Annotated in this window: 47 protein-coding genes (1 of these 47 running past the window's edge); 38 read left to right on the forward strand and 9 right to left on the reverse strand. The window is 65.1% G+C overall.

The window, feature by feature from the left end; genetic code table 11:
* Nucleotides 1-193, reverse strand: a 193-nt coding sequence (locus VFZ66_03905) for a hypothetical protein (protein HEX6288306.1), incomplete at its 3' end; no start/stop codon positions are given.
* Nucleotides 194-853: 660 nt separating this feature from the next.
* Between VFZ66_03905 and VFZ66_03910 the strand changes: the two genes are divergently transcribed.
* Nucleotides 854-2,698, forward strand: a complete 1,845-nt coding sequence (locus VFZ66_03910) for a S9 family peptidase (GenBank protein ID HEX6288307.1) — start codon at nt 854-856, stop codon at nt 2,696-2,698.
* A gap of 75 nt (nt 2,699-2,773) precedes the next feature.
* Here VFZ66_03910 and VFZ66_03915 read toward each other — a convergent pair whose 3' ends face one another.
* Together VFZ66_03915 and VFZ66_03920 are read right to left on the reverse strand one after the other, a co-directional pair.
* Entirely contained in the window at nt 2,774-2,965 is a 192-nt protein-coding gene (locus tag VFZ66_03915) for a hypothetical protein (GenBank protein HEX6288308.1), read from the reverse strand.
* A gap of 237 nt (nt 2,966-3,202) precedes the next feature.
* Nucleotides 3,203-3,934, reverse strand: coding sequence for a GNAT family N-acetyltransferase (locus VFZ66_03920; protein HEX6288309.1), 732 nt, complete (start codon nt 3,932-3,934; stop codon nt 3,203-3,205).
* Between the two features lie 167 nt (nt 3,935-4,101).
* On the opposite strand from VFZ66_03920, the gene VFZ66_03925 reads away from it, so the two are divergent.
* Entirely contained in the window at nt 4,102-4,461 is a 360-nt protein-coding gene (locus VFZ66_03925; protein HEX6288310.1) for a hypothetical protein, read from the forward strand.
* A gap of 111 nt (nt 4,462-4,572) precedes the next feature.
* On the opposite strand, the gene VFZ66_03930 is transcribed toward VFZ66_03925, so the two are convergent.
* Both VFZ66_03930 and VFZ66_03935 read right to left on the reverse strand, forming a co-directional pair.
* Nucleotides 4,573-4,977 (reverse strand): hypothetical protein, encoded by a 405-nt coding sequence (locus tag VFZ66_03930; GenBank protein HEX6288311.1) that lies wholly within the window; start codon nt 4,975-4,977, stop codon nt 4,573-4,575.
* A gap of 243 nt (nt 4,978-5,220) precedes the next feature.
* On the reverse strand, nt 5,221-6,027 hold the full coding sequence (locus tag VFZ66_03935; GenBank protein HEX6288312.1) for a TerC family protein: 807 nt from the start codon (nt 6,025-6,027) through the stop codon (nt 5,221-5,223).
* 528 nt (nt 6,028-6,555) lie between these two features.
* Here VFZ66_03935 and VFZ66_03940 point away from each other — a divergent pair.
* On the forward strand, nt 6,556-6,993 hold the full coding sequence (locus VFZ66_03940; GenBank protein ID HEX6288313.1) for a response regulator: 438 nt from the start codon (nt 6,556-6,558) through the stop codon (nt 6,991-6,993).
* A gap of 124 nt (nt 6,994-7,117) precedes the next feature.
* Here the strand turns inward: VFZ66_03940 and VFZ66_03945 are convergent, their stop codons facing one another.
* Nucleotides 7,118-8,848 (reverse strand): bifunctional sulfate adenylyltransferase/adenylylsulfate kinase, encoded by a 1,731-nt coding sequence (locus VFZ66_03945; GenBank protein HEX6288314.1) that lies wholly within the window; start codon nt 8,846-8,848, stop codon nt 7,118-7,120.
* Nucleotides 8,849-9,358: 510 nt separating this feature from the next.
* Between VFZ66_03945 and VFZ66_03950 the strand changes: the two genes are divergently transcribed.
* The 5 genes from VFZ66_03950 to VFZ66_03970 all read left to right on the forward strand — a co-directional run bounded on the left by VFZ66_03950 (nt 9,359) and on the right by VFZ66_03970 (nt 15,099).
* Nucleotides 9,359-10,546 (forward strand): aminotransferase class V-fold PLP-dependent enzyme, encoded by a 1,188-nt coding sequence (locus VFZ66_03950; protein HEX6288315.1) that lies wholly within the window; start codon nt 9,359-9,361, stop codon nt 10,544-10,546.
* Between the two features lie 487 nt (nt 10,547-11,033).
* A complete protein-coding gene (locus VFZ66_03955; GenBank protein ID HEX6288316.1) occupies nt 11,034-12,104 on the forward strand; it encodes a trypsin-like serine protease in 1,071 nt (356 codons plus the stop codon).
* A gap of 409 nt (nt 12,105-12,513) precedes the next feature.
* Nucleotides 12,514-13,131: an SIS domain-containing protein gene (locus VFZ66_03960; protein ID HEX6288317.1), complete on the forward strand. Its 618-nt coding sequence runs from the start codon at nt 12,514-12,516 to the stop codon at nt 13,129-13,131.
* 402 nt (nt 13,132-13,533) lie between these two features.
* On the forward strand, nt 13,534-14,319 hold the full coding sequence (locus tag VFZ66_03965) for an RNA polymerase sigma factor (protein ID HEX6288318.1): 786 nt from the start codon (nt 13,534-13,536) through the stop codon (nt 14,317-14,319).
* A gap of 96 nt (nt 14,320-14,415) precedes the next feature.
* The gene (locus VFZ66_03970; GenBank protein HEX6288319.1) at nt 14,416-15,099 is read left to right on the forward strand and encodes a hypothetical protein; all 684 of its coding nucleotides are present in this window, start codon (nt 14,416-14,418) and stop codon (nt 15,097-15,099) included.
* Between the two features lie 43 nt (nt 15,100-15,142).
* Here VFZ66_03970 and VFZ66_03975 read toward each other — a convergent pair whose 3' ends face one another.
* Nucleotides 15,143-17,797, reverse strand: a complete 2,655-nt coding sequence (locus VFZ66_03975) for a CHAT domain-containing tetratricopeptide repeat protein (protein HEX6288320.1) — start codon at nt 17,795-17,797, stop codon at nt 15,143-15,145.
* 72 nt (nt 17,798-17,869) lie between these two features.
* Between VFZ66_03975 and VFZ66_03980 the strand changes: the two genes are divergently transcribed.
* Nucleotides 17,870-20,116, forward strand: coding sequence for a hypothetical protein (locus VFZ66_03980; protein ID HEX6288321.1), 2,247 nt, complete (start codon nt 17,870-17,872; stop codon nt 20,114-20,116).
* A gap of 224 nt (nt 20,117-20,340) precedes the next feature.
* The gene (locus VFZ66_03985) at nt 20,341-21,195 is read left to right on the forward strand and encodes an N-acetylmuramoyl-L-alanine amidase (GenBank protein ID HEX6288322.1); all 855 of its coding nucleotides are present in this window, start codon (nt 20,341-20,343) and stop codon (nt 21,193-21,195) included.
* 93 nt (nt 21,196-21,288) lie between these two features.
* On the opposite strand, the gene VFZ66_03990 is transcribed toward VFZ66_03985, so the two are convergent.
* Nucleotides 21,289-22,155 carry an LLM class F420-dependent oxidoreductase gene (locus VFZ66_03990; GenBank protein ID HEX6288323.1) on the reverse strand — a complete coding sequence of 289 codons (867 nt, stop codon included), beginning with the start codon at nt 22,153-22,155 and terminating at the stop codon, nt 21,289-21,291.
* A gap of 322 nt (nt 22,156-22,477) precedes the next feature.
* Between VFZ66_03990 and VFZ66_03995 the strand changes: the two genes are divergently transcribed.
* The 5 genes from VFZ66_03995 to VFZ66_04015 all read left to right on the forward strand — a co-directional run bounded on the left by VFZ66_03995 (nt 22,478) and on the right by VFZ66_04015 (nt 27,164).
* The gene (locus VFZ66_03995) at nt 22,478-24,157 is read left to right on the forward strand and encodes an ABC transporter substrate-binding protein (GenBank protein ID HEX6288324.1); all 1,680 of its coding nucleotides are present in this window, start codon (nt 22,478-22,480) and stop codon (nt 24,155-24,157) included.
* Between the two features lie 84 nt (nt 24,158-24,241).
* Nucleotides 24,242-25,249, forward strand: a complete 1,008-nt coding sequence (locus VFZ66_04000; GenBank protein HEX6288325.1) for an ABC transporter permease — start codon at nt 24,242-24,244, stop codon at nt 25,247-25,249.
* Nucleotides 25,250-25,260: 11 nt separating this feature from the next.
* On the forward strand, nt 25,261-26,151 hold the full coding sequence (gene nikC, locus VFZ66_04005) for a nickel transporter permease (protein HEX6288326.1): 891 nt from the start codon (nt 25,261-25,263) through the stop codon (nt 26,149-26,151).
* Nucleotides 26,152-26,295: 144 nt separating this feature from the next.
* The gene (locus VFZ66_04010) at nt 26,296-26,619 is read left to right on the forward strand and encodes a hypothetical protein (protein ID HEX6288327.1); all 324 of its coding nucleotides are present in this window, start codon (nt 26,296-26,298) and stop codon (nt 26,617-26,619) included.
* Between the two features lie 224 nt (nt 26,620-26,843).
* Entirely contained in the window at nt 26,844-27,164 is a 321-nt protein-coding gene (locus tag VFZ66_04015) for a hypothetical protein (GenBank protein HEX6288328.1), read from the forward strand.
* 10 nt (nt 27,165-27,174) lie between these two features.
* On the opposite strand, the gene VFZ66_04020 is transcribed toward VFZ66_04015, so the two are convergent.
* Nucleotides 27,175-28,329, reverse strand: a complete 1,155-nt coding sequence (locus VFZ66_04020; GenBank protein HEX6288329.1) for a BTAD domain-containing putative transcriptional regulator — start codon at nt 28,327-28,329, stop codon at nt 27,175-27,177.
* 340 nt (nt 28,330-28,669) lie between these two features.
* Between VFZ66_04020 and VFZ66_04025 the strand changes: the two genes are divergently transcribed.
* From VFZ66_04025 to VFZ66_04135, 23 genes are all read left to right on the forward strand, one after another.
* Nucleotides 28,670-28,951, forward strand: coding sequence for a hypothetical protein (locus VFZ66_04025; GenBank protein HEX6288330.1), 282 nt, complete (start codon nt 28,670-28,672; stop codon nt 28,949-28,951).
* 137 nt (nt 28,952-29,088) lie between these two features.
* On the forward strand, nt 29,089-30,951 hold the full coding sequence (locus VFZ66_04030) for a phage tail sheath C-terminal domain-containing protein (protein HEX6288331.1): 1,863 nt from the start codon (nt 29,089-29,091) through the stop codon (nt 30,949-30,951).
* A 107-nt stretch (nt 30,952-31,058) separates the two neighbouring features.
* A complete protein-coding gene (locus VFZ66_04035) occupies nt 31,059-31,586 on the forward strand; it encodes a phage tail protein (GenBank protein ID HEX6288332.1) in 528 nt (175 codons plus the stop codon).
* A gap of 80 nt (nt 31,587-31,666) precedes the next feature.
* A complete protein-coding gene (locus tag VFZ66_04040; GenBank protein ID HEX6288333.1) occupies nt 31,667-32,401 on the forward strand; it encodes a hypothetical protein in 735 nt (244 codons plus the stop codon).
* Nucleotides 32,401-33,348 carry a hypothetical protein gene (locus VFZ66_04045; protein HEX6288334.1) on the forward strand — a complete coding sequence of 316 codons (948 nt, stop codon included), beginning with the start codon at nt 32,401-32,403 and terminating at the stop codon, nt 33,346-33,348. The genes VFZ66_04040 and VFZ66_04045 overlap by 1 nt, the downstream gene beginning before the upstream one ends.
* A complete protein-coding gene (locus VFZ66_04050; GenBank protein HEX6288335.1) occupies nt 33,345-34,583 on the forward strand; it encodes a DUF4255 domain-containing protein in 1,239 nt (412 codons plus the stop codon). The genes VFZ66_04045 and VFZ66_04050 overlap by 4 nt, the downstream gene beginning before the upstream one ends.
* A complete protein-coding gene (locus VFZ66_04055; protein ID HEX6288336.1) occupies nt 34,580-36,550 on the forward strand; it encodes an ATP-binding protein in 1,971 nt (656 codons plus the stop codon). Before VFZ66_04050 ends, VFZ66_04055 begins: the two co-directional genes overlap by 4 nt.
* Nucleotides 36,547-36,879, forward strand: a complete 333-nt coding sequence (locus VFZ66_04060; protein HEX6288337.1) for a hypothetical protein — start codon at nt 36,547-36,549, stop codon at nt 36,877-36,879. Before VFZ66_04055 ends, VFZ66_04060 begins: the two co-directional genes overlap by 4 nt.
* Complete coding sequence (locus VFZ66_04065; protein HEX6288338.1) at nt 36,876-38,384, forward strand: DUF4157 domain-containing protein; 1,509 nt, start codon at nt 36,876-36,878, stop codon at nt 38,382-38,384. Before VFZ66_04060 ends, VFZ66_04065 begins: the two co-directional genes overlap by 4 nt.
* A gap of 101 nt (nt 38,385-38,485) precedes the next feature.
* On the forward strand, nt 38,486-40,105 hold the full coding sequence (locus VFZ66_04070; protein ID HEX6288339.1) for a DUF4157 domain-containing protein: 1,620 nt from the start codon (nt 38,486-38,488) through the stop codon (nt 40,103-40,105).
* 13 nt (nt 40,106-40,118) lie between these two features.
* Nucleotides 40,119-40,577, forward strand: coding sequence for a hypothetical protein (locus tag VFZ66_04075; protein HEX6288340.1), 459 nt, complete (start codon nt 40,119-40,121; stop codon nt 40,575-40,577).
* 26 nt (nt 40,578-40,603) lie between these two features.
* Complete coding sequence (locus tag VFZ66_04080; GenBank protein HEX6288341.1) at nt 40,604-42,253, forward strand: DUF4157 domain-containing protein; 1,650 nt, start codon at nt 40,604-40,606, stop codon at nt 42,251-42,253.
* Between the two features lie 164 nt (nt 42,254-42,417).
* The gene (locus VFZ66_04085) at nt 42,418-44,001 is read left to right on the forward strand and encodes a DUF4157 domain-containing protein (protein ID HEX6288342.1); all 1,584 of its coding nucleotides are present in this window, start codon (nt 42,418-42,420) and stop codon (nt 43,999-44,001) included.
* 37 nt (nt 44,002-44,038) lie between these two features.
* Nucleotides 44,039-44,692, forward strand: a complete 654-nt coding sequence (locus VFZ66_04090) for a hypothetical protein (protein HEX6288343.1) — start codon at nt 44,039-44,041, stop codon at nt 44,690-44,692.
* A gap of 102 nt (nt 44,693-44,794) precedes the next feature.
* Nucleotides 44,795-45,097, forward strand: a complete 303-nt coding sequence (locus VFZ66_04095) for a hypothetical protein (GenBank protein ID HEX6288344.1) — start codon at nt 44,795-44,797, stop codon at nt 45,095-45,097.
* A 75-nt stretch (nt 45,098-45,172) separates the two neighbouring features.
* Complete coding sequence (locus VFZ66_04100) at nt 45,173-46,291, forward strand: hypothetical protein (GenBank protein ID HEX6288345.1); 1,119 nt, start codon at nt 45,173-45,175, stop codon at nt 46,289-46,291.
* Nucleotides 46,288-46,788, forward strand: coding sequence for a phage baseplate assembly protein V (locus VFZ66_04105; GenBank protein ID HEX6288346.1), 501 nt, complete (start codon nt 46,288-46,290; stop codon nt 46,786-46,788). The genes VFZ66_04100 and VFZ66_04105 overlap by 4 nt, the downstream gene beginning before the upstream one ends.
* A complete protein-coding gene (locus VFZ66_04110) occupies nt 46,788-47,108 on the forward strand; it encodes a hypothetical protein (protein ID HEX6288347.1) in 321 nt (106 codons plus the stop codon). The genes VFZ66_04105 and VFZ66_04110 overlap by 1 nt, the downstream gene beginning before the upstream one ends.
* A complete protein-coding gene (locus VFZ66_04115) occupies nt 47,108-47,467 on the forward strand; it encodes a GPW/gp25 family protein (GenBank protein ID HEX6288348.1) in 360 nt (119 codons plus the stop codon). The genes VFZ66_04110 and VFZ66_04115 overlap by 1 nt, the downstream gene beginning before the upstream one ends.
* Entirely contained in the window at nt 47,464-49,893 is a 2,430-nt protein-coding gene (locus tag VFZ66_04120) for a putative baseplate assembly protein (protein HEX6288349.1), read from the forward strand. The genes VFZ66_04115 and VFZ66_04120 overlap by 4 nt, the downstream gene beginning before the upstream one ends.
* On the forward strand, nt 49,890-52,760 hold the full coding sequence (locus tag VFZ66_04125; protein ID HEX6288350.1) for a putative baseplate assembly protein: 2,871 nt from the start codon (nt 49,890-49,892) through the stop codon (nt 52,758-52,760). Before VFZ66_04120 ends, VFZ66_04125 begins: the two co-directional genes overlap by 4 nt.
* Complete coding sequence (locus tag VFZ66_04130) at nt 52,757-55,591, forward strand: hypothetical protein (protein ID HEX6288351.1); 2,835 nt, start codon at nt 52,757-52,759, stop codon at nt 55,589-55,591. Before VFZ66_04125 ends, VFZ66_04130 begins: the two co-directional genes overlap by 4 nt.
* Nucleotides 55,592-55,985: 394 nt before the next feature.
* Nucleotides 55,986-57,671, forward strand: partial view of a DUF6519 domain-containing protein gene (locus VFZ66_04135; protein ID HEX6288352.1) — the start only. 2,565 nt of this gene lie beyond the right edge of the window; 1,686 of the gene's 4,251 nt are visible here — the first part of the coding sequence; it begins with the start codon at nt 55,986-55,988; its stop codon lies off the right edge, out of view.

The raw sequence follows: 57,671 nt of genomic DNA on the forward strand, positions 1-57,671 counted from the left end.
GCCAGATCCAGCCGTAGGAGGTGCTGCCCATAAAATAATCAAGCAGGATCAGAGATGGACGGGCAAGCAGCACCGTCCGAGGATCTGGGAGCGAGGGATACAGCAGCACGTCGTATCCTTCGCGCTCCAGCAGTGAGCGGTATTGGTCATGGAGTGTCTGGTCGTGATCCAGCACGACAATCCGAGGACTCATAGGCAACCCCTTTCATGGGATGAACGGGTACAGCGTGAGGGTCGTGGGGTTTGATGTCGCGTGCGGAGCGATCGACGCTCGTGGAGCGTCCACGATCGCACCTGCAACTCCAGGGGCGTTTGGCTGCCGGATGGAGCAGTTGGGCCACTGCCGGGGCGCGTAGCTGGAGCCTCGTCAGGCGTTGCGGCACGTTGACGGTATGACATGGTTCGGTCATAACACGTCGTCCAGATCGGCAAGGGCTACTCTGTATTTCTGACCAGCTACTCACGGACGCGGTATCTTCCCAGATTAAAGCGCATCTGTCCCTGGATAGGGCCTGGCATATGCAGCGTATAGGTACAAAAATACCGCTACTGTGTGGTGCTCGGCCCACCCCCCAGTCGGTCGAGTGCCATCCAGTAGCGGATACGGCTATGATAGCAAGGAGTCGGCGGCGCAACAACCTGTCAAAACGTCCCACTCACATACCAGGACCGGTGGATCGGTTTGTGGGAGCACGGTACCTGCCGCGCTTGTAGGACCAGGCTATTTACGTCGGGATCGTCCCGTATGGCCTCACGTGCGCCTCCGCTCGATACGGCCTGTGTGGAATACGGTCGGATCGCGCAACGTGTGGTACGCTGTGGCGGTAAACGATCATCTGTAGAGGGAGGAAGCATGGCATTTACCATCGATCGTTACCTGAATGTGCGTCAGGCGTACTGGCCCAGCCTCGCCGCCGATGGTCGCAGGATTGCGTTTCTTGCCAACATCACCGATATGCCGCAGGTCTGGGGCGCGTCCCTGGAGTCGGAGGCGGCGCTTGTGGCGTGGCCGGAGCAGCTTACGTTCGGCACCGATCGCGTGATGGGCGTGTGGTGCTCGCCGGTCGCTGGCGATCGGCGGCTGATCTTCACCCGCGATGTGGGCGGCAACGAGAACGCGCAGATGTACCTGCTCGATCCCGGCACCGGCGAGGAGCGGTCGCTGACCGAGGGCTACGAGCAGGCGATGCATCTGTTTGGCGAGTGGTCGGCGGACGGCACGAGGATCATGTTTGCCGCCAATCGCCGCCACCCGACGTTCTTCGATCTCTATGTGCAGCCGCTCGACGGCCATGCGCAGATGGTCTGGCAGCACGATCAGCCGGGCGCGCTGGCCCGCCAGAGGTGCGCGCCCGACGGACGCCACGCGGTTGTGACGCGGACATCAAGCGGCGCGCGTCACGATCTTTTTGAGATCGATCTGGCGAGCGGCACCGCTCGCCGCATCACGCCGGGCGGCGAGGACGCGCGCTTCAACGATGTGTGCTACACCCCCGACGGACGCGCGCTCTACCTGACCACCGATCTCGGCTCCGATTTTCTGTACGTCGCGCGGCTCGACCTGGTTACGCTGAAGCTCACGCCGGTGCTCACGGTCGACTGGGACATCGAGGAGATCGACCTGTCGCCGGATGGCCGCGCTTTAGCCTATGTCGTCAACGAAGACGGCAACTGCACGCTCCACATGCTCGATCTCGAAAGCGGTAGTCGGCGTTCTGCGCCGCAGCTTGGATCGGCTCCTGGTGTTGTGGGCTACTACGACGAGCGGATCGCGTTCAGCGACGACGGGCGCTACCTTGCCTTCTCGTACACCAGCGCCACCCGCACCTCGGACGTGTATCTGTGGGATCTGGCAGACGACACGCTACGGCAGATCACGCGCTCGTCGCATGGCGGCCTGCCGCTCGACTCGTTCGCCGCGCCGGAGCTGATCCACTACCCAGCCTTCGACGAGCGACAGATTCCGGCCTGGTTCTATAAGCCGAGGCTCGCGCCGGAGACGCGGCTGCCAGTCGTGGTAGTGGTCCACGGCGGGCCGGAGTCGCAGTTCGTACCCTACTTCCACTTCCTGGTTCAGTACTTCTTGCACCACGGCTACGCCGTGCTCGCGCCCAACGTACGCGGCTCGACGGGCTACGGCAAGACGTACAGCCACCTGGACGACGTGCGCAGGCGCATGGATTCGGTCGCAGATCTGGCGCACGCCGCGCACTGGCTGCGTGCGCAGCCGGAGATCGACCCGCAGCGGATCGCGGTGTATGGCGGCAGCTATGGCGGCTTTATGGTGCTGGCCGCGCTCACGACCTACCCCGACCTCTGGGCGGCAGGCGTCGATCTGGTGGGGCCGAGCAACTTCGTGACGTTTCTGGAAAACACCAGCGGCTACCGCCGCGCCCATCGCGAGGCGGAGTACGGCAGCCTGGAGCACGATCGCGAGTTTCTGGAGAGCATCGCGCCGATCAACCATCTCGACCAGATCCGCGCGCCGCTGATGGTGCTGCACGGCGCGAACGATCCGCGCGTGCCGCTGAGCGAGGCCGAGCAGGTGGTCGCCCGGCTCAGGGAGCGTGATGTTCCGGTGGAGTTTCTGGTCTTCGACGACGAGGGTCACGGCATCGTCAAGCTGAAGAACAAGCTGGCGGCCTATCCGGCGATCGTGCGGTTTCTGGATCGGCATCTAAGAGCCGGACGCGCGTAGCAGGAGTGATCGTGCAAACGACGAGGCAGCGACGACTGAGCGCCGCTGCCTCGTGCTGATCTCCGGTCGTTTGCCCTAGACGGTGGGGCGCAACGCATACTCGCGGCGCGTCGCGAAGTGCGCGTAGCCCGCCCGACGAAACGCACTCGCCATCGGCAGATTCGCGACATCGGTATCGGCGCGAATGGTGGCGCTGTGCTCAGGGCTGGATGTAAGCGCGGAAAACGCCGCGATCTCGTCGACATTGATGGGGCGGATACGCATCATGATTCTCCTTGCGGTTCGTGACATGGTCCTGGTTGTCGAGAACAGTGAACGTCATCATGATGGATCACCCCCTTTCGCGGCGTGTGGCCCGATCGAACGGCCAGGCCAGGCAGTATAGCCCAAAACGAGCGGCTGTGCTACGCGCTCGTATTCGAGGGCAGCGGATGAAACGGGCTATGCTTGTACATCGCGTACCAGCGCTTGGCATCGGCCTCGGTGGAGATGCCCAACCACAACCTACACTGCCAGCCGCACCGCGATGCTCTCGGCGTAGGGCAAGAAGCCCAGCGCTGCCCCCACCGCCAGCGACGGGCTGTTGCTCATCAGCGTGCGGTACTGCGGGATCAATCCCTGCTCTAGCGCCACCCGCGAGAGCGCGCTCACGACGGCCCTGCCGTAGCCGTGGCCGCGATACCCAGGATGCGTGACCACCGCGATATGCGCGATCCGCTCGCCCCAGCGCTCGTACCCGGCGACCGAGGCAAGCAGAGCGCCAGCAAAGCACCCGGCGACCGGCTGCGCTCCCAGCTTGGTGCCGCCGTGCTCCCAGTCCAGCGCCGGGCACGACTGTCGCAGGAACTCGAAGGCTGCCCAATCGCTCGTCGTGAGCAGGCGCGCCTCCGGGCGTGAGACGGGCCGGAAGGTCATCGCATCGGCGTAGCCGACGAACGCCGGGCCGAGCACCCGCTCGATCGGCGCTTCGATGCAGGCGCGGATGGCGGGCAGATCGTCAAAGAGCGTGGTAGGTGCAGTGCCGAACAGCGCCCGATCATGCTCCAGACGGCCCGGCGGAACCGAGACGATCAGCGTCGCTCGCCGCCGAAACAGCCAGAGCCCACGATAATCGCCCAGGCCAACATGCGGCACCACCGTCGTCGCGGAGGTAGCGAAGATCGTCGGCGCACAGCCGAAAAACGACGCCCAGTAGTCATCGACGGCAGCGATCGTTGCGTCGGCAAGCTCAGGCATCTGTCACCTCATGGCCGCGAGTGTAGCAGAGGCGATGCTCGACGGCAAGCCAGCCCCGATCGCGGCAGCTCCGGCGCGAATGCTGGTATGATCCTTACCGATACGTGAGCGCGGCACGGCGTGCGGAAGAGCGCGGAGCACCGCAGCACATGGCATAGGAGCAGAGCATGAACGCCTTTTTGTCTACCAACGGTCATATAACCAGATGCGATCTCCCGGCTGTCGGCGGAAGCTACGCCGAAGTTGCTCAAAGCTTCGGCTTCGAGCCCTACGATACGAGCAGCACCCTCCAGCCAGGCTCGCACTGCGTCGTCTGCCGCCCGGCCAACCAGCAGGAGGTCTACCTGACGATCCACGGCATCGAGCGCAACATCTACGCGCTGGTGCTCTGGGATCATGGCGCGAGCACCACGCTGATCTTCGTGCCGACGCCCTTCGATCTGGTGACGACGGTCGAGTACCTCGCGCGCTACGAAAAAGCGCTGTACGAGCTTCAGCACTACGCGGCTCTACGTCAGAAGCAGTAGGCCATCGACCAGCACGCCGCGCTGCCCAGGAGATCCTGGCGGATCAGCGGGCGGGGCCACAAGTCGCGACTAGTGGCCCCGCCGTCCCTGGCGCGAGAAGCAGGACACGCTTTAGGGCTGTACCGGACAGCGGAAATCACGCGCGGGATCACGTGTCACCGTCACATCTCCGCGTTGCAGCGCCGCCATCACCGCCTCGTCAGACGTCAGCAGGTACGGCGTTCCGGTAAACGTCACGAGGTAGACCGCCCAGTCGCCGCCGCTAAAGCCCGGATCGCCCGGAGCGAATTGCGTAATGCCCAATTGCTCATCGACACCGTTGGTGACAACAAACAAAGGATCGCTGCCACCATGCGGCAGCGGCGCGGACACCGCAAACGTACGAACGATCGTCCCATCGTGATAGAGCATGCCAAAGCTGCGTGCGGCGGCGTCTGTGCTTTCCGGCGCGGCAACCAGCACCGACGCGATCAGCATGAGGGGGATCAGCAGGTGTCGTAGCATTCGACCGATCATAAACCTCAACCTCCTTCAACAGTCAATGAAGCGTTGTTGTTCATGATGACCGATAGTACTAACGTCCGCCTTTCCAAGATATAACCAATCTCTTACAGACCGACCGAGCGCAGAATTAAAGCGCCTGCTTGGAAGGAACCAACGAAAGAACAGGGGAACAGGCGCACAAGCGAGCAAGCGGTTCAAGCCGCTGTTCGTTTGTTGCCTGGTCCCCGTCGCAGCAATCCGGCTCGCGTGCAACCCCTAGCGCGCAGGCGTTTTCGCGCCAGGACGCAGCGTGGCATCGCCGTCTAGCTCGTGCTCATCCGCCACATACCCGGCGCGTAGCTCGACTGGATGCTGGCTTGTGCTCTTCTTGCGCAACTGCATATTGAGCAGCTCGACAAAGACCGAGAAGGCCATCGCGAAATAGATATAGCCCTTGGGAATCTCCTGGTGAAAGCCCTCTGCGATCAAATTGACCCCGATCAGCAGGAGAAACGCCAAGGCCAGCATTTTGACCGTCGGATGACGATTGACGAAGGCGCTGATCGCCCCCGCCGAGACGAGCATCACGCCCACCGCGATCACTACCGCCGCGACCATAATCGGGATTTGATTGACCATCCCCACGGCGGTAATGACCGAGTCGAGCGAAAAGACAATATCCAGCAGCAGAATCTGGACAATCACCGCCGTAAACGACGGCCCGACGCGGGCCTCTGAGTGGCCGGACTCGCCCTCCAGCTTCTCGTGGATCTCGTAGGTTGCCTTCCCTACCAGGAACAGCCCGCCGCCCAGGAGGATCAGATCCCGCCCGGAGACGCCGCGCCCAAAAATCGGAAACAGCTCCTCGGTCAGCCCCGCGATCCATGAGATCGATAGCAGCAGCAAGATGCGGGTGATCAGCGCCAGCGCCAGGCCCACCGTACGGGCGCGCGCCTGCTGCTCATGCGGCAGCTTTGCGGCCAGGATCGAGATGAAGATCACGTTGTCGACGCCTAAGACGATTTCGAGGGCTGTCAGCGTGAGCAGCCCGATCAAAGCATCGGCAGTGAATAGCTCTCCCATGTGTACGCTCCAGGCAATAGATGTATTAGCATACGCCTCTAGCAATCGATGTGCCAGATACCTGCTACGCTCGACCCTGAAGCGGCCCAAGATCAGCGCCGCGAGCCGAGATTGTTGCAAGCGCGCGATGTGCGCAAGGCCACGCGGCGTAGTATAATACAGCTACCGCAGCCTCCGCTCGTTGCCAACCTTCCCGCCAATCGCGGAGGCGCTAAGATGCTCCACGTTATGTATATAGTACTCGACTCGACCGTGTGGCTAGACGGTTGTCACCAAGGAGTACCACTCGTGCGTGAGCGGATAGCTGGTATAATGAGCGGCGTCCCCTCACAACAGAGTACCGTCGATCACCCCCCCTATTTCGTTCTGGATAGATCTATCCGACGACACCTATAGTAGCTGGCTGTGCCCACGATTGGCACTGCGGCTGAGAACCAGCCGCGATCCGCTCGATCGTTGCGACGATCTGCGTATCCGTCAAGCACCAGTGGCGTACGGCTCCAGGCGCAGGAAGAGGAAGGATATATCATGGCGATCCGGATGCTCGATCCACGGAATGTTTCGGTCTTACTGGTTGAGGATAATCCCGATAACCTGTTTGTCTTCAGCGATATTTTGCGTGGCGATGTCGGCGTGGGCTACTGTAACGCGCGCGCCTCTGGCCGCCAACTGCTGAAGTTTCTTGCCGATCATCCCGACAGCAAGCCCGACCTGATCTTGCTCGATCTGGCGCTGCCCCACGAAGACGGTTTCAAGGTCCTGCAACATCTGCACGAATTCTTCGACGCGACGAACCAGCCCTGTCCCCGGATCGTGGCGCTGACGGCCAACTGCCTGCCGGAGACGCTGGCCCGCGCGCGGCGGGAAGGCTTCGACGGCTTTATCGGCAAGCCGATTGAGCGCTCGCGCTTCGTGCGCCAGATCCATCAGATTTTGCGCGGCGAGCCGGTGTGGGAGCCTGCCTGACGGCACGCGCCCAGAATCAAGGGCTGACGGGCAGCCGATCAAGCTTGCTCCGTCAGCCCTTGTGCGTGCCCGTGAGACGCCGATCGAAGCGATCGATCGCCACCCTGCAAGCTGCCCGCGCTGGCTAAAACTCCTGCACAAAGCCCTGGTCGATCAGGTACTGGAGCACATCGCGCGCGTTTTGCTCCGGCGTGCAGCGCACCGTCTCCAGAACGATCTCCGGCTGGAGCGGCGGCTCGTACGGATCGTCGATGCCGGTAAACTCCTTGATCTCGCCGCGCCGCGCCTTGGCATACATGCCCTTGGTATCGCGCTCCTCGCAGACCTCAAGCGGCGTATCCACGAAGATCTCGACGAACTGATCGCTGCCGACCATCTGGCGCACGTCGTTGCGCGCGGCGCGGTAGGGGCTGACCGCCGCGCAGATCGCGATGCCGCCGTGACGGGCGATCTCAGCCGCCACAAAGCCGATCCGCCGCACGTTTGTGTCGCGGTCGTCGCGGTTAAAGCCCAGGCCCTTGCTGAGATGCGTGCGCACGACATCGCCGTCGAGCACCGTCACCTGTCGCCCGCGCTCAAGCAGCAGCACCGTCAGGATGTCGGCGGTCGTCGATTTGCCCGCCCCGCTGAGGCCGGTAAACCACAGGCACACGCCCTGACGATGACGCGGCGGGTGAACCTCAGACAGAATCGTGGCGACTTCGGGCCGCGTAAACCAGGCCGGCAGCGGCTTGCCGCGATTGAGGTACTCCTCGCGCACCTGCGTGCCGGAGATCGACGCGGTACGAGTATCGCTGGGGATATTCGTCACTTCCTCGTAGCGATCCTCGTCTGGCAGATAGACCAGCTCCTGCGACGGCAGCATCGTCACACCAAGCTCTGCGCTGTACTGCTGCACCACCACCTGCGCATCGTAGGGGCCGTAGAACGGCCTGCCCTGCGAGTCCTTGCCCGGGCTGGCGTGGTCGCGGCCAACGATCAGATAGCGCGCGCCGTAGTTGCGGCGAATCAGCGCGTGCCACACCGCCTCGCGCGGCCCGGCCATGCGCATCGCCAGCGGCGTCAGCGCCAGCACGATCCGCCCCTGATCGTAGTAGTTGCGGGCCAGCGCCTTATAGGTCCGCACCCGCGTGTAGTGATCGACATCGCCCGGCTTGGTCATGCCGACGACCGGATGCAGCAGCAGCGTGCCGTCGACCTGCTGCACGGCGCGCTTGGTCAGCTCCTCGTGGACGCGATGCAGCGGGTTGCGCGTCTGAAACGCCACCACATTGGTATGTCCATCGGCCTCCAGACGAGCGCGGACCTGCGCGGGCGTCTGGCGCAGATCTTGAAAATCGTAGCGCTGCGGCAGCGCCAGCACCTGGATACGGCCCGACACATGCAGCGGCCCCCAGCGATGCATCTCGGCTACCAGCGGATGCCGCACGTCGAGCGTGCCGAAGACTTTTTCGGCGGTTTCATCGCGATCCCAGGCATAGATCTCTTCGATCGTCATGACCGCCAGCAGATTTTGCTTCGAGTCGCGCAGCGCCACGTCCTGCCCGATGCGCAGATGATGATTCTCGTCGACCGGCAGCGTGATCGGGATCGGGAAGATCGCGCCGTTCGCCAGCCGCATGTTATCCAGCACCGATTGATAGTCGGCCTGGCCCATAAACCGATCCAGCGGCGAGAACGCGCCGGTTGCCAGCAACTCAAGGTCGCACGCTGATCGCTCCGAGATCTGGATCGACTCAAGCTGGTTGGCGTATGCTTTGATCTCCGCAAGCTGATCGGACGGAACAAGGAGATCGACGAGCGTTCCGCCGTAGGGCGAAATGAGGATCGAAGGACTTGCCAGTGTGGTCATCATTCATGTCCTTGGTGAGTAGTAAGCATGGCTTGGCCCCTCCTGGTGGCCTCGGCGCTGCCATGAACCCAATCGGCCCGTACGCGCCCACACGCATCGCGCCAGCCTGAAACACAGACAGCGCATTGCCGCCGCGTTGTTTCACAGCACGGCGATAGCAGGTCGCTGGTACAGCAGGCCTTACACGAACAAACATCATGGTTCATACAACAGATTGGTGTTCAAGAGCTGTGAGGTACACAGGAGTGCCGCACATCGTGGATTATCATACGCTCCCTCGGCGTACTATGCTATTGTAGATCATTCTGCGCCGGAGCGCTATACCATTTTTCAACGATTCTGTCACATGGTACGATGTGTAGATACCGCGCCATGCATGCTCCAGGAGGTACGCGGTTGCCTCAAGGGGCCTCCGGCAGAGGCGAAGCCTACCTTGCTGCCGCAGGCTCATATCCAGCATGTGGCGGCCCGACCGCTTAAGACATGTGATCTGCCTCGCATGGGAGTTGACCGATGACCTTGACGTTGCCACCCCTCACGCACCGCCCGGATCGGCTGCGCTCGCTCTTTCTCCTGCGGCCCGATGTCGTCTTTCTCAACCACGGCTCGTTCGGTGCCTGTCCCAGGCCGGTCTTTGAAACCTACCAGGCGTGGCAGTTGGAGCTGGAGCGCCAGCCGGTGGAGTTTATCGGGCGGCGCTTTACGCAGCTCATGCACGACGCGCGCACGGCCCTGGGCGCGTTCGTCGGCGCGGACGCACAGGATCTTGTGTTCGTGCCCAACGCCACCACGGGATTGAACGTCGTAGCGCGCTCGCTGCCGCTCGGCCCCGGCGACGAGATCCTCGCCACCGATCACGAGTACGGCGCGCTGGATCGCACCTGGCGCTTCGTGTGCCAGCAGCGCGGCGCGCGCTATATCCGGCAGCCCGTCCCGCTGCCCATAACCGCCGACGACGACGTGATCGAGACAATCTGGTCGGGAGTCACCGAGCGCACGCGGGTGCTCTTCATCAGCCATATCACATCGCCAACCGCGCTGATCTTTCCGATCGCGCCGCTGATCCGCCGGGCACGCGCCGCAGGCATCATCACGGTTGTAGATGGAGCGCACGCGCCGGGGCAGATCGACCTGAACCTGCGGACGCTTGACGCCGATTTCTACAGCGGCAACTGTCACAAGTGGATGATGGCACCTAAAGGCTCTGCGCTGCTCTACGCCCGCCGCGACATGCAGCATCTCCTGGAGCCGCTGGTTGTGAGCTGGGGCTGGCAGAGCGCCATGCCCGGCGAGTCGCGATTTATCGACGAGCAGGAGTACCAGGGCACGCGCGATCTGGCGGCCTATCTCTCGGTGCCCACCGCGATTACGTTTATGCGCGAGCATGACTGGAGCAGCGTGCGCGCCGGTTGCCATGAGCTGCTGCGCTATGCCCGCCAGCGTATCACCGCGCTGGGCCTTGAGCCATGCACGCCCGATGCGCCGGAGTGGTTCGCACAGATGGCCGCCTTCACCCTGCCGCCCTGCGACGGCCAGCGCCTCCAGCGCCGCCTCTACGACGAGTTCCGCGTCGAGGTGCCGGTTGCGGTCATGGACCAGCGGCAGTTCTTACGGGTTTCGGTCCAGGGCTACACCACCGCCAGCGACATCGATGCGCTGGTCGAGGCGCTTGCAGCTGTGCTGCCGGACGTAACCGCCTAGCCCAACATCAAGGAGCACGTTCGGGAAACATTGGTTCGGAGTTGCAAGCTCAGGCCCGCACCCCGGCTCCCTCCCCGCGCTCAGGCAGCCCTCCACCTTCGCTGGGCAGGCGAGGTGTTCGTCTCGCTGCGTTCCTTGTTCCCCTGGTTCTCGGCTCGCCCCATCGGTTGGTACATTTGTACCGGTAGGGATTTCCCCCATTGACGATCTTTTACTATTCAATTATATTTTAACCAAACCCCCACCAACCAAAGTATGAGAGCTGTAGGACACAACAGGTAATCGGTGTCCCGGCAGATAGAAGCGCGACAGCACAATTCTCTAGGATCGCGAATACCGTCGATCTCGCCTGTCGCTGCTTGGTCAAGGAGGTGATGTGCTCAACTGAATCGGGCTATCCGCCAGCTTGCATATCCCATCCATTGCCTTTGGTAGGCCATATATTCTGATCGTCGTGTGTGTATCACTATCGAAAGGAAGCGGACCCATGGTAAAGGCACTTCGGACCAACATTCGCAAACTGTTTCTGATCGTCGCGCTGATCGCGATCGCTGGCATCGGCAACTTCAACGCCTCGGCATCCGCCGAGTCCTTCCCGCTGATCAACGGCGGCAAGCCGCTGGGTGGCAATGGAGAGGTGGCGACTTCTTCGGGCGAGATCGCGATCTCCGCGCAGAAGATCTGGACCCGCGAAGAGATGTTGAGCGCGATCCCGTATCCGGCAGAGAAAGTCGGACGCGCGCCCCAGGCAGGCGATCCCGTTCAGTCGAGCACCGGCCCTGAGGTCAAGATGGCCGGCGGTCTGAGCAAAATTGATAAGACTGCCAAGAAAGGCAGCGATCCGCTGCCGTCGGGCGATGTCTCCGCGCAGTACTCGGCTGGCATTCTCGACCCGTCCTACTACTCACAGTTCCCGTTCCGCACGATCGGCAAGGTCTTCTTCACCAGCAACGGCGTGAACTACGTCTGCTCCGGCTCGATCATGGGCAACAACGCCATCTGGACGGCGGGGCACTGCGTCTACGATCCATCTGTCGGCTGGCACTCCAACTGGGTCTTCGTCCCGGCCTATGCGGACGGCAACGCCCCCTACGGCCAGTGGTATGCCCGTGAGCTGTGGGCGCTCAACGGCTGGATCTACAACCGCAGCTTCTCCTACGACATCGGCGCTGCCGTGCTGTGGCAGAACAACGGCACCTCGATCGGCCCCTGGCTGGGCTGGCTGGGCTGGATGGCGAACGGCCCGCGCGGCCTGTACATCACCGCGTTCGGCTACCCGGCAGCGTATCCGTTCAACGGTCAGCGCATGGCCTGGTGCCAGGACTACACGTGGCAGGATTTCAACTTCAATCCCGCGACGAACGGCATGGGCTGCAACATGACCGGCGGCGCCAGCGGTGGTCCATGGATCTACCTCTACACGTATAACTCCGCCGGCAACAACAACTATGTCAACGGCGTGAACAGCTACAAGTACAATAACGATCCGAACAGCATCTACTCGCCCTACTTCGGCGACGGTGCGATCAACCTGTACAACTCTGTGATCAACCGGTAATCTCCTCGCCCAAGAGTCGGCCACAGAAGCCCGCCGCTGCATAGTGGCGGGCTTCTTGCGTCTGGCTCGACGCTCCCGATCGGGCACGATCTGCTCCAGAAACGTCATGCATCTGCACAACGATGCGCATGCCCAGGAAAATGTTATTTGGGCAAGTGCCTAATGTGCCAGGCCGCTGCCTTCAGTAACATGTGAGCAACGTACGTCATCACGGCGCGTGCGAGTAGCGCGAGATTCGACCGATCGAGGAAGCAGGCGATCTGGACAGCACTGAGGTTATGGTCCGGTACCGAGTGCCAGACCAATACCAACACCGTGCAGGTCGCCAGTGCCGTGCCGAGACGTGTCTTGAACCACTCAGGTCGCTGCAAGCCAGGGCTGGACGAGACATGCGAGGAGAGGATACCCTATGCGAGATCATATCGAACGCTACTGGCGCGAGCTGGCGGATGTCACGCGCAATATGTCATACGGGCTCTTGGAGCAGGCGGCGGAAGTGCTGATCGATTGCCAGCGACGCGGCGGCACGATCTTCGTCCTGGGCAACGGCGGCAGCGCCGCGACCGCCTCTCACTTCGCCTGCGATCTGGCGAAGGGCACCCGCACCAACGGACAGCCGACCTTTCGCGCCGTCGCGCTCAACGATAATATTCCGCTGCTGACCGCCTGGGCCAACGATACGAGCTACGAGCGGGTCTTCGCCGAGCAGCTGGTCGCGCTGATTCGTCCCGACGACGTGGTGCTGGCGATCAGCGCCAGCGGCAACTCGCCCAATGTGCTGGCCGCAGCCAGAGCTGCGCGCGTCGTCGGCGTGCCGACCGTGGCGCTGACGGGCAGGTCTGGCGGGCAGCTTCGTTCGCTGGCGGACCTCACGATCCGCGTGCCCTCCGACTCGATCGAGCAGGTCGAGGATGCGCATCTGGTGATCGCCCACAGCCTGTGCGTTGCTATGCGTGAGCATCTGCGCGAGGCCGCGCTGCCGCTCGCCCGTGTCCAGCAGGTAGCCTCGCTTGAAGTCGGAGGCTAGACGACGCTGGACCAAGGAAACAAAGGGCCGTCAGCCGGTCGTGTGGCGGTGCCCCCATCACCTCGCTTCTTCCCTTCGCCTCACAGAGAACAAAGCACAAGCGAACAAGAGGAGCGCCGTGCCTATTCCTCGCCGCCCCCTGATCGTCGATCCCGCCCCCTGACCGTGGACTTGAACCATAGAGCCAGGGTTTGGCAGACTCCCCAAAAAAAGATCCCCGATTCTGCATTAAGCACTATACGACGAAGACGACAAACAGGCGGATCGTCTGGTTGATTTCTTACCGAGCGTAGCATATACTGAACAGCAAGTGCCCCATCACTCCCCTCACTCCCTCGCCCGATGCGGCTACCGCTTCACCACCATGATGTCACCAGCGCTCACGCGATCAGGAACAGACTGATGCTACAGACGGAACGGGATCTTGATGTGCTTGAACAGCAATGCCGAGCTGCGGTCGGCATGCTGCGGGCACGATACGGCTGGCAACTGCTCGACGAGGCGGAGTTTGTGCGGCGGACGGTCGCGTTCGTCGCCGCCGACGGCACCAGCGATCCTCGGCGTGCCGCGACGCATATCTACTGCAAAGCGCTCTACGCGGCGTGCTCCGGCGCGGAAGGAGCCGAGCGGCAGAACCAGGGCTATACCGAGCTGTTCCACTACCTGTACGACAGCGCGCGGCGATACACCAACGACTGTGCCGAGGTCGCGCAGCTTGCGATCGAGCGCGTCTTTCTGGCGTTCCCGCGCTGCCACGAGCCCGGCACGTTCCTGGCCTTTGCCTACCAACAACTGCGCGACGCCGCGCGCTCGATCCAGCGCCAGGAGCAGCAGCGCCCGCAATCGCTGGAAGCGCCCGTCGGCAACGGCTACGAGCCGCTGGGCGCGTATCTGCCCGATCAGCGGCAGCCGGAGCTGAGCGCCGCGCTGATTGTCGAAGAGCTGCGCGACCGCTTCAGGCAGGTGGTGGGGACGTTTCTGCAAGCGCATCCTCGCGCCAGTCAGCAGATCGCCGCGCTCCAGCTCAAGTACCTCGACGGCCTGGACGACCAGACGATCAGCCAGCATCTGGGCGTGCCGGTCAACAGCGTGTATGTGCTGCGCTCGCGAGCGATCAAACGGCTCCAGGCCGACCACGGCTGGCGGGCGCTGGCCGTGGAGCTTGGCATCTTGCCGGACGATAGCTAGCGGTCGAGCCGATCGACACATCCGCGCTATAATCTCAAAAAAGTGTAAGATCGGCAGCGATCGTCTGCCTTTATCCTGCAACAAGGAAGTGACGCGATGAGCAACCGCGACATCAACGCTCACGGCGCGGGGAGACACCAATCGACGTGCGATCATGTACGCGAGCGACTCCCGGCCTACGTGACAGCCGAAGCGCTCGGACAACAGCCCCAGAGGGCCTATCCCGATGTCGCGGCGCATGTAGGCGGCTGTGAAACCTGTCGCGCAGAGCTTGACGAGCTACGGGAGGTGATCCTTGCGACCTACACTGGCGGACTGGAGCCCGCGCCCGCGTATCCGCAGCCCGATCTTTCCTTCCTCCCATCGCGCGCTGTCCAGGCCGCACGCACGCCGCCCTGGCGCTTCGACGAGCTTGGACGGCTGATCATCGGCTTCTCCCAGGCGCTGCTCGACTCGCTGCGTCCGCCATCGCTGGTCGGCGCTGCGCGCGGGCAACTGCTGTACTCGTATGCGCTTGAGCCACGACCGCTGCCGGATCTGGCGGTGAGCGTCGATGTGCTGGCGGACGACGCGGCGCTTGGCTTCGGATTCGTACGGGTCAACGTCGAAGCGCTGGATCGCGGGCCGCTCGATCAGGCGCCCAGCTTTGTCGTCCTGCGGGCGGGCGGTGCGATCTGGCAGGGACTTACCGACGAGGCCGGCTACGTCGCCTTCGAGGCGGTGCCGCTGACCGCGCTGCCGGATCTGACGATCGAGATCACGCCCGACGCCGACGCATGATCGCGTGACGGCGCGGGCCTGCGGAGAGGACGGCGGCCACGGATCAGTAGGGACGACCGATCAGCATAAAGGGTGCCCAGTACATCGGATCGGCGAAGAGCTGCGCGTCGGGCTGCTCGGCAAGCAGCAGCAACACCTGATCCAGCGTCACGTCGTCGGCGGTCGGCTCGGCACGCCAGCGCTCCACAATCGCCGCCGCAGCGCGTCCGGTAAGCTCGCGCACAAAGACCTGGGCATCGCGCAGCGCAGCCGCGACCGGACGACCATGTCGCACGTCGGTGTAGAAGCGCTCCATCACAAAGCGTGTCACCAGATCTTCGGCCTCCCAGAGCGTACACACCACCGACGGCACGCCGGCGTAGAGAAACGCGCGCTGCAAGCCGAGCAGCTCGTCGCCGGAGACGACCTGGCTCAGGCCGCTGGTACACGCGCTCAGCGTCACCAGGTCGGCGCCCAGCTCCAGCTCGCCGATGATCGTTCGAGCGTCGAGCGCATCGTCGGGGCCAAGCCGCAGCTCAGAGGCAAGCGGATCGCGCGGCTTGAAGACGGCATGACCGGCGAAGTGCAGCCAGCGGATCTGCGGTCCCAGCGTGAGCAGCGCGCGGCTCTTGGGCAGCGGCCCGGCCCACGCCTCGCCGCCCATCAGATGCGCCACCATGCGCGCCTCGGCCTCGGCATGGCGGAGCTCGGCATCGCCTGTGTCGTTGTAGCCCAGCGCGATCAGGTGCTCGGCCCGGCTGCGACGCCGCGAAAGACAATTGCGCAGCAGCACGGTCGCGCTGGGCGCGCGCGCGAGCATCGGGCCGCCCTCGTCCAGCAGGTAGCTGCCCGAAGCTGAGCGCAGCGCCTGGAATGGAACATAGTGCAGCGGGCCATGCGGGATCAGATAGAGCAGATCGCGGCCCTGCATCAGCGGCGCGACCGGCTCGATCAGCCGCTCATAGAGCAGCGGCAGCATGCGGCCACGCAGCAGGCGACGGCCCGGCCCCGGATCGTTGGGCAGCGGACGCAGCGTATTCGGATCGAGCGCCGCAAACTGCACGTCGAGCCGGTCGTGAGCGATTGCAAAGATGATCACCTGTGGCGGTAGCGTGAGATGCTCGCGGAGATGGACGTTTGCGGCAGGCAGCTTGTTCAGCAGATGCTCGCCGCGCGGGATCACGCCAGTCGTGAAGTATTCGATCAGCAGCGCGCTGGCGGGCAGGTGCCGCTGGATCTCGGCCAGCGTCACGATCGGCTGATCGACGGCGTCGTACAGCTCCGGCGATTTCCGCGTCAGCGTGTCGAGAAACGCGCGCGAGCGGGCGCGCTCGACATACGCAAACGCCTCGGCGCGGCGGTCGCAGGCCAGACAAAGGAGGACCATCGCCTCGTAGACCTGCTGCGTGGTGCCCAGGATACCGATCTTGACCGTCTCGTCCTCGGTATCGCCGCGCAGTTGTTCGATCACCTCGATCGCGTCGCGGTAGGCATCGAGCGCCGCTTCGGGATCGCCCTGACGGGAGTACACGTTGCCGCGCCGGTAGTGGATCAGGCTCAGCGTGTGCCAGTTGCGCAGCAGCGTGGCCCAACTGCTGGCCTGCTGGTAGGCAGCCAGCGCCTCGGCCCAGCGTCCCTGGGTCTGATAGAGCAGACCAAGGTAGACGCAGGTATCCATGAGGATACGCGGATCGCCGTGCTCTGCCGTCTCTGCCAGCGTCAGCGCGCGCAGATAGGCGGCCTCGCTCTGCTGCTCATCGCCCAGCAGGTGGTACAAAAACCCCTGCATCCAGTACGACATCCGCAGCCGGGGCGGCATGTCCAGCGCCGCGTACAGCGCGATGGCCTCCTGCACATACTCCTGGGCCATCTGCCAGCGGCCAAGGTACATGGCGTTGTTGCCGATCTCGTAGAGCGCGTGGGCCTCGCGATAGGGATTGCCCAGCTCACGAAAAAGGCTGAGGCTCTGGCTGCTCAGATCCAAGGCCTGGTCGTGCTGTTCGAGATCGTTGTAGATCATGCCCATGTTCAGCAGCGTGTAGCCCTGGTGGAACAGATCGCCGTTCTCACGCGCCAGCAGGTGCGCCTGCCGATACAGCGCCAGAGCGCGATCGTAGCGGCTTTGGAACCAGTGGGTATGGCCGAGGGCATGGAGCACGCGCACCCGCAGTGCGGGATCAAGCTCCGGCTGGAGGGCCAGATCGAGCAAGATCGGCTCGCCGCGATCGTAGTCCTGAGTACGAATCGCCGCATAGGCGTCGTAAAAGTCCAGCCAGCGCAGCGTTCGCGGCTCCTGCGGCGTCACGGCGCGGACGGCGGCAACATACGTCGTGATCGTCCGCCAGTCCATGCGCTCGATCAGCAGGTCGCGGAGCGCGCCCAGGTGGTACAGGCAGCACTCCTCGTCGAGCGCGCGGCGATCCGAAGGCGGCTGCTCCATGCGGCCCAAAAAGAAATGAAAGGCCCGCGTATGAAGTGACAGCTCGGCCAGCGGCGACGTAGCACGCAGACGGGCAAGTGTGCGCACCCGCGCCGCCTCGCAGAGGCAGTAGGCTCCAGCGGGCCGCGTGGCGGGCACCACCGTATCGCTCACCAGCAGCGCAGACAGGTCAGCGGGGCTTGGCTGAGCCAGCGCGTGGAGCAGAGGAGGATCGAACCAGCGCAGCAGCGCGCACCATACAGGCAGCAGCAGATCGGAGGGGATCTGGTCGTCGATCACAGCGAGCACCTTTCTCGTCCATGCGGCTACAAGCTCCAAATCCGGCGGCGAACCTTGAGTGACGGGAGGAAGATGATGGGTACCGGTTATCAACAGATCAGCGAGCCTCAAACGACCATTCGTTTCAAGATCAATCCCGGAGCAATCCATCGCCGAGATCGAGAGACTGGAACTGCCTCGGATGATCACAGCGTTGAGCTTAAGAACCAGATCTTCAAGGAACGACACAAACGGCAAAATAAGCCGAAGCTGAAGGCTAAAACGCCCACCAAAGGCTATAACAACTTCACGATCCCGCTTGTCGCCCGCTATGCCGAGTATGACGTAGACGACTCGCTGCGGACGACAGAGAGCGATGAGCCGCTGTTCCAGAAGCATATCTACTTCTTCAACGTCATCGTCGCGCTGGAGTGGCAGCCGACCAAACGCTACCTGCGCCAGCTCAGGGCAGCGTTTCAGAATGCATCAGACTTTCTGTACGATGTCACCGATGGCTACATGGCCTTCGGCCAGGTGGTGATCGGCGGGATGGAGCTGATGGAGTGCGCCGACATTCAAATCATGGCCTCCAATCGCTTCCATCCGCGCAGTTGGGTCAATGGTCTTAACGAGCCGACGAAATACACTCCGATCCGTGTAGGACGCGGCATCTGGCACAAGAATCGCCGGGTTTCGATCCCGTGGGATGAGCCGGAGGGCTACCGCGCGCTGGTCCATGAGTGGGCACACTATGCCCTGGGCTTGCGTGACGAGTATCTTGAAAAGCACGAGGTGATCATTCCACATAATCCTCCCGTTGGACAGCAATCCGGCTATGTGATCACGCGCGCGCCACATACGTTGATCATTCCAAGCATCAGTCTCGCCACCGAGTCGATCATGGGATCATTGGAAGGCACCAGCGAGCTCGTGCCCCAGACCAAAGGGAACAGCGCAGAGCACCGACAGCATATCTGGGCGGAGATCCAGCGCCAGTATCCACGTGTCGACCCGCAGCCGCCTCGACTGGTAGGGCCGCACCGCCTACCAATCGGGCTACCGAGCTTTCCGATCCTCATCGACAACGACGCCGTGGCGTTAAAAACCAATGGAGCACTTCCCCCCGCATCGGAGTACGCGAGCCAAGCTGCACAGCAGATGCTGCTCGACGCCGACGGCGAGCTCGTCATGACTGTGCCGATCAACGTCATGGCCGAGCACTGCTGGGTGTACGTCGTAAAAGGCTCCTTAGACACACCAACGCAGGTTGTCGCCCAGGGAACCCTCGATGCCCGCTCGGTGGGCGATGGCTTCCGGCTGCTCAATGCCAAGCGCGGCGACTACGTCGTGCTGATCGGGAAAGGCTCGGATGAGCGCCCGATTGTGCTCACAGGCGAGATCACCGGCACACAGCGTCCTGATGCCAGCAATGGGCTACCTATGCTCGATCAAGACGAGCAGTACGCCCTTGTGACATGGCATGCCGATCCGGTCACGCCTCAGGATCTACCCCTGGTTGATATGCAGCCCATGCGCATGGCAGACCCGAATGATCAGACGGCGGAGGTTCAGATTCACATCGCCGGGCAACCCCTTCCCGATACCGTCTGGCTGTTTCCCCTCGGCCAGCAGCTCGACGATCCGCGCTTTGACATTAGCCCGACCAGCGACCAAACCGAGTGGCAGAGCGAGCCTTGCACCGTCGCATCGCTGGATGGTCATCTTTATCTGCGCTGGAACGATGAGAAGGACGGGAAGCTTGCGATCTATACGTTTTCGCAAGGCGGCGGCCCGGCCACCCACGTGGCATCGCAGGGCAGCCCGATCACCGCCGGCTCATCCGAGGGCAACGTGATGCTCTTTTTCAAGAACGACGATGCGAGTCAGCGCTACGGCAATGTTCGGGTCGTCACCACGCTGATCCACGATATAGCAGACGCGGCGGACGACGCGGCAACGAAAGAGCGCAGCTACACGTTCAGTATTGCCAGCAATGAGGCGCTGCCAACCCATCTCACGCCGACGCTGATCATGTACTACGACACCCATGCGCTGCGTGATGGCGGCGACCTGCTGATCCATCGGCTCGACGGGACCACCTGGGTTCCAATGCCATCGTATCTGCCGCCGGGCGCTTCCTTCGCGGCGATGCCTTTGAACAAAGACACGGCTCCACAGCTGATCGCTCAAGACGCCACGACACGCATTGAGCGCTTCCGACTCTTCTGGACGCCACGCAATGGTGCAAGCTATGCCAGTACGTCAGCACACAGTACGGACCAGGAACGTTCGCCAACCGTCCAGCAACGAGATTCATCGACACCTGTGCAGGTTTCGTAGAACGTACGCATCAGCATAGCACGCTCGTCAACACACCAGGCCATGCACGACTCACGAGCAAGTGCAAGATTCGCGATGCGCGCTGCCTTTAACCAAAGACGAGCAGCGCATCGCTCAATGATCGGGCTGATCGTGAGGCTGGAAGAGAGTGAGACACTCGATGATCGTTGGTCGGCGCTGAAGGAGCGAGAGGCCGCCGACCGAGCATTGGTTGAGGTGAGCACATGCCAAGGATCGCACTGAGCGCCGGACACCGGAATCAGACCGGCGGCAACCCAATTGAGATGGAATTGGTCGGGCCGATCACCCACGAGCTGGCGGAAAGCTGCCGTGATCACGGCTTCGATGTGCGGGTGGTGACGCCCGACGACGGCGTAGGCACCTTTCCGGGGGGCCTGCGCGAGGTCGCCAAGCAAGTCGTGCAGTGGGCCGACCAGGGCTGGCGCGCCGATATCTTCCTTGAGGTCCACGCCGAGAGCAACGGAAGCGGCGATCTCGGTCGCGGCTGCTTCGCGATCTATCCCGCCGCCGACGGCGATACCGATGTGATCGTCCGCGACAGGCTCGGCCCGATGATCGTGCGAGCACTCCGCGACGAAACCACGATTCCGCTGCGCGGCAGCGGCGTGCTGTCGGAGCGTCAGACGCATGTCTGGACCAAGCACAACGCCCGGCTGGGCATCTTCGAGGTCACGCGGCGCTTGCAGGTGCATTGCCATCGGCTGATCGTTGAGGTGGGCGCGTATAGTTCGCCAGCCGATCTGCGCGTGATGCAGCGTCCCGATTTCGCAGCCAGGGCCGGGCGCGCCATGGCCGAGGCTATCGCGCAATTCCATGATCGGCCCCTGCACCAGGAGCTGCGCTGGTATCGCGTCGCCGTTGATACGGCCCGCACCCGCGAGGGACCGGGTACGCGATTCCGGATCGCGCTGCAAGGCGAGGCGCTGATGCACCGGGATCAGGTCTTCGCCGGGGATGAGGTCGTGGAGGGCGAGCCGGTCAACGGCAATCCGCTGTGGGTCCATCGCGCCGATCATATTGGCTTCATCAGCATGGCGCTCCTGGAAAAAGCGGCATAGCACACCCCTCAGCCGCAAGACCAGCCAGCGCACCGGGCGCGCGATCGGGGCGGAAGACACCCCGATCGCCCCACCGCCCGCGCTGCCTGCCAGCTACACGCCAAGCACCGCCGCGACTCGCCTGAGCGTGTCGATGTGCTCCTGTGGCGAGCGCAGCCCCGCGCTCATCGTGTTGACGCTGAGATGCGTCGCGCCTAGCTCACGCCACGCCTCGACATAGCGCTCCCAGCCGCTCTCCGGCACCTGGCCGATGCTCATGCGCGCCTCGACGCCCACCGCATCCGGCGCGCGGCCAGCCGCCTCGGTGTATGCCCGCAGCCGCTCCAGCGCCGCGCGCGCCCGATCATCGGGTGGGAGCTGCGGAAACCAGCCGTCGGCGATGCGCGCCGTCCGCTCAAGCACCCTGTCGGCGCCGCCGCCGATCCAGATCGGGATCGGACGCTGGAGCGGCAGCGGGTTGATCCCGGCGGCGTCGATCCGATGCCAGCGCCCCTGGAACGTCACCACCGGCTCGGTCCAGAGCCTCCGCAGCACGGCAATCTGCTCCTCGCTGCGCGCGCCGCGATTCCCGAAGTCCTCGTTGAGGCCCTCATACTCCACGGCATTCCAGCCGATGCCGACGCCGAGCCGCAGCCGCCCGCCGCTGAGCAGATCGACCTCCGCCGCCTGCTTGGCGACCAGCGCGGTCTGGCGCTGCGGCAGAATGATCACGCCCGTCACCAGCTCGATCCGAGTGGTCAGCCCGGCAATGTAGCCGAAGAGCACAAACGGCTCGTGAAACGGCGTCTCGCTGGTATACGGCCCGCGCCAGTCCACGCGAGTGGCGGTCGACGCGCCCAGCACATGATCGTACACCAGCAGATGGCGATAGCCGAGATCCTCGACCGCCTGCGCATAATCCCGAATAGCCACGGCATCCGTACCGATCTCAGTTTGCGGAAAGACCACCCCGATTCGCATATGCTCTCCTCGCTTCGAGTTCCAAGTTTCGAGTTCCAGGTTTCAAGTTGCGAGTTCATCGAACGTTGAACGTTGAACGTTGAACTCGCTTTGTTCGCTTGTTCCCTTGTTCTCTGTTCCTGGTGCTCCCTGGCAGCCACCCACGCGCGGCCTGCGGCGCGATCGGCAGTATATCAGGATTCGCCGCATGTACGGTAGAATAGCATCATCACAGCCGCACGATCCTCATGCCGTGGTATCGTGTATAAGCAGGCTGGCAACCGCTCGCCCAATGTCGAGCGCAGCCGCGTCTGGAACCGAATCCAGGTAAAGGAGGCCACCTATGCCGCGATCCAGCCCGATTAGCCGTCGTCTCTTGTGTTTTATCGGCCTGCTGCTGCTTGCCGCCTGCGGCGCGCCAGCAGCCCAGCCCACGACACAGCCGTCCGCCGGGGCATCCGCGCCGCCATCGGCCAGCCCGGCAGGACAATCGCCCGCAGCAGGCGGGACCGCCAGCGCGAAGGAGACGCTGATCTTCGCCGCCGATCTCTCCGATCAGATTTCGCTTGACCCCGCAGTTGTCTATGAGTTTGGCGGCATTCAGGTTGTCGGCAACATCTACGAGACGCTGGTCAGCTTCGATCCCGGCGACTCGATCCTCAAGCCGGTCCTGGCGAAGGAGTGGGAGATCCAGGATAGCGGCGACATGTGGACGATCACGTTCAGCCTGGACCAGAGCGCCAAGTTTGCCAGCGGTCGCCCGGTGACAGCCGACGACGTGATCTACTCGTGGAGCCGCGTGCTGGACCTGAACAAGTCGCCCGCCTTTTTGTTTATCGACATCGCGCAGCTCAAGAAAGAGAACATGCGCGCGGTCGATCCGCAGACGGTCGAGGTCAAGCTGCCCAAGACCGCCAGCCCGCAGGTCTTTCTGTCGATCCTGAGCTTTACGATCGGCGGGATTGTCGATAAGCAGGAGATCATGGCGAACGCCGGCAGCGATATGGGCTCGACCTGGCTTAACGACCACTCCGCCGGGAGCGGCCCGTATGTGCTGGAGCGCTGGGAGCGCGGCACGCAGAACGTGCTGAGCGCCAATCCCAACTACTGGCGGCAGGCGCCCGCGATCAAACGGGTGATCATGCGCAACGTGGGCGAGGCCGCCAACCTTCAGGCGGCGATCGAAACCGGCGATGCCGACATCGTGCAAGACCTGGGGCCGGAGCAGATCAAGGCGCTGGAGAACAATCCCGACGTGCAGATCGTCAAGGCGACCGCGACGACGCTGGTCTATCTTGGGATGAACGCCAAAACGCCGCCGCTTGACAAGGTTGAGATCCGCGAGGCGATCCGCTATGCGATCAACTACGACGAGATCGTCAACAACCTGCTGAGCGGCAACGGCGAAGTCGTGCAGGAGATCATCCCGGCGGGTCTGTTCGGCCATACCGCGAGCAAGCCCTTCAAGCAGGACATCGCCAAGGCGAAAGAGCTGATCGCAAAAGCAGGCGTCGCCGAGGGCACCGAGATCGAGATGCTGGTGACGGCGGCGGCGAACGCGCCCGGCGGCGTCGAGTGGAGCACCCTGGCGGCCAAGCTTCAGAGCGATCTCCAGCAGATCGGGCTGAAGATCACGATCAAGGCGATCCAGCAATCGGAGCTGCTGACGATCTACCGGGCACAGAAAGGGCAGTTGGTGCTGATCCTGTGGGGGCCGGACTTCCCCGATCCCGACGGCAACGTCACGCCGTTCACCAACTATGAGGCCAAGTCGATCGCCTGGCGCAACGCCTGGGAAGCCCCCGACATTGCCAAGCTCAGCCAGCAGGCGGCCCTGGAGCAGGATAGCACCAGGCGCGCCGAGCTGTACAAGCAGATCACCGAGCGCGTGCTGCACGAAGGCCCGTACGCCGTGCTCTACCAGCCGACGCGACCCTTTGGCGTTCGCAAGAATGTCAAAGGCTTCGTCTACGATGCGGTCGATACGCCAGCGGTTTCGTTCTGGCTGCTCAGCAAGGAGTGAAACAGCAAGCAAAGAACAAAGAACAAACCATGCGTGCGTGCTCCGCTGTTCTTTGTTCTTTGTTCCGTTGTTCTACTCAAGCCTATGCTTCGCTACATTATTCGCCGCCTGGCCGGTCTGCTGCTGGTCTTTGTCGGCGTGTCGGTGATCACGTTCACGCTGGCGCAGCTCGTGCCGGTCGATCCCGCCGTGGCTGCGCTGGGCCAGAACGCCCGCGATGAGCAGATCGAGGCGTTTCGGCGGCAGTACGGCCTCGATCGCTCGCCGGTCGAGCAGTACCTCAGCTACGTTGGGCGGCTGCTCCAGGGCGATCTCGGCACCTCGATTCGGACGCGCCGCCCGGTCGCGGAGGACCTGCGCGATTTTCTACCGGCGACGATCGAGCTAGCGCTGGCGGCGATGGTCGTTGCGCTGATCCTGGGGATCGCGCTGGGCATCCTCGCCGCCGTCCGCCGCAACTCGCTGCTGGATGGCGCGGCGCGGGTTTTCGCGCTGGTCGGCGGCGCGCTGCCGATCTTCTTCCTTGGCCTGGTCATGCTAGCGATCTTCTACAGCCGCCTGCGCTGGCTGCCGGGTCCGGGCCGCCTCGACGCGCTGTTGCAGCCGCCGCCGCGCGTCACCGGCATGTACACCGTCGATAGCCTGCTGGCGGGCGACTGGACGCTGCTGCGCAACAGCCTGGAGCATCTGGTCTTACCGGCGGCGACGCTCGGCTACTTCTCGACGGCGGTGCTGCTGCGGATGACGCGCTCGTCGATGCTGGAGGTGCTCGGCCAGGATTATATTCGCACGGCGCGCGCCAAGGGCCTTCACGATCGGGTTGTGCTGCTGCGGCACGCGCTCAAAAACGGCATGATCCCGGTGCTGACGACGATCGGCATTACGTTCGGCAGCCTGCTCTCCGGCGCGGTCCTGACCGAGACGATCTTTGCGTGGCCGGGCCTGGGCCGCTACGCCACGGCATCCGCCACCAGCCTCGACTTTCCGGCGGTCATGGGCGTGACGCTGATCGCCGCGATCGTCTATCCCGTCGTCAACACGCTGGTCGACATCGGCTACCACGCGCTCGATCCGCGCATCCGCGCCGGTTGAAAAGGTGATCCATGACCGTATCCGATAGCCGCCTGCTGCCTGCTTCGGCGGAGGAACTGCCAGCCAGCACACGTCGCCGCGACCTCGTGCGGGCCATGCGCCAGCCTGCGGTGATCGCCGGGATCGTCGTGCTGATCTGCTTCGGCGGCGCGGCCCTGCTCGCGCCCTGGCTCAGCCCCGCCGATCCGCTGGCACAAAACGTCGTCGCCGGGCTGCGCCCGCCCTCAGCCGAGCATCTGCTTGGCACCGACAAGCTCGGACGCGATCTGCTGAGCCGCATGCTGTATGGCGCGCGGATCTCGCTGCTGGTCGGCGTGGCCGTGGTGACGCTCGCCGGGGGGCTGGGGACGCTCCTGGGGCTGGTGGCGGGCTACGCCGGAGGCTGGATCGACGAGGCGCTGATGCGGCTCACCGACATCTTCTTTGCCTTTCCCGCGCTGATCCTGGCGATGGCAATCGCGGGCGCGCTAGGGCCGAGCTTGCAGAACGCGCTGATCGCAATCAGCGTCGTGAGCTGGCCGGTCTACGCGCGGCTGATCCGTGGACAGGTGCTCTCACTCAAGCAGCAGGAGTTCATCCAGGCGGCGCGCACGCTGGGCGTCCCCGAATGGCGCATCATCCTGCGCCACCTGCTGCCCAACACGCTCGCGCCGCTGCTGGTGCAGACGAGCTTCGACATGGGCGCGGCGATTACCGCCGTCGCCGGGCTGTCGTTCATCGGCTTTGGTGCGCAGCCGCCCACGCCGGAGTGGGGCGTGATGATCAGCGAGGGGCGCAACTATATCACCACCCAGTGGTGGCTCTCGACGATCCCGGCCCTGGCGATCCTGCTGGTGGTGGGCGGCTTCAACCTGCTGGGCGACGGCCTGCGCGACGCGCTCGATCCGCGTCTGGAGCGCTGAGCACGATCCGCATGTCGGGTGAGCCATGGAGAGAATTGCACACAAGGTGGTCACCCCTTTACGCCCGGCGCGACTTCCAGGTTGTATCCTTGAACGAGCCCCCTTACATCTGTGCCACCAGCCTTTCTTGATTGGAGGTGCGCTATGGCATTCAAGGTACACGTGGTGCGGAGCTACAACTACTCCTTCGATGCCCGTGCGGGCGGCCCCGGACGGCTGCAACTATGGGGCGAGGCGGGGAAGCTTGCGGAGATTAGCTTTGTCGAGGATAGCGCGTCTGTCCCGGCGCCAAGCCTGTATCCGAATCTCGCGGGCGCGAACGCCTACTTCAAGCGCAGCGCGATGCTCCCGCTGATCGATATGCTGCGCAACGAAGGGCCGGTCAGCGTGACCGTTAACGATCAAGCTCCAGGCTTCATGTTCGTGCATACCGGGATTGAACCGGCTGGGGAGAATGAGAATCAGTAATCCGGCTATCTCAATGATGTAAGCTGGGGTACGTCACACAGGGCAGGAATCTCCTGCCCTGTGGTTTGTTTGGAGCATCGCTTCGGCATCGGTCGAGCATCCGGGAGTCCTTGCATCTGCCACGCGAGGCGCTACACTTGCTACCGGCTACCATCGACGTATCACGCGGCATAGCCAGACAATGATCAGTTGACGCGACGATCCGGCAGATGAGGTGATCGATCATGTCCGAGCAACACTACGACTTCTACGGGGCTATTCGCACGCTGCTGAGCCGCACGAGCGCGGAGGGCACAGGCGACGTGCCGGATCGGCTGCGGGCTGCGCACCATGAGGCGCTGCGCTACCGGCGACAGCTCGACGCGCTACGGGCCGAATTGGAGCGGCTGCTGGCCGAGACTTCGGCACCCACGGCACCACCCGGTCGCGGCGGGCCTGCGCCGTCGAAGCGGCTGGCATGCCACCACGCCGATCGCGCGGACGCGACTAGGCTGGTCGAGGGCGATCTGCCGCCCTGGATGGTCGATTGCTCCGAGCCGCACTAGAGGTAGCGCGCTACTCATCCCCGGCGATGCAGTGATAGAGCGCCTGGGTTTCGGGCATCGGCTCAAGACCGAGATCGTGTGCCAGGATCGCCGCGCAGGACTGGTACTGCCGCAGCGCCTCGCCGCGCCGCCCAAGCTGCTGGTAGCAGAGCATCACCTGGCAGTGCGCGTCCTCACGATAGCTATCGCGGTCGAGCAGCCGCTGGTAGGCCTGGATCGCGGCCTCGAACTGGCCCTGCGTCATCAAGATCCGTCCCAGATGATCGAGCGTCGTCAGGTAGCGAGTCAGCAGGCGCTCTTGCTCGGCCACCGCCCAGAGCAGATCGCGATCGTCGAGGTAGTAGTCGCCCTGGTAGCAATCGAGCGCGCCGGTGTAGCTCTGCTGCGCGCCCTGAAGATCGCCAGCCCGCCAGCGCTGCTCCCCGGCATCGCTCAGCTTCAAGAAGGTCGCGCAATCATCCTCGATCGGCGCTTCGGCGTTGATGCAGTAGCGGCTCGCGTCGAGCAGCAGGTAGCTTCCGACCTGCGGATCGAGATACCGGCGCAGGCTGCTGATGGCGACGTGCAGGCTATGCGCGGCGTCGTGGGGCTGCGCATCGGGCCAGAACAGCTCGATCAGCTCGTCCTTGTGCGCGGAGCGATGGCGCTGGATCAGCAGGTAGCGAAAGATGGCGATCGATTTGCGCGCCTTGCAGGTTGGCAGCGCCGCCCCGGCCCGCGTCACCTGGAACCGTCCCAGGCTGCTGACCGTCAGCGGCGGCAGCGCGACGAAGGGGGCGGCGACGGCGGCTGATGCCCCGGCGGACACGGGCGCGGCGATCGTCGCGATCGGCTGCGGCTGCCGTGCCAGCAGGCCGCACATCTGGACCAGCGTCTGCTGAGCGACGGGCCACAGCGCGCTCGTGCCCGGCGGATCGACTACTCGCTCGAACCAAAGCGCGGCATCACAGTAGTGCCCGGTCTGTGCCAGCAGCCACCCGGCACCCCAGGCCGCGCGGTCGGCCACATCGGGCGCGCAGCCCGCGCTGATCGTCCACACCTGGCTCAAGATCTCGATCGCCTGCTGGGAGAGCCCAACGCGCGCGCATTGCTCGCCCTGGCGCAGCAGATCCGCTGCCAGACTCAACACATCCCTCAACCGCTCCTGATCATGGTGTCGTTCCATCGTACACCCTTCCTGAAGCTGGCCTCAACCGGCAGAGGCAGAACGTGGGGCTTATGGGGGATATGCCTGAGCTGGCATGAGTACGGCGAGATAGCTTCAGAAATCTAACCGTGCTGGATCGGATATGTAAGCTTAATGCGATTTAAGCACGATTCTTCTTCGATTGCAAGCCTCAATTGAGGATTAGTTGAGCGCCGCGTGAGGAATGCATGAGCGCGCCGTGCTACAGTCGGCGCAGCTTCGATCTACGAGCAGCGTATGGATCGGTAGAGTACTCACACAATCCGTAACATCTCGTGTTCCACGCCTCGCTAATGGCGCTACGAGAGGAAGGTGCCGTGTGACCGCGGAACCCGATGGCGACTACACGACGCTCGTCGTGCGATTACAGACGGCTGCCGACGGCACGTGGTACGTGTATGTTGACGGCACCCCGGAAGCGCTTCCGCTGAAGCCCGTGACGCTCGTTATTCGGCTGTGGCAGCACAGCAGCGGAATCCTACGCGGCACGATCCGGCTTCACGACAGCGATCAGTGGGCGCCGATCCAGAGCAACGCCCGGCTCGAAGAGCTGATTCGTGCCTGGCTCTTGCCGGGCAGCAATCCGCCGGGCCAGGCATAGGCAGCCCGCGCCTCCGCCGAGCAGGAGGCGCATTCGCGCGCAATCGCCGATCGAAGCAGCACGCGCACAGCCAGCGGGCATGTGCCCGCTCGTGTCGCGCGCAGCGCTGGCGGCTTATCTAAAAGGGAGCATGTGCTATGCCTGTCACGCCAACGTATCCGGGTGTGTACATCGAGGAGATTCCCAGCGGTGTACGAACGATCACGGGAGTAGCCACGTCGATCACCGCGTTCATTGGGCGCACCGCGCGCGGCCCCGTGAACCAGCCGGTGCAGGTCAACAGCTTCGCCGATTTCGAGCGCGTCTTTGGCGGTCTGTCGCTGACCAGCCCGCTGAGCTACGCGGTGCGCGACTTCTACCTCAACGGCGGAAGTCAGGCGCTCATCGTGCGGATCTTCCGGCCCTTCTTCGGCACGGACGCCGACCGCGCCGCCGCGCTGGATGCCGCCCAGGATGTCGCCGCTGCCGCCGCCGACGCTGCGGACGAGGCCGGGGCGGATGGTGCCTCGGTGGCGACCGCCGCGCGCAACGCGGCAAATGCGGCGGAGAACGCCAACCCGCCGCGCAACGCGGCGGCAGATGCCGTCGCGGATGCCGCCGAGGCCGCGCGCGACGCCGGCGCGGACGCAAATGGTGTGCGCGACGCCGCCGCGAACGCGGTTGGCAGCGCCGCGCCGCTGACCAGGGCACAGCTCACCGTCGGCGGCCTCAACCTTGAGGCGGCCAACGAGGGAACCTGGGGCAACAGCCTGCGCGCCCGCATCGACTACAACACCCGCGATCCAACCGACACCAACCTATTCAACCTCTCGATTCGCGACATGGCGACCGGCCAGACCGAGGTTATTCGCAACGTCTCGGTGCAGACCAACGCGACGCGGCGGCTCGACAATGTGCTGCGTCAGGAGTCAAGCCTGGCGCGGGCGTTCGGCGCGCTGCCGGGAGCGCGGCCCGCCGCCAGCCCCCCGCCCGCGTCGGGCAGCATTCCGGCGGGCGTTGTTCCGGCAGGTGAAGATCCCTTCTCCAACACCAACTCGACCGGCGTGGCCCTCGTGGGCAATGCCGCCGATAGCCAGTCGCTCAACGACACGGCCTACACCGGCGATCGGACCAACAAGCGCGGCCTGTACGCCCTGGAAAAAGCCGATCTCTTCAACCTGCTCTGTATCCCGCCCGATACGATGGACGGCGATACGACCAGCGCGGTCTATGGTTCGGCGATGTCCTACTGCGTCGAGCGGCGCGCAATGCTGATCGTCGATCCGCCCACCGGCTGGGACGCCAACCCCGACACGGCAGCGGCGACCGCGCTGGCTGGATTAGGCGGATTGAGCCTGAGCGGCACGGGCGCGCGCAACGCCGCGATCTACTTCCCGCGCGTGCTCCAGTCCGATCCGCTGCGTGACGGACAGATCGACAGCTACGTGCCCTGCGGCATCATCGCGGGCGTGATGGCGCGCACCGATACAACGCGCGGCGTCTGGAAAGCGCCCGCCGGTCTTGACGCAGCCATGAACGGCATCCAGGGCCTGACCGTCAACCTGAACGACGCCGAGAACGGCATGCTTAATCCTGTTGGCATCAACTGCCTGCGATCGTTCCCGATCAATGGGCGCGTCGTCTGGGGCGCGCGCACGCTGCGCGGCGCTGACCAGCTTGCGGATGAGTACAAGTACGTTCCGGTGCGGCGGCTGGCGCTCTTCCTCGAAGAAAGCCTGTATCGCGGCACACAGTGGGTGGTCTTCGAGCCGAACGACGAGCCGCTGTGGGCGCAGATCCGGCTGAACATCGGCGCGTTTCTGCAAAATCTCTTTCGCCAGGGCGCGTTCCAGGGCAAGACACCCCGCGAGGCGTACTTCGTCAAGTGCGACAGCGAGACGACGACCCAGAACGACATCAACCTCGGTATTGTCAACATTATCGTCGGCTTCGCGCCGCTGAAACCGGCGGAGTTCGTGATCATCAAGCTCCAGCAGATGGCCGGTCAGATCGAGGTCTAAGACGGAGAACAAGCAAAGAACAAAGAACAAGGCATCTGCACCATTGCGCTGCGTTCATGGGGTTGTTCTCTGTTTCGTTGTTCTTTGTGCTCTATAAGGAGACGAGCATGGCTCAGTTTAGCGTCAATCCGCAGCGCTTCGACCCATACAAGAACTTCAAGTTCCGCGTCAAGTGGGACGGGCGCTACGTCGCCGGGATTAGCAAAGTCGGCTCGCTGAAGCGCACCACCGAGGTGGTCAAGCACCGCGAGGGCGGCGATCCGAGCAGCAGCCGCAAGTCGCCGGGCCGCACCGAGTACGAGGCGATCACGCTTGAGCGCGGTGTGACCCATGACACCGAGTTCGAGAAGTGGGCCAACAAGGTCTGGAACTTCGGCTCCGGCCTCGGCAGCGAGGTTTCGCTCAAGGACTTTCGCAAAGACATCATCATCGAGGTCTATAACGAGGCCGGACAGCTTGCGATCTCCTACCGCGTCTTCCGCTGCTGGGTTTCGGAGTACCAGGCCATGCCCGATCTCGACGCCAACGCCAACGCCGTGGCGATCCAGACGATCAAGCTCGAAAACGAAGGCTGGGAGCGCGACTACGAGGTCAACGAGCCGAGCGAGCCGACCTTCACCGAGCCTGGGGCCTAAGACGAGGAACAACGGAACAAGCAAACAAAGAACAAAGGCATATGACATTCTCTGTTCTTTGTTCTTTGTTTGAAGCACGTATGCGTAACCTATCGGAACATGATCTGATCCAGATTTGGGAGATCGGCCTGCGCCAGCATCCGATCGATCGGGCGCTGACCATCCTGGCGGCTGCGGCTCCCGACCTCGGCTGGGACGAGCTTGAGACGCTCAGCATCGGTCAGCGCGACGCGCGCCTGCTTGAGGTCTGGCATCGGACCTTCGGGCCGGATCTTGAGAGCTACGCGGAGTGTCCGCAGTGCGCCGAGCGGCTGGAGTTTACGTTGAACGCAGCGCAGCTCTCCGCCAGCGCGCCGCCCGCCACAGCCGAGGCAACCTACCAGTGGAGCGGCGACGACTTCACGATCGAGTTTCGGCTGCCCAACAGCCGCGATCTGGCGGCGATCGTCTCATGTGGGCAGCCGGAGCGGGCGCATCATCTGCTGGTGAGCCGCTGCATCGTCGGGGCATTCCAGGGCGACGAGCGAATCGTACCGGCTGAGCTGCCCGCCGCGATCCTCGGCGGCATTGCCGAGCGCATGACCAAGCACGATCCGCTGGCCGAGGTGCTGCTGGATCTGACGTGTCCGGCCTGCCAGAGCCGCTGGCAGGCGCTCTTCGACATCGGCGCGTTTCTGTGGAGCGAGCTGGCGGCGACAGCCAGGCGTCTGCTGCGCGAGATCCATACGCTCGCGCGGGCCTACGGCTGGCGCGAGGCCGATATTCTGGCGCTGAGCGCCACGCGGCGGCAATCGTATCTGGAGCTGGTGAGCTGATGGCCGATTTTCTCACACGCTTAGCCGAGCGCGCGCTGGGACTGGCTCCCACGATCCAGCCCGTGCTGCCGTCGCTGTTCGCGCCGGGAGCGCCGCCGATCGATAGCGCCGCGATCGAAACGGAGATCGAGGCTGCCGTGGAGCAGCACGCGCCGCGCCGACCGCGACCGCGCCGCGGCGTGTTCGCGACGCCCGACGACGAGGCAGCCGACGACGAGCCTGCCGCGTCGAGTCCGCCCGTCGATCGGCACTCGTCGCCGCGACCGCAGCAAAGCGCCCGCGCCGCCACGATCGAGCCGCTCGCCGGTACGAGCCAGGAGTCGGCTCTCAGGCCAGACGAGCGGCATCGCATCGGGGTCGAGCCTGCCGCCGAGCGCACAGCCCAGGCGCTCAACATACCGCTCGCGCGCACGCCTGCGGCGGCAGAGCCTCGCGCCACATCGCCAGCAGCGTCCATCGAGCGCGCAGCCGATCGAGCGATCCACCGGATCGAGCCGATCGATAGTGCCGCACCAGGCGACGACGGGCCGAGCACGCGCGTGCCGCTTGATGCAGCGCAGCCGCCAGAAGCGCCCAGGCCGCGCCCAGCCGAGGATCGCACGCCGCGCGTACAGCCGCGCCAGGAGCGGACGACGCTCCTGCCAGCACCGCCAGCCCAGCCGACGACGATTCGCCCGGCTCAGCGCGAGCGTGCGGAGGGATTGCCCACGGTCGCGCCGATCATCCGCGAGACGCGGGAGCGCGCCACGACAGGCGGGCAATCCGCGCTCAGCGCGAGCGAGCAGCCCGCAGCGCCGCCGACGCAGCATATTCATGTCTCGATCGGTCGGATCGACGTGCGCGCGGTGACGCCGACGGCACCGCCCGCGCCGCGCCCAAGCGCGCCATCCGCGCCGAAGATGTCGCTCGACGACTACCTGCGCGCGCAGAAGGGAGGCCGCCGATGAGTAATTTTCTTGCCATCGCCACGGTGACAAGCGCGCTGAGCCAGATGCTCCAGGGCGCGATCCAGGCCGATGTGCCGGGCGCGCTCGTCAAAACGGTACGGCCCGACAAAGATGTTCCGGCTAAAGGACTCAACATCTTTTTGTATCAGGTGTCGCAAAATCCAGCCTGGCGCAACGCCGATCTTCCGACGCGCAGCGCGAGCGGATCGCTGGTGCAGCGGCCACAGGCCGCGCTCGATCTGCACTACCTGCTGAGCTTCTACGGCAACGAGACTGATCTTGAGCCGCAGCGCGTGCTCGGCAGCGCGGTGCGGCTGCTGCATACCCGCCCGATGCTGACGCGCAGGCAGATCAGCGACATGATCGACTCCTTCGTCGCGCTCGATCCGAATCACTACCTGGCCCGCTCCAACCTGGCCGATCAGGTCGAGCTGGTGAAATTCACGCCGCTGCCGCTCTCGCTGGAAGAGCTGTCCAAGATCTGGTCGGTCTTCTTCCAGACGCAGTACGCGCTCTCCGTGGCCTACCAGTGCAGTGTGGTGCTGATCGAGGCCGAGGAAACGCCGCGCAGCACGCTGCCGGTCATCGAGCGCCAGATCTTCGTCGAGCCGATACGCCAGGTGCGGATCGAGGCGGTCGATCCGCAGATGATCGTGTTCGCGCCCGGCGCGACGATCGCGCTGCGTGGTCGCGGCCTGCTCGACGACGATACGATCGTCCAGTTCGGCACGCTTGAGCAGACGCCCGCGCCAGGCTCCACGCCCGACCTCCTGAACGTAGCGCTGCCAACCGGCCTGCGCGCCGGGGTCAACACCGTGCGGGTGATTCATCGGCTGCCGCTGGGACGCAACGAGCCAAGGGCGCGCAACAGCTTTATGTCAAATATCGCAGCATTCATCCTGCGGCCAGCGCTCAACACCATCTCGTTCATCGACGATGCCGACGGGCGACGGCTGACGGTGAACGCCGCGCCCGCGATCGGGCTGCGCCAGCAGGTAGCGCTGGTGCTAAATCAGGTGGTAACGCCGCCCGACGTGCCGCTGACGTACACGCTGTCGCCACGTCCGCGCGACGACGAGAGCGATCCGCTGGTCTTCGACGCCGACGGCGTGAGCGATGGCACCTACCTGGCGCGGCTTCAGGTCGACGGCGCGGAGAGCGAGCTTCAGCAGGAGATGGACGAAGAGCAGCCCGACTATAAGCAGTTCATAGGACCAACGGTGACGATCACGTGAGCACACTAGCGATCGACAACTGGCCCGCCGCCAATCAGCGCTACCTGCTGGCAGCGCTGGCGAGCGTACGAGCGACGCTTGAGCAGCACGCGCCCGGCGAGGAAAGGCCGGAGGCGGCGGAGCAGGCCCGGCAGGCACTAGACGAGGCGCGTCACGGGCTGCCCGCGCCCGCTGCGCTGGACTCACTCAGCGCTACCTTTGGGCTATCGACCTTTGAGCGCGAGCTGCTGCTGCTGTGCGCCGGGATCGAACTGGACTCGTCGTTCGCGCCGCTGTGCGCCGCCGTGCAGGGCGACCCGATGCGCGCCTACCCGACGTTTAGCCTGGCGCTGGCCTGCCTTACCGATGCCCACTGGAGCGCGCTCGCGCCGGACGCGCCGCTGCGCCGCTGGCGGTTGATCGATGTCGGCACGGCGAACGCGCTCACGCTCAGCCCGCTGCGGATCGACGAGCGCGCGCTGCATTACCTGGCGGGCGTCAACCATCTCGACGAGCGGCTGGTGGGATTGGTCGAGCCGGTGCGCGCGGCAGCGGAGCTGGTGCCGTCGCATCACGCGCTGGCTGAGCGGATCGTCACGGCCTGGACCCAAACCACGGGGAGCGCGGCGCTGCCGATGATCCAGCTCTGCGGCACCGAAAACAGCGATAAGCGGTCGATCGCGGCTGCCGCGTGCGGAGCGCTTGGCCTGGGCCTGCATCTGCTGCCCGCCGACTTCGTGCCGACCGGCGCGGGCGATCTGGATGCGCTGATCTGCCTGTGGGAGCGCGAGGCGGCGCTGAGCGGCAGCGCGCTGCTGCTCGACTGTGACGATCTCGACATGAGCGATAGCGCCCGCACGGCTGCGGTGCTGCGGCTGATCGAGCGCACCCACTGCGTGCTGCTGGTCGCCAGCCGCGAGCGACGGCGAATCGTGCAGCGGCCTTCGCTGGTGCTCGACATCCGCAAGCCGAGCGCCGACGAGCAGCGCGCGATCTGGCACCACGCGCTGGGATCAGCCGCCCCGCAGGTCAACGGCCAGGTCGAGGCGCTCGTAGCTCAGTTCAATCTCAGCACCACCACGATCTACGCCGCCAGTGCCGAGGCCGTAGGCTGCACGCAGGAAGACGACCTCGGCAGCACGATCTGGAACGCCTGTCGCATCCAGACGCGCGCCCATCTCGACGAGCTGGCGCAGCGGATCAAGCCTGCCGCCACCTGGGACGATCTGGTGCTGCCGACAACCCAGCGGCAGATCCTCCACGAGGTCGTGGCGCATGTGCGGCAGCGCATCACGGTGTACGACACCTGGGGCTTTGCCGCGAAGTGCTCGCGCGGCCTCGGCATCAGCGCGCTGTTCGTCGGCGATAGCGGCACCGGCAAGACGCTGGCGGCGGAGGTGCTGGCCCATGCGCTGCACCTCGATCTGTATCACATCGATCTCTCGTCGGTGGTCAGCAAGTACATCGGCGAGACGGAGAAAAACCTGCGGCGGGTCTTCGATGCCGCCGAGGAGGGCGGCGCGATCCTGCTCTTCGACGAGGCCGACGCGCTCTTCGGCAAGCGCAGCGAGGTCAAAGATAGCCACGATCGCTACGCCAACATCGAGGTCAGCTACCTGTTGCAGCGGATGGAGGCCTATCGCGGCCTGGCGATCCTGACGACCAACATGAAGAGCGCCCTCGACACCGCATTTCTGCGCCGCATCCGCTTTATCGTTCAGTTTCCGTTTCCCGACGCGACACAGCGCGCCGAGATCTGGCGGCGGATCTTCCCGCCCGCCACGCCGACCGAGCAACTGGATGTACGCAAGCTGGCGCGGCTCAATATTCCGGGCGGCAACATTCGCAATATCGCGCTCAACGCGGCGTTTCTCGCCGCCGACGCGGGCGAGCCTGTGCGGATGAATCATCTGCTGCGGGCGGCGCGCACCGAGTACGTCAAGCTGGAGAAGTCGCTGACCGAGGCCGAGGTCGGGGGGTGGGTATGAGCGAGCAGCAGCCGACGATCGACCGCCGCGATCCAGCGCCGGAGCGTGTGACGACAGCGCCGCCGCCCTCGGTCGATCTGCGGATCGATCAACTGGTGCTGCATGGCTTCGACCACGGATCGGCAGCCAGCGCGCGCAGCCTGATCGGCGCGACGGTCGAGCGCGAGCTGGCCCGGCTGCTCTCGGAGCAGGGCGTGCCGCCGGGCCTGAGCCAGGAGGGAGCGGTCGCGCGGCTGGACGGCGGCGCGTTCGAGGTGCTGCCGCATGCCGGGCCGGAGGCGATCGGCGCGCAGATCGCGCAGGCAATCTATCGAGGATTGGGCAGATGAGCGTCAGGCAGGCAATCACACGTCCTGGTAGCGCGCCGCGATCATTCAGCGTGCCGCGCTGGGGCGTGCTGCAACGCAAATGCGCCTGCGGCGGCTCGTCCGATCACGACGGCGAGTGCGAGGAATGCCGCAGCCACAAGATCGGTGTGCAGCGACAGGCTACGGCTGCGTCCGGCCCGTCCATCGCGCCGCCGATCGTGCATGATGCGCTGCAAGGCTCAGGGCAGCCGCTCGATGCGGCCACGCGCACGTTCATGGAGCCGCGCTTCGGCCACGACTTCGCTCAGGTGCGCGTCCACACCGACGCCCAGGCTGCCGCGTCGGCCCAGGCGGTCAGCGCGCTGGCCTATACCGTCGGACGCGACATTGTCTTTGCAGCGGGGCAGTACGCGCCGAGAACGACGCAGGGCCAACGCCTGCTGGCCCATGAGCTGACCCATGTCGTGCAGCAGGGCACCAGCGCCGCGTATGGATCAGCGCGCTCCCGCCACGACGATCTGGTGATCGGGCCGGTGGATGATGCACTGGAGCGGGAGGCCCATGACGCAGCTACGACCGGCGATCGGATCAGTTGCTCCGGCTTTGGTGCAGCCAGCGCCGTGCTCCGGCGGCAGACTCCCGACCAGGGCCAGCCCGGCGCCAGGGAGGGCGGCACGCTGCCGTACCGCGAGGCCACCGAGCTAGCCGAGTGCATTCGGATCATGGGCCAGGAGAGCAGCGACTACTGCCGCGAGCAGGTGTTGGGCGAGGTGCCGCAGCCAACACCGCCGCCCGCGCCGCCGCCGCCATGCGATCCACAGGGACTTCCACGCGCTCAATACCTGACCCAGCCGGGCACCTCGACCGGCGACTTCGGCCTGACGACGCTCGCGGGCACCGTCACGACGCCAGTGGTTCATACCACACGGGCGCGTGGTGGCGTTCGGATCGACGCGACCGCCGCCGCATTACCGCCGATCACCTCGGTCTTTACCCAGGCGGGAACGTTCACCGAGGGCACGGCGATCTTCGTCAGCCAGGGCGGTGATTGCCGCTCAGGAAGATATGACATTCGCTGGACGATCCTGCCCGATGGCGCGCGCAAGATCCGCGAGGGCGAGCTTGAGCACTGCGCCGATTTTCAGTATGCCTTCGACATCTCGCTGCGGCGCTATGCGGATGCCGTGAACACGCTGGCGGCGAGCGGACGAGTCTTTCCCAATCAGCGCGCAGCCGAGGCTCACGTTACCCGGCTGGTAGGCGCGGCGCCCGGCAATTGGGGGGCGATCTTCGCCTGTCTTGCGGGCAAGACCACGAGCCGCGATGGTGCGCACGGCTACCGAGGCTGGCATACGCCGCGCCCCCACTCGATACCGCCGCGCTTGGACACAAGCTGCGCATTCACCCGCCAGGTCATCGGCGGCACCAGCCTGCCTGATGTGGGCCAGCATCCACCCAGCGAGATCATCAAGGATTGCGGCGAGGTGCCCGCCAGAGCAGGCGGCGCGGGCGGACGAAGACGGTAGGAAGAGCGAGAGAACAACGAACAAAGAACAAATCGAGGACCAGGAACTTTGAACTCGAATCTCGAAACGTTGAAATGCCTATGAGCCAGCAGAGAGCAACAATGCAACACAAGCCCGGCGCGTCGCCGCCGCAGCACTGGAAGCAGCCGCCGCGTCGATGCGCCTGCGGCGGCACGCCCGGCCCCGACGGCGAGTGCGCCGCATGCAAGGCCAGGCGTCTGGCCGCCGAGCGACAACAGCAGCAGCTCACGCCGCAGAGCGCGCCGCCGATCGTGCATGATGTGCTGCGCTCGCCGGGACAGCCGCTCGATGCCGACACACGGGCGCTGATGGAGCCGCGCTTCGGCCATAGCTTCGGCCAGATGCACGTCCATGCCGCCGCCGATCAGATCCAGACGAAGCTTACCGTGGGCGATCCCGACACGCCGCACGAGCACGAGGCGCAGCATGTCTCCAGCGAGGTGCTGCACCGACCGCCGACGAGCGCAATGCCCGGCGCTGGCTATGATTTCAGCCAGGTGCGCATCCACACCGATGCCCGCGCAGCGGCGGCGGCGCGCACGCTCCACGCGGCGGCCTTTACCCAGGGGCGTCATATCGTCTTTGGCGCGGGCCAGTACGCGCCCTCATCGCCGCAGGGCCAACGCCTGCTGGCCCATGAGCTAACCCATGTAGTTCAACAGCAGCGCCAGCCGTCGGCGACGATCCAGCGCGCGCTGACGATCGTCGATCCGGGCGCGACCGCACCGAATCAGCCGGTCGGCGGCACGCTGACAAACGCGCAGATGGCCGAAGGCTGGATCGATCAGCTCTGCCCGACCGGCAACTGGACCGTCGATGCCGCGTCGGGCGTGGTCAGCTCGCCCGACCGCGCGACGTTTTGCGCTCGGCGGCCCCGGCGCGGCCAGGCGCACTTCAGCCAGAACATGCCGACCTCCTGCCGCTGCCTCTGCCAGCTCACCGCTGCGGGATCGAAAGATATTCGGATTCATGTGGCCGATACGTTCACCGTCGGCGGCTCGACCATCGATGTGCGCGCGGCGGGCGAAGGCGTGACGCTCTATCCCAGCGGCGCGCGGACTGAGTACAACGTCGGCGTGAGCGGCAGAGAGTTTAGCGGCATCACCGGCGCGGGCGATACCGCACCGCTGGGCGGCGCGAATCCGACGCAAACGCTGCGCGATCCACCCTGGATCATTTTTGCCCACGAGGTCTGCGGCCATGCCCGGCAGCAAACGGCTCCGATGGGACAGACCCAGGTGCAGCACTCGCAAACGCCGGAGGGCGACCGGGGCGCGGTGGACATCGAGAACCGGGTGCGGCGCGAGCACTCGACGATCGCCGACAACCTGGGCATTCGACGCGGCTCCTTCCGCGATGCGGCTGGCAATTTCCATGACGGCTCGGTCTACCGCGTCAGCTCCGGCGAGACGCTCTCCGGCATCGCGCGGCGCTGCGGCATACCGATCGCGGACATGCTCAACCGGATCTTCCGAGCAAACGGCGACGCGATCACCGCCGCAACGCAGAATAGGCTGGCCGTCAACGAGCGGCTGCTGATCGAGGGAATCTTCTGGCATGAGGTCATCACTGGCGAGACGATGACCAGCATCGCGCAAATGTGGGTCATTCCACTCGCATCGCTGATCCGCGCCAATCCGCAAATCAGCGATCCCAACCTGATCTTGCCGGGCCAGCGGCTATTGATCCCGGCATCGTAACGGAGCTGGAGCCATGACTGAGGCCAAACAAACCGACGCGCTGCGCATCGAGATTGCCGCTCACCAGATGGGGCATCAGCACGGTCGGCAGTGGGCATTGAGTATTTTGTGGCGCTTTACCAGCGCGACCGATCAAACGACGTATCTGCTGCTCGACCAGCCGCTCGTGACCACCATCGCCGATCCGCTGGTCCTGGACCATACCGCGCATGATCCGGGGCTGCCGCTCGACGTGAATGCGATGCCCGACTTCGAGATCGTCGCCATCGCCGCGCACGATACGCTGGAGCGCCAGATGGCGTACTACCTGAACCTGCCCAATACGCTGCACTCGCTGCAACTGATCGGGCGGTTTGGGTACAGCACGATCGCGCCCGATCCGGGCTGGGAGCGGCACAAAAACTGGCAGCAGGTCGAGCGCTGGCAGCAGGTCGTCGAATCGAATACGGCGACGGTGATGTTACAGCCGTGAGCCGTCCACGCACGCAAAGGATCTGAATGCACGCCCGATTGTCAACCGAACTCAAGCGACGCAGCGCTCAAAGCGCGCTCCCGGCGGCGGGGCAGCGCCCGGTCGTCCGGCGGCAGCGTGCCGCTCCGGCGGCGTTCACGACGCTACCGGCGATCGTTGAGGCGGTATTGCACGGGCCGGGCCAACCGCTCGATCTGACAGCTCGCGCGCACATGGAGCCGCGCTTCGGCCACGATTTCAGCCAGGTGCGCGTGCATACCGGCGCTCTGGCTGCACAGTCGGCCCGGGCGCTCGACGCGCACGCCTACACGGTCGGGCAGCAGATCGTCTTTGGCGCGGGCGAGTACGCGCCGGGAGCGCCAGCGGGTGAGCAAACGCTGGCGCATGAGCTGACGCATGTGGTGCAGCAGAGCGCTTCGATGCCGCAGGCTACAGCCTCGATGCCCGACGAGCGCGCGGAGCATGAGGCGTATGGCAGCGCGGCGGCGCTACGCGCAGACAGGCCGCTCTCCGTGACCCAGCGCCTGCCGATGCAGATCCAGCGGCTGCCACGCGACCGCGATCCGATCCACGCGCCGATGATCGAGAGCTTCCGCGAGCAGACCGGCCTGCAAGAGTTCGACGAATTCGGGCGTCGGGTCGGGCCGAGCGATGCGCAGATCAAATACCGGCTCAGCCCTGCCGCTCAGCTTGGCTCGCTGTATGCCATGACGCCCTGGGAGCTTGCGCAGGTGCCTGAGGGACGGCTCAATCTCGCCGAGTCGACCGCGCGGGCAATGGGCGTGACGCCGGATGGTCCCAGCTTTGATGATTATCGGCGGGCCAGGCGCTTCGTGCGGGCGCTCCACAGCCAGTACGGCATTACCTTTGATGTCGAGCGCGAGCAGCGCATCCTGGGCCGCGTCCCGACCGCCGACGAGCTGACGATCCTTGATCGGCTGCTGGGGCAAATCCTGGGGGTCGGCAACGTCCGACAGTCGCTCGGACAGCCTGGAGCGCGGGGCGTGCCGACGGCTACAGGCAGCACCCGGCCAAGCTTGCAGGGTCGCGCCAGGATCTTGAACGATCTGGCCGAGTACTCGATCAAGCGCTTTCAACTGCAATGGCTGGTCGCTGGCGGCTACGGGCGGCCCACATCCGAGGTTGACCGCGATGTGCGCAGCCTGTGGACGGAGCAGGGTATCACCCCTCCGGCGACCGCCGTCATCACCGAGCAGGAGCGACGCGCCACGGCGCTGGTCGCGTTTCGCGCATTCGCTGGCCTGGAGCCGGGATTTTACTTCCCGCCTGACGACATGTTCTATCTCGCGCCTAGCTCCAACCTGCGCACGCCGGCAGTTCAGGCGGTGGCGCGTCACGAGGCGGTGCATCTGCTCGGCGGGCGCGAGCGAACGCGCCGGGCTTTCATCGAGCGCTTCGGCGCGGATCGCTACATCCAGTACTGGCGACCATTCGAGGAGGGCATCTCCGAGCTGATCGCGATCGAGGCGACACCAGCCAATCAGCAGGGCAGCCCTGGCGCTCCGGGCGTGCCCAACACCCAATCGGGATACGGCGCCTACGTCACGCTGATGCAGCGCATCATGAATATCATAGGCCGCGAGGCGCTCTTTCAGGCGTTCTTCACCGGCAACATCCCGAATCGGATCTTTGAGCTGTTGGTCACGCCGCCGTAGGAAAGAAGAAAGAACACAGGAACAAGGGAGCAGAAGAGAACCAAGAACCAAACAACAGAACAAAGAACAACCAGCTCCACCCGCCCCTCGCCTGTCGCAACGGGAGAGGGAGTGACGCGACAGCGCCGGGGGTGAGGGCCTGAACGCGAAACAGTGGTACGTCTATGAGCCAGCAGACAGCAGCGGTTCAACAAAAGCCCGCAGCGCCAGCACCGTCGCTTCCGACGGCGACGGGCATCTTGCAGCGCAAGTGCGCCTGCGGCGGCACGCCCGGCCCCGACGGCGAGTGCGCCGCATGTCGCAGGCGGCGTCTGGCAGCATCGGGACGCAGCCCGTCACAGCCCACGCCAGCGGAAGCGCCGTCGGCGGTGCATGATGTGCTGCGCTCGCCGGGGCAGCCGCTCGACGCCGACACGCGCAGCTTCATGGAGTCGCGCTTCGGCCACGATTTCGGCCATGTGCGCATCCACACCGACGCGCAGGCCAGCCAGTCGGCGGAGGACGTCAACGCGCTGGCCTACGCCGTGGGCCGCGATGTCGTCTTTCGCGCGGGACAGTACGCGCCGCAGACGGAGGCCGGGCGGCACCTGCTGGCCCACGAGCTGGCGCATGTCGTGCAGCAGCGCGGCGAGCAGGTGGGCGTGCAGCAAGCGCTGGAGATCGGCCAGACCGACGATCCCGGCGAGCACGAGGCCGATGCCGCCGCCGAGGCCGTGATGCGCGCCGACGACGAGCATAAGCGCCACGGCGGGCGACCGATCTCGGCGCTCCGTCCGGCGCGGCCCGCGATCCGCATGTTCACGCCCGCGCGGAAGATCGCGCCCAAGCTGATGCGGCAGGAGGCGGGCGCTGCCGCAAGCGCCCCCGCAGCCACGGCGGCAGCCGACGCCCCGGCTGCGCTCACGCAGAGCGCCGAGTCGCCCTGCCAGGAGCGCGGCGATCGTCACTGCTGCACCGATCGGATGCTCCAAGAGATCGGCCAGCTACGCACCGCCGCCTTCCCGATCGTCTCCAACGCGCTCACGCGCCTGGACCAGCCCGCCTCGGTGAGCGGGCCGCTCACCGAGTATTTCCATATCACGCCCGACGACAGCGCGCGCGTCCTGGCGATCCGCAGCCAGTTCGAGCAGATGCAGACGATCATGCGCGGCACCGGCGTCACGTTCTACTGCTACGACGCCTGCGATCCCGCCTGCCGCAACAACCGGCGCAGCGCATGGTCATCGACCAGCCAGTTGGAGCAACCCTCGATCATCGCGTTCTGCGGCGATTATACGGGCGCGGTTTCGGATAATCGCGCGTACCTGAACCAGGCCGAGAGCGAGGCGGCACCACCTGAATGCAGCGGGGCTGGCCTCAGCCAGCACGACGCGCTGGGCGCGCGCAACTGGCTTCGCACACTGATCCACGAGTACGCGCACGTCTCCAGCGCGGCGCGTCCGTCGCGGGGCGGCATGCTGGCCGCCTGCGAGCGCGGCAGCGTCAACTGCACATCGGAGTACTACCTCCACAACCCGGATCGCCCGCGCGAGGCCGCGCTCGCCGTCAGGAATCCCGATTCCTACGCCTATTTTGCCTGGGCCGTGCGCCGGGGAGGCAGCCCGGCGAGCGCAGGCGGAGCAGGCGGCCAGCGCGCGGGCGGCGGGATTTCGACCGGACTCGCGGTTGGGCTGGGCATCGGCGCGGCAGTGCTGATCGGCGGCATCATCGCGGCAGCCTACCTTCTATCGCGAAGGGAATCGGAGTGAGACGCTTGAGCAATCAGTTTGATGAAGGGATCATCGCATGACGACCTTCCCCGGCTCGCCACAAGTGCAAAAAGGCGCGATCATCGGCCTCGATCCGTTCAACCCGCTCGCCAGCGTGATCGTGTTCCAGTACAACCCCGATACGATGTCGCGCACGATCACCGCGCGCACGCCCGGCGGCAACGCCGATCGCGGCGAGGCGCTGCGCCTGACCGGCCCGCCCGAAGAAAAGATCTCGCTAGAGGTCGAGATCGACGCGACCGACCAACTGGAGCGCGCGCAGTTTCCCGCCACAGCGCTGGGGCTGTACCCGACGCTGGCCTCGCTTGAGATGCTGCTGTATCCCAAGTCCGCGCTGACGATCGCCAACGAGGTGCTCGCCGCCATCGGCATCATCGAGGTCATCCCCGCCGAAGCACCGCTGACGCTCTTCATCTGGGGACCGGCGCGAACACTGCCGGTGCGCCTGACGCAGTTCACGATCACCGAGGAGGCGTACGATCCCGATCTGAACCCGATCCGCGCCAAAGTTCGGCTCGACCTGCGCGTGCTGACCTATCAGGATCTTGGCCTGCTGAGCGTGGGCGGTGCGCTGTTCATGGCTCACCAGATCGCGAAAGAGGTCATGGCGACGATCGGCGGCGTCAGCACGATCGCGGGATCGGTTTCAGGCAGTGTGAGTATTGGATAAGAACCAAGAGCCAAGAGCCGAGAACCTGGAACCGAGAATCTGGAACTTGAGACTTGAAACTTGAAACTTGAAACTTGGAACCCGCAACAAGGAGCTTGACCGATGTTCGATCCGAGCAGCCGCTACTACAACCTTGAGACGGTGAAGCAAGAGGTCACGGGCGCGGACGGCAAGCCCCGCGTGATCGCCTACAAGCGCCGCCGCTTCATCCCGCCCGCCGACGGCCAGACGACGCTGGTCGAGCATACGGTGACGCAGGGCGAGCGGCTCGACAACATCACCGCGCGCTTCCTGGGCGATCCCTTGCAGTTCTGGCGGGTCTGCGACGCCAATATCACGCTCGATCCCGACGAGCTGACCGACGAAACCGGGCGGACGATCAAGATCACGCTGCCGCAATTCTGAGGCCGGAGCATCGTTCGCGGGAATGTATCGTTTCTCGTCCGTCTGTGCATCTGTTAGCGCTACCAAGAGGCCATCATGCTAGCCAGCCAACTTGGCATCCGCATCATCTTGCTCGTGGGCGGCACCGTGCCGCTGCCCGCATCCTACGCTGTCACCAGCGCGCTGACCCGCATCGAAGTGACCAACGATGCCGAGCAGGGCGACGGCTTCCAGATGACCTTTACGCTCAGCAAAGATCGCATCGTCGACTACGGCCTGCTGCTCGACGGCACCTTCAATCCCTTCAACCGCGTGATCATCGGCGTGCTGCTAGGCGTTACGCCTGAGGTGCTGATCGACGGGATCATCACCCACCAGCAGCTCCAGCCGAGCAACGAGCCGGGCATGTCCACCCTGACCGTCACCGGCAGAGACGTGAGCCTCATGCTCGACCTTGAGGAGAAGAACGAGAAATACGATAACCAGCCCGATTTCGTGATCGTCATGCGGCTGATCGCGCAGTACGCGCAGTATGGCCTGATCCCGCAGGCCACGCCCACCACCGACGTGCCGATCATGTTGCAGCGGATTCCGCGCCAGCAGGAAACCGATCTGCGATTCATTCAGCGCATGGCCGAGCGCAACGGCTTTGTGTTCTACATCGAGCCGCTGACCTTTGGCGTCAACACGGCCTACTGGGGGCCGGAGAATCGCCTGAGCCTGCCGCAGCCCGCGCTGACGATGAACATGGGACCGGCGACCAACGTCGAGTCGCTCAGCTTCTCCCAGGACGCGCTCGCGCCCGTCAGCACCGAGAGCAGCGTGGTCGAGCCGATCACCAAGATCAGCATCCCGATCCCATCGCTGCCGTCGCTGCGCATTCCGCCGCTGGTGCCTTCGCCGACTCCGGCCCGTCGCACCGTGCTGCTGCGCGAGACGGCCAACCAGAACCCGGCGCAGGCCGCGACCGCGTCGATCGCCGCCGCCACGCGCTCGCCCGACTCCGTGACCGGCCAGGGCGAGGTCGAAACCGTGCGCTACGGCAGCATCCTGCGGGCGCGCAAGCTCGTGGGCGTGCGCGGCGCTGGCTTTACCTACAACGGCAACTACTACGTGCGGCGCGTCACACATCAGATCCAGCGTGATCGCTACACGCAGAGCTTTACGATCAGCAGAGAGGGGACCGGCGCGCTGCTGCCGGTGGTACGGCCATGACAACCAACTTCTACGGCAAATATCGCGGCGTCGTCACCGACAACCAGGACCCGCTGATGATCGGGCGGATTCGGGCGCGCGTTCCCGACGTGATGGGCGATCTTGAGAGCGGCTGGGCCATGCCCTGTCTGCCCTTCGCCGGCAGCGGCATGGGCTTTTTCGCCCTGCCGAAGGTCGGCGCTGGCGTCTGGATCGAGTTCGAGCACGGCGATCCCGACTACCCGATCTGGTCCGGCTGCTGGTGGGGCTCCGTCGCGGAGGCGCCGCCGATCCTGCTCGCGCCGCCGTACAAAAAAGTCTTGCTCAAGACCGAGGGCGGCCACAGCATCATCCTCGACGACACGCCCGGCATCGGCGGGATTACGCTTGAGACGTCGAGCGGCCAGAAGATCGTGCTCTCCGCGCTGGGCGTCGAGATCACCACCGGCCAGGGCGGCACGATCAAGATGACCGGCCCGCAAGTCTCGATCAACAACGGCGCACTGGAGGTGATCTAATGCCTGGTTTTCTGCTGCATCTCGGCGCGACCGTGATCTGCTTCCACGGCGGACAGGCGATGCCGACGGCTCCCAATCCGCGCGTGCGCGTCGGCGGACAGCCGATCGTCACCCAGACCACGACCTACACTGTGGCGGGCTGCCCGTTCAACGTGAGCGGAGCGCCCAGCCCGTGCGTCACCGCCCAGTGGGTTGTGGGCGCGACACGTGTGCGGGCTGGCGGCGTGCCGGTGCTGTTGCAGGATAGCCAGGCGATCTGCGCGCCCAACGGCACGGGCGTGAATATTTTAGTAACCCAGGTGCGCGTGCGAGGTACGTGATGCAGATCGATTATCCGTTTCATATCGACCGGCGCGGCCATACCGCCGACACCACCCAGGACGAGCATATCCGCGATCTGATCGAGCAGGTCTTGTTCACCTCGCCCGGCGAGCGCGTCAATCGCCCGACCTTCGGCAGCGGCCTGCTGCAACTGGTCTTCGCGCCCAACAGCGACGTGCTGGCGACGGCGACCCAGGCCAGCGTGCAGGGCGCGCTCCAGCAGTGGCTCGGCGATCTGATCCAGGTCGAGGCCGTCCAGGTGACAAACGTCGACTCGACGCTTGAGGTGCTGGTGCAGTATATCGTGCGCCGCACCCAGCAGCGCCAGGTCGCGCAGTTCCAGCGAGCCGTGCCATGAGTACGCAATACCGCTGCAACAACCAGACCCGCCGCGATCTCGTGCGCGCGCCCCGCGCGCACGACGGCACGCCGCTCACGCCGACGATCAACGGCATCGACTTTCTGGAGGTCGGCCCCGATCAGAAAACGCTCACGGTTGTCTTGATCCACAACCTGCCGGGCACGCCCACCGACCCGGTGCCGCCCGCGCCCGCGCCCGCGCTGACGCCCAACAACGTGCAGATCGAGGGCGGCGTGCGGATCACCAACGTGCTGGTGACAGCCGTCAGCGCCGACGCCGACGTGCTGACCGTCACCGTCGACCAGCCGGGCGACTTCTCGACCTACACGCTGCGCCTGGTGCAGGGGCCGAACAACGCCGCGCCGCCCGGTGGCTTCGATCCGCAGCTTTCGGCGATTGAGTTCTCGTTCAAGGTCGATTGTCCGAGCGAGTTCGACTGTGCGCCCGACCAGGAGTGCCCGACCGAGCCGCCGCCGGAGCCGGAGATCGATTACCTGGCGAAGGACTACACCAGCTTCCGCCGCCTGATGCTCGACCGCATGAGCGTGCTGCTGCCCCAGTGGCAGGAGCGCAACGCCGCCGATATGCACGTCGCGCTGGTGGAGCTGCTGGCCTACGCGGGCGATCACCTGAGCTACTTTCAGGATGCCGTCGCGACCGAGGCCTACCTGGGCACCGCCCGCCGCCGCACCTCGATTCGCCGCCATGCCCGGCTGCTCGATTATGTCATGCACGATGGCTGCAACGCTCGCGCCTGGGTCTACTTCGAGGTCCACGCGGGCGGCGACGCCGACGGCGAGAATCTGGAGACGGGCCGCGTGCTGCTGACCCGTGGCGCGGACGATAACCCGATCGTCGCGCCGACCAAGCTCCAGGAGACGCTGGCCGAGCGTCCGCTGGTCTTTGAAACCAGAACCGCCGTGCGGCTGAGCGCCGCCCACAACGAGATCAACTTCTACACCTGGGACGATACCGGCTGCTGCCTGCCGCGCGGTGCCACGTGCGCGACGCTGCGCGACAAGCCGGAGACGCCGCTCCAGCTTCAGGTCGGCGACTTCCTGCTGTTCGAGGAGATCAAAAGCCCGACGACCGGAGCCGAGGCCGACGCCGATCCGAGTCATCGCCATGTGGTGCGGCTGACGCAGGTACAGCCCACCGCCGACATTCTGCACAACACCGCGATCGTCGAGATCGCGTGGAGCCAAGCCGACGCGCTGCCGTTTCCGCTGTGCATCTCCGCCGAGGTCAGCGACCGCAGCGGCAACCGGCTGATCCCGGATGTCAGCGTCGCGCGCGGCAACATCGCGCTGGCCGATCATGGCCGCACCATCACCGACGAAGCCCTGGTGCCGGATCGCGCGCCGCAGCAAACGCCCTACCGCCCGCGCCTGGCCCGCGGCGGTCTGACCTACGAGGGGCCGCTCGATCTTGGATCGGCGAGTGCCGCGCTACGCTGGGACGTGCGCAAAGCCCGTCCGCGCGTCCGGCTGCGCGGCGAGGATCGCCCGTGGCTGCCGCAGTTCGATCTGCTGGGCAGCGACAGCTTCCGCACCGAGTTCGTGGTCGAGATGGAGAGCGACGGCCTGGCGCATCTGCGCTTCGGCGATGGCGTGCTTGGCCGAGCGCCCGCGCCCGGCGCGAGCTTCACCGCGACCTACCGGATCGGCAACGGCACGGCGGGCAACGTCGGCAGCAGCGCGATCGGGCGAATCGTCAAGACCGGCAGCGGCATTGCCAGCGTCCGCAACCCGCTTCCGGCGGTCGGCGGCACCGATCCTGAGCTGCTTGAGCAGGTCCGGCTCTACGCGCCGCAGGCGTTCCGCACCCAGGAGCGCGCCGTCACCGAGGCCGACTACGCCGAGGTTGCGCGCCGCCACCCCGACGTGCAGCAGGCGGTCGCCAGGATTCGCTGGACCGGTAGCTGGTACACGGTCTTCGTCACGATCGACCGCAAGGGCGGCCAGCCGGTCGATCCCGCCTTCAAAGACGAGATTCGCGCCCACCTTGAGCGCTACCGCATCGCCGGGTACGACCTTGAGATCGCGTCGCCGCTCTTCGTGCCGCTCGACCTGCTGCTGTCGGTCTGCGTCAAGCCGGGCTACTTCCGCAGCAGCGTCAAAGAGGCGCTGCTGATCGCGCTCAGCAGCACGACAGCGCCCGGCGGCCAGCGCGGCTTCTTCCACCCCGACAACTTCACCTTCGGCCAGGCGGTCTACCTGAGCCAGATCTACGAGGCCGCGATGCGCGTCACGGGCGTTGCCTCGGTGGACGTGCTGCGCTTCCAGCGCTGGGGTAAGACGGCCAATCAGGAGATCGAAAACGGCGTGCTCGCGCTCGGCCCGATCGAGGTCGCGCGGCTCGACAACGATCCCAATTTTCCCGAAAACGGCAAGCTAGAGATTCAGACCGGGGGCGGCCTATGAGCACTCCACCACTCGATCCCTGCGGCTGCTGCGAAGGCGTTACCGCGCTGACGCCCGCCGCGCTGGACAATCGACCGGGGCTGTCCGCGCTGGCCTACCGGGTGGGCACACACGGCACCTTCAAGCAGACGATGCAGAGCGCGCTCGCGGGCCAGCAGGCGCTCGACAGGCTCACCGCCCGCGACGACGCCGATCCGTCGATCGCGCTGATCGATGCCTGCGCCACGATGCTGGACGTGCTCACGTTTTACCAGGAGCGCATCGCCAACGAGGGCTTTCTGCGCACCGCCACGGAGCGCCGCTCGATCCTTGAGCTGGCCCGCAAGGTCGGCTACGAGCTGAATCCGGGCGTTGCCGCCAGCACCTATCTCGCCTTCACGCTGGAGGACGCGCCCGGCTCGCCCGGCACCGCCACGATCGAGGTCGGCACCAAGGTGCAAAGCCTGCCCGGCCCCGGCGAGCTGCCGCAGACCTTCGAGACGATCGCGCCGCTCACGGCATACACCGCCTGGAACAAGATCCAGCCACGGCTGACGCAGCCGCAGCAGTTGACGATCGTCAAGGGCGTGCTGTACCTGATCGCGGGCGACAACAAGCAGATCCCGGCGCAGCGGCTCTACATCAGCGGCACGCAGACCAACCTCAAGGCGGGCGATCTGCTGCTGGTGACGGTCGGCAGCGACGCGCTGCCGGTCGCGATCAAAGCGGTCGAGGTCGAAACCGACCAGACGCGAACGCGGCTCGATCTGGATGTTCCAGCGCCGGTGAAAGCCGAGCCGCTGCCCGCCATATCGCCCACGCTGACCTACGATCCGCCCGTCAACACCGGGGGCACGCCCGACTTCAAGCCGCTGCCGCTGACCGAGGCCAATATCAAGACCAACGTGCTGCAACGGCGCTGGCGCGAGCGCGATCTTGCCACGTTCCTGGCCGCCAATCGTTGGAGCGCCGATGAGCTGCTGGATTATGTCAAGAATTTGACCGCAGTTACGGCCTCGAACGTGCTGGCCTTCCGCACGCGCGCGGGCTTCTTCGGCCACAACGCGCCGCTCTACGACAGCCTGCCCAAGCCAAGCCAGAAAACGAGCGGCATCGCCGCGCTGAGCCAGGCTGCCGAATCGTTAGCCAGCGTGATCGACAAGGGCATCGCCGACAAGGCGCAGGCGCAAAAAGATCCGGTGATCACGATCACGTTCATCGATCCCGACTGGGACTCCGGCAGCGGTCGCTCGATCTGGACCACCTCGAAGAGCGATAGCGACTACTACACCAAGAGCGACAAATTCGATGTGTATCTGGAGCGCAGCCTGCCTGATGTCGTGCGCAATAGCTGGGCGATCTTCGCCAGCACCAAGATCGGCCCGACACCTTACCGCATCGCCGAGGTAGCCGAGGTGTCGCTGGCCGACTACGGCATGAGCGGGCGGACCACCGGTCTGGCGCTGCGGAAGCCCAGCGGCGCGGTGCTTCTGAACACCACCACCGACAAGCCACAGGACTTTCGCGTGCGCAAGACCACGGCCTATGTGCAGAGCGAGACGCTGCCGCTAGAGCCGCTGCCGATCGAGGAGCCGGTCGGCAAAGGCGCGACCGCGCTGCTGCTCGACACGATGGTGCTGGGACTCAGCGCGGGCCAGACCGTGATCGTCAGCGGCGAGCAGGCCGACGCGCCCGGCGTGCTGCGCAGCGAGGTGCTGGTGCTCAAAGAGATTATCCACTACCAGGGCTACACCACGCTGATCTTCACCACCGGCCTTCAGTGGAGCTACCTGCGCGAGACGCTGACGATCAACGCGAACGTCGCGCTCAGCACGCACGGCGAGACAAAAAAAGAGGTGCTCGGCAGCGGCGATGCCGCGCAGCCGCTCCAGAAGTTCGTGCTCAAGCAATCGCCGCTGACCTACGTCTCGGCGGCGACGACCACCGGCTCCGCCAGCACGCTTGAGGTGCGCGTCAACGATATTGCCTGGGACGAGGTCGCCGCGCTGTATGGCCTCGCGCCCCGCGATCGAGCCTACATCACGCGCACCGACGACGCCGCCAAGACGACTGTGCAGTTCGGCGACGGCATCTCCGGCGCGCGGCTGCCAAGCGGCACCGAAAATATCACCGCGACCTACCGGGTGGGCACCGGGCTGGCGGGCATGGTCAAAGCCGGGCAGCTCAGCCTGCTGATGACTCGTCCGCTCGGCGTCAAAGGCGTGACCAATCCGCTGGCTCCCAGCGGCGCGGAAGATCCCGAAACCCGCGACAAGGCCAGAGAGAACGCGCCGCTGACGGTGCTGACGCTGGGCCGGATCGTCTCGCTGCAAGACTTCGAGGATTTTGCGCGGGCCTTCGCCGGCATCGGCAAAGCCCAGGCGACCTGGCTCTGGTCGGGTGAGCACCGGCTGATCTATCTGACCGTCGCGGCGGCAGATGGCGGCGCGGTCGCGTCGACGCTCTTCACCAATCTCAAGGACGCGATCGATCTGGCCCGCGATCCGATCCAGCAGGTGACGATCGCCTCGTACACGCCGATCGCCTTCAACCTTGAGGCTAAAGTGCTGATCGAGCGCGGCTACCTGGCCGACAAAGTGAAGGCCGCCGTCACCGACGCGCTTCAGCAGACCTTCTCGTTCGATCAGCGCGGCTTCGGCCAGGCGGTGACGAAAAGCGAAGTGCTGGCGACGATCCAGGCGGTCGAGGGCGTCGAGGCCGCCGACCTGGACAAGCTCTACCTCGTCGGGCAGGCGCAGAAGCTCAACGAGCGTCTACCGGCGCGCACGGCAACCTGGGACCCGACAGCGCTCCAGCCGACGCCCAAACCGGCTGAGCTGCTCACGCTGAGCCGCGACGGCGTGGCCCTGACGGAGATGAAACGATGACCGACGCTCCGATCGATAAGCTCTACCCGCTGCTGCCCGCGATCTATCGCATCCGCGACGCCGAGCAGGGCGAGCCGCTCAAAGCGCTGCTGACGGTGCTCGCCGAGCAGTTACAGGTGGTCGAGGACGACATCGCGCGGCTCTATGATAACTGGTTCGTCGAAACCTGCGACGAGTGGGTCGCGCCCTACATCGGCGATCTGCTGCGCGTGCGCGGCCTGCATCCGGTCAGCACCACCACCTTCAGCCAGCGCGCGCAGGTCGCCAACACGCTGCGCTACCGGCGGCGCAAAGGCACCGCGACGATGCTGGAGCAACTGGCGCGCGACACCACCGGCTGGAACGCGCGGGCGGTCGAGTTCTTCCAGCTGCTCGCCACCACGCAGCACGTCAATCATATCCGGCTCCAGAACGTGCGCACGCCCGATCTGCGCAACATCGATGCGCTTGAGCTGCTCGACACGCCCTTCGACACGATCGCGCACACCGCCGACGTGCGCCGCATCGCCCGTGGACGCGGCAGGCACAATATCCCGAACATCGGGCTGTTCCTGTGGCGGCTTCAGGCGTTTCCGCTGCTCAAGACCGATGCCGCCGCCGACGGGCCGGGCCGCTTCCGCTTCAGCTCGCTGGGCAACGATCTGCCGCTCTTCAACCAGCCGCAGACCGAGACGGACATCGGCAGCACCGCCGCCGAGATCAACGTGCCGGGCGTGCTGCGGCGCTATCCGCTCTACGCCGAGCTTGAGGCGCTGCGTCAGGCGCTCGTCGACGGCGATCCGCCGCGACTGGCCTACTTTGCCGATCCGCAAGTTCTGCAAATCTTCCTGCCGGGCCAGACCGATCCCGTGCCGCCGGAGGAGATTCTGATCTGCCATCTAGCCGACTGGCGCGAGCCGCCCGCGACCAAAGAGTACACTCGCCGCGACGGCACTACGGTTGCCCGCGCGATCACCGTGGCGGTCGATCCGCTGCTTGGCCGCATCGCGTTTCCTGCCGGTGTCGCGCCGGGCGGCGTGCGCGTGAGCTACGCCTACGGCTTTAGCGGCAACGTCGGCGGCGGCCCCTACGAGCGGCGCCGACCACCGCAGCAGCCGGGCGACTCTCAGCCCTTCCGCGTCGATCCGATCGCCGATCCCAGCGCCTTCGGCTCGCTGATCCGCGTGCCGTCGCCCGGCATTAACACGATCGGCGCGGCGCTGGCGATCTGGAATCCGGCGACGCCGCGCACGGTGATCCAGATCGACGATAGCCGCACCTACGCCGAGGATCTGACGATCGCGCTGACCGACACCGAGCTGATCATCCAGGCGGCCAACACGCAGCGCCCGACGCTGCTCGGCGACATCGCGCTCAGCGGCGGCGACAGGCAGGCCCGGCTGACGATCAACGGGCTGCTGATCGCGGGCCAGATCCGCGTGCAGGATAACCTGCCGGAGCTGAATCTGCTCCACTGCACGCTGGTGCCGGGCCGCCATCTCGACGAGACGGGGCAGCCTACCGAGCCTGGCAGGCCCAGCGTGGTCGTCGACGCCGCCAATGACCGGCTGCGGCTGACGATCGAGCGCAGCATCGTCGGGCCGCTGCGCCTGCCCGCGACGATGGATTGGGTGCGCGCCCAGGACAGCATCATCGACTCGCCCGCGCTGCGACCGCTGCCCACGCTGATCGGCGGCGGTCTTCCCGCAGCGCTCGCGCTGACCTCGGCCACGCCCACGCTCGACGTAACCATCGGCGACGAAGGCCCGCACCCCGTCACGCTCGCCGCCGCCCCGACCACGCCCGCGCAGGCCCGCGATCAGTTGCAGGCCGCGCTACAGGCCGCGCACGCCAGCCCGGCCTTTGCCAGCGCCCGCGTCGCGCTGGCCGCCAACCGTCTGATCGTGCTGCCGGGCACGCGCAGCCGCGTTACGATCGCCAACGCCGCCGCCGATCCGACCGCGACGGAGCTGCGCCTGACCGATGCCGCGCGCCAGGTGCAGGCCATGATCAGCAGGCCGCTCACGCCGTTTCCCACGCTGACCTCGGCCACGCCCACGCTCAACGTCACGATCGGCGACGAAGGGCCGCATCCCGCAGTTCTCGCGGCGGTCCCGACGACCGTGCCGCAGGCTCGCGATCACGTGCAGACCGCGATCCGGAACGCGCATTCCGGCGCGGCCTTTACCGGCACGTTCGTCGTCAGCGTCGACGATCGGCTGCTGGTGCTGCCCGGCGCTGACGACACGCCGATCATCTTCAGCGCCGCGCCCGCCGACCCGACCACCTTCGTGCAACTGGGCCTGGAAAGCGAGCTGGCCGCGCTGGCCGCCGACGATACCGGCGCGCAGCCGGGACCGCCCGCCACGCTGGAGCGCACGACGATCTTCGGCGCGGTCCATGTCCAATCGCTCACGCTCGCCTCGGAGGTGATCTTCGTCGATCCGGTGATCGCCGACCGCCGCCAGCTTGGCTGCGTGCGCTTCTCGTTCGTGCCCGACGGCTCGCGCGTGCCGCAACCCTACCGCTGCCAGCCGGATCTCGCCACCCGCCAGGCGATCGACGCGGCCCTGATCGACAACTCAGCGCTGACGCCCATCGAAAAACAGCAGATCGCCGCCACGATTCGGGTCTGGCTGCGGCCAAGCTTCACCGCGCGCCAGTACGGACAGCCAGCCTACGCGCAGCTTGGTCGGTTCTGCCCCGACGAGATTCGCACCGGCGCGGAGAACGAGGCCGAGATGGGCGTCTTCAATTTTTTGATGCAGCCGCAGCGCGAGGCCAACCTGCGCGCCAACCTCGACGAATACCTGCGCTTTGGTCTTGAGGCCGGAATCTTGTTTGTGACGTAGGGGCGTATGACATACGCCCCGCCAGATTCGATACGAAATACGTTCATCGCAATTCATTTCATAATGCAATTATTCAATCGTAGGAACACGAATATTCGGGGCGTAATGATGATCCTTTACAGAATAATCGGGATCGAATCGTAGGGACGACCCGACGGTCCGCCCCTACCGATATTTTCCCGATGAATGCACATCATCATCACGCCCTTACCTGATCAATACACGGTTCTCAAAAAACGCTACTGTCGATGATGACGATCGACACTTCTGGCGGGCGTCCAGAAGGCCCTCAGGCCGGGGTGTGGGGCTATCCCCCACAGCGTCATTATTCTTGACCTGGATCAGCGCATGATCCATCCGCACAGGTTCCTTGATCATGCACTAGGGAGGACTCATGAAAGGCGATTTCACGCGCTCCACCTTCAAATCTCAGAAGCACTACAGCAGCGTGCGCATGCAGCAGGGCCGCGTGCAGATAGATGCTGACTGGAACGAGCAGATCGAGATCCAGACCTATCTCGATCAGACCCAGGCCAGAGATGTGATCGGGCTGTGCGGCGTGCCGAAGATCGGCGGCGGCTTTGCGATCGGCGTGAACGAGGACGGCACCGACCTGACGATCTCTGAGGGCCGCATCTATGTCGACGGCATTCTGTGCGAGAACGACGGCCCGCAGCCCGTACTTTTCACACAGCAGCCCGATCTGCCCGGCACTACGCCGCCGGGCGATCCCGGCACCTATCTGGTCTATCTCGACGTGTGGCAGCGGCACATCACCGCGCTGGAGGACGAGACGATCCGCGAGGTGGCGCTGGGCGGCCCCGACACCGCGACGCGCACCCGGACCGTCTGGCAGGTCAAGCTGCTGCGCGTCGGCGACGCCAACGCCGACGTGACCTGTGAGACTGAGTTTGAGGAATGGACCAGCCTGATCGACGCCGAGCGCGGCAAGCTCAGCGCGCGCGCCCAGGTCAGCGAGCCAAGCGACAGCCCGTGCATCATCGAGCCGGGCGCTGGCTATCGCCGCCTGGAGAATCAGCTCTACCGCGTCGAGATCCACAACGATAGCGACTCAGGACAGCCTACCTTCAAATGGTCGCGCGACAACGGCTCGATCGTGCGCTTGTGGGCGGCCAAAAACGGCGACGACCTGACGATCAGCAGCGCGGGCCGCGATAGCTTCCTGGGCTTCGCTACCGGCCAGTGGGTTGAGCTGACCGACGACAATCGCGAGCTGCTGGGCGACCCCGGCACGCTGGTGCAGCTTGCCAACGCGATCGGCCAGACGCTGACGATCGATCCCGCTACCGCCAGCGGCACCGTCGACTTCACGGCGTTCGACGAGCATCCCAAGGTGCGGCGCTGGGACATGCCCGGCACCACCGGCCCGATCGAGGTGTCTGTGCCCGCTGGCAACGGCGGCTGGATCGCGCTGGAGGACGGCGTTGAGATCAAGTTCGATCTGTCGGGGCCGTTCCGCACCGGCGACTACTGGCTGATCCCGGCGCGCACCGCGACCGCCAACGTGGAGTGGCCGTTCGCCGATCCGCAGCCGCCGCACGGCGTGCGGCACCACTACTGCCGCCTGGCGCTGATCAACTTCGAGGGCGAGGCGCTCACAGCCGACAGCATTCAGGACTGTCGCATCGATTTTCCGTCGCTGACGACGATCTGCGCCGAGGATGTCTGCTTCGACAACACCAGCTGCGACCTGCAAGATGTCGTGACGGTTCAGGATGCGATCGATCGACTCTGCGCCGAGCGCGATCTGCGCCATCACAACAAGCACCTGCACGGCTGGGGCATCGTCTGCGGGCTGAACGTGACCTGCGGCCCCAACGACGACAACGGACGCCGCAACAACGTGACGATCCACACGGGCTACGCGATCGACTGTGAGGGCAACGACATCCTGGTAGAGCGCGACACGCGCTTCCAGGTGATGCGCGAGATTCGCCGCCTGATGGAGCAGAATCCCGATCTCAAGATCCTTGACGACAAAGGCAACGGCGAGGTCAGCCTGATTCTGGAGCGCGACGGCAGCTATCGCCTTGCACCATACGATCCCAAGGCGCGCAAT

Source organism: Herpetosiphonaceae bacterium (genome assembly GCA_036374795.1).
Lineage (GTDB): Bacteria > Chloroflexota > Chloroflexia > Chloroflexales > Kallotenuaceae > LB3-1.

Excerpts from the sequence above, each read along its gene's own strand:
- VFZ66_04100 (HEX6288345.1), top strand. The coding sequence starts at position 45,173 with ATGCTAGCCAGCCAACTTGGCATCCGCATCATCTTGCTCGTGGGCGGC.
- VFZ66_03980 (HEX6288321.1), top strand. The coding sequence starts at position 17,870 with ATGATGGGTACCGGTTATCAACAGATCAGCGAGCCTCAAACGACCATT.
- VFZ66_04050 (HEX6288335.1), top strand. The coding sequence starts at position 33,345 with ATGAGTAATTTTCTTGCCATCGCCACGGTGACAAGCGCGCTGAGCCAG.
- VFZ66_04115 (HEX6288348.1), top strand. The coding sequence starts at position 47,108 with ATGCAGATCGATTATCCGTTTCATATCGACCGGCGCGGCCATACCGCC.
- VFZ66_04040 (HEX6288333.1), top strand. The coding sequence starts at position 31,667 with ATGCGTAACCTATCGGAACATGATCTGATCCAGATTTGGGAGATCGGC.
- VFZ66_04020 (HEX6288329.1), bottom strand. The coding sequence starts at position 28,329 with ATGGAACGACACCATGATCAGGAGCGGTTGAGGGATGTGTTGAGTCTG.
- VFZ66_04065 (HEX6288338.1), top strand. The coding sequence starts at position 36,876 with ATGAGCGTCAGGCAGGCAATCACACGTCCTGGTAGCGCGCCGCGATCA.
- VFZ66_04130 (HEX6288351.1), top strand. The coding sequence starts at position 52,757 with ATGACCGACGCTCCGATCGATAAGCTCTACCCGCTGCTGCCCGCGATC.
- VFZ66_03990 (HEX6288323.1), bottom strand. The coding sequence starts at position 22,155 with ATGCGAATCGGGGTGGTCTTTCCGCAAACTGAGATCGGTACGGATGCC.
- VFZ66_04095 (HEX6288344.1), top strand. The coding sequence starts at position 44,795 with ATGTTCGATCCGAGCAGCCGCTACTACAACCTTGAGACGGTGAAGCAA.
- VFZ66_03995 (HEX6288324.1), top strand. The coding sequence starts at position 22,478 with ATGCCGCGATCCAGCCCGATTAGCCGTCGTCTCTTGTGTTTTATCGGC.
- VFZ66_03965 (HEX6288318.1), top strand. The coding sequence starts at position 13,534 with ATGCTACAGACGGAACGGGATCTTGATGTGCTTGAACAGCAATGCCGA.
- VFZ66_03925 (HEX6288310.1), top strand. The coding sequence starts at position 4,102 with ATGAACGCCTTTTTGTCTACCAACGGTCATATAACCAGATGCGATCTC.
- VFZ66_03960 (HEX6288317.1), top strand. The coding sequence starts at position 12,514 with ATGCGAGATCATATCGAACGCTACTGGCGCGAGCTGGCGGATGTCACG.
- VFZ66_04120 (HEX6288349.1), top strand. The coding sequence starts at position 47,464 with ATGAGTACGCAATACCGCTGCAACAACCAGACCCGCCGCGATCTCGTG.
- VFZ66_03985 (HEX6288322.1), top strand. The coding sequence starts at position 20,341 with ATGCCAAGGATCGCACTGAGCGCCGGACACCGGAATCAGACCGGCGGC.
- VFZ66_04015 (HEX6288328.1), top strand. The coding sequence starts at position 26,844 with ATGTCCGAGCAACACTACGACTTCTACGGGGCTATTCGCACGCTGCTG.
- VFZ66_03935 (HEX6288312.1), bottom strand. The coding sequence starts at position 6,027 with ATGGGAGAGCTATTCACTGCCGATGCTTTGATCGGGCTGCTCACGCTG.
- VFZ66_03910 (HEX6288307.1), top strand. The coding sequence starts at position 854 with ATGGCATTTACCATCGATCGTTACCTGAATGTGCGTCAGGCGTACTGG.
- VFZ66_03940 (HEX6288313.1), top strand. The coding sequence starts at position 6,556 with ATGGCGATCCGGATGCTCGATCCACGGAATGTTTCGGTCTTACTGGTT.
- VFZ66_04035 (HEX6288332.1), top strand. The coding sequence starts at position 31,059 with ATGGCTCAGTTTAGCGTCAATCCGCAGCGCTTCGACCCATACAAGAAC.
- VFZ66_03970 (HEX6288319.1), top strand. The coding sequence starts at position 14,416 with ATGAGCAACCGCGACATCAACGCTCACGGCGCGGGGAGACACCAATCG.
- VFZ66_04080 (HEX6288341.1), top strand. The coding sequence starts at position 40,604 with ATGCACGCCCGATTGTCAACCGAACTCAAGCGACGCAGCGCTCAAAGC.
- VFZ66_04010 (HEX6288327.1), top strand. The coding sequence starts at position 26,296 with ATGGCATTCAAGGTACACGTGGTGCGGAGCTACAACTACTCCTTCGAT.
- VFZ66_03920 (HEX6288309.1), bottom strand. The coding sequence starts at position 3,934 with ATGCCTGAGCTTGCCGACGCAACGATCGCTGCCGTCGATGACTACTGG.
- VFZ66_03915 (HEX6288308.1), bottom strand. The coding sequence starts at position 2,965 with ATGATGCGTATCCGCCCCATCAATGTCGACGAGATCGCGGCGTTTTCC.
- nikC (HEX6288326.1), top strand. The coding sequence starts at position 25,261 with ATGACCGTATCCGATAGCCGCCTGCTGCCTGCTTCGGCGGAGGAACTG.
- VFZ66_04030 (HEX6288331.1), top strand. The coding sequence starts at position 29,089 with ATGCCTGTCACGCCAACGTATCCGGGTGTGTACATCGAGGAGATTCCC.
- VFZ66_04090 (HEX6288343.1), top strand. The coding sequence starts at position 44,039 with ATGACGACCTTCCCCGGCTCGCCACAAGTGCAAAAAGGCGCGATCATC.
- VFZ66_04125 (HEX6288350.1), top strand. The coding sequence starts at position 49,890 with ATGAGCACTCCACCACTCGATCCCTGCGGCTGCTGCGAAGGCGTTACC.
- VFZ66_04045 (HEX6288334.1), top strand. The coding sequence starts at position 32,401 with ATGGCCGATTTTCTCACACGCTTAGCCGAGCGCGCGCTGGGACTGGCT.
- VFZ66_04075 (HEX6288340.1), top strand. The coding sequence starts at position 40,119 with ATGACTGAGGCCAAACAAACCGACGCGCTGCGCATCGAGATTGCCGCT.
- VFZ66_04000 (HEX6288325.1), top strand. The coding sequence starts at position 24,242 with ATGCTTCGCTACATTATTCGCCGCCTGGCCGGTCTGCTGCTGGTCTTT.
- VFZ66_03945 (HEX6288314.1), bottom strand. The coding sequence starts at position 8,848 with ATGATGACCACACTGGCAAGTCCTTCGATCCTCATTTCGCCCTACGGC.
- VFZ66_03955 (HEX6288316.1), top strand. The coding sequence starts at position 11,034 with ATGGTAAAGGCACTTCGGACCAACATTCGCAAACTGTTTCTGATCGTC.
- VFZ66_03930 (HEX6288311.1), bottom strand. The coding sequence starts at position 4,977 with ATGATCGGTCGAATGCTACGACACCTGCTGATCCCCCTCATGCTGATC.
- VFZ66_04060 (HEX6288337.1), top strand. The coding sequence starts at position 36,547 with ATGAGCGAGCAGCAGCCGACGATCGACCGCCGCGATCCAGCGCCGGAG.
- VFZ66_03950 (HEX6288315.1), top strand. The coding sequence starts at position 9,359 with ATGACCTTGACGTTGCCACCCCTCACGCACCGCCCGGATCGGCTGCGC.
- VFZ66_04105 (HEX6288346.1), top strand. The coding sequence starts at position 46,288 with ATGACAACCAACTTCTACGGCAAATATCGCGGCGTCGTCACCGACAAC.
- VFZ66_04085 (HEX6288342.1), top strand. The coding sequence starts at position 42,418 with ATGAGCCAGCAGACAGCAGCGGTTCAACAAAAGCCCGCAGCGCCAGCA.
- VFZ66_04070 (HEX6288339.1), top strand. The coding sequence starts at position 38,486 with ATGCAACACAAGCCCGGCGCGTCGCCGCCGCAGCACTGGAAGCAGCCG.
- VFZ66_04110 (HEX6288347.1), top strand. The coding sequence starts at position 46,788 with ATGCCTGGTTTTCTGCTGCATCTCGGCGCGACCGTGATCTGCTTCCAC.